Annotated in this window: 45 protein-coding genes (1 of these 45 running past the window's edge); 39 read left to right on the top strand and 6 right to left on the bottom strand. The window is 27.6% G+C overall.

Features of this window, described 5'->3' with window-relative positions; all coding sequences use genetic code 11:
- From QOZ84_RS09715 to QOZ84_RS09675, 9 genes are all read left to right on the top strand, one after another.
- A protein-coding gene (locus QOZ84_RS09715) for a phosphate ABC transporter substrate-binding protein (RefSeq protein ID WP_284132766.1) crosses the window boundary here: on the top strand, window positions 1–264 show its 3' end. It extends 561 nt beyond the left edge of the window; 264 of the gene's 825 nt are visible here — the last part of the coding sequence; its start codon lies beyond the left edge, outside the window; its stop codon occupies window positions 262–264.
- Window positions 265–310: 46 nt separating this feature from the next.
- Window positions 311–1,219, top strand: coding sequence for a phosphate ABC transporter permease subunit PstC (pstC, locus tag QOZ84_RS09710; RefSeq protein ID WP_284132765.1), 909 nt, complete (start codon window positions 311–313; stop codon window positions 1,217–1,219).
- Between the two features lies 1 nt (window position 1,220).
- Window positions 1,221–2,045: a phosphate ABC transporter permease PstA gene (gene pstA / locus QOZ84_RS09705; RefSeq protein WP_284132764.1), complete on the top strand. Its 825-nt coding sequence runs from the start codon at window positions 1,221–1,223 to the stop codon at window positions 2,043–2,045.
- A gap of 12 nt (window positions 2,046–2,057) precedes the next feature.
- Entirely contained in the window at window positions 2,058–2,816 is a 759-nt protein-coding gene (gene pstB / locus QOZ84_RS09700; protein WP_284132763.1) for a phosphate ABC transporter ATP-binding protein PstB, read from the top strand.
- Between the two features lie 17 nt (window positions 2,817–2,833).
- Window positions 2,834–3,487, top strand: coding sequence for a phosphate signaling complex protein PhoU (phoU, locus tag QOZ84_RS09695; protein ID WP_284132762.1), 654 nt, complete (start codon window positions 2,834–2,836; stop codon window positions 3,485–3,487).
- A 172-nt stretch (window positions 3,488–3,659) separates the two neighbouring features.
- The gene (locus QOZ84_RS09690; RefSeq protein ID WP_284132761.1) at window positions 3,660–4,595 is read left to right on the top strand and encodes a S8 family peptidase; all 936 of its coding nucleotides are present in this window, start codon (window positions 3,660–3,662) and stop codon (window positions 4,593–4,595) included.
- Window positions 4,596–4,688: 93 nt separating this feature from the next.
- The gene (gene wecB, locus QOZ84_RS09685) at window positions 4,689–5,795 is read left to right on the top strand and encodes a non-hydrolyzing UDP-N-acetylglucosamine 2-epimerase (protein WP_284132926.1); all 1,107 of its coding nucleotides are present in this window, start codon (window positions 4,689–4,691) and stop codon (window positions 5,793–5,795) included.
- A gap of 98 nt (window positions 5,796–5,893) precedes the next feature.
- Window positions 5,894–6,400: an SPOCS domain-containing protein gene (locus QOZ84_RS09680; protein ID WP_284132760.1), complete on the top strand. Its 507-nt coding sequence runs from the start codon at window positions 5,894–5,896 to the stop codon at window positions 6,398–6,400.
- Window positions 6,401–6,444: 44 nt separating this feature from the next.
- Window positions 6,445–7,335 (top strand): DUF11 domain-containing protein, encoded by an 891-nt coding sequence (locus QOZ84_RS09675; RefSeq protein ID WP_284132759.1) that lies wholly within the window; start codon window positions 6,445–6,447, stop codon window positions 7,333–7,335.
- A gap of 55 nt (window positions 7,336–7,390) precedes the next feature.
- On the opposite strand, the gene QOZ84_RS09670 is transcribed toward QOZ84_RS09675, so the two are convergent.
- Window positions 7,391–10,822, bottom strand: coding sequence for an isopeptide-forming domain-containing fimbrial protein (locus QOZ84_RS09670; RefSeq protein WP_284132758.1), 3,432 nt, complete (start codon window positions 10,820–10,822; stop codon window positions 7,391–7,393).
- Window positions 10,823–11,034: 212 nt separating this feature from the next.
- On the opposite strand from QOZ84_RS09670, the gene QOZ84_RS09665 reads away from it, so the two are divergent.
- The 5 genes from QOZ84_RS09665 (at window position 11,035) to QOZ84_RS09645 (ending at window position 23,120) form a co-directional block, all read left to right on the top strand.
- Complete coding sequence (locus tag QOZ84_RS09665) at window positions 11,035–19,113, top strand: DUF7507 domain-containing protein (protein ID WP_284132757.1); 8,079 nt, start codon at window positions 11,035–11,037, stop codon at window positions 19,111–19,113.
- Between the two features lie 122 nt (window positions 19,114–19,235).
- Entirely contained in the window at window positions 19,236–19,883 is a 648-nt protein-coding gene (locus tag QOZ84_RS09660) for an FMN-dependent NADH-azoreductase (protein WP_284132756.1), read from the top strand.
- A 430-nt stretch (window positions 19,884–20,313) separates the two neighbouring features.
- A complete protein-coding gene (locus QOZ84_RS09655) occupies window positions 20,314–21,663 on the top strand; it encodes an APC family permease (protein WP_284132755.1) in 1,350 nt (449 codons plus the stop codon).
- 186 nt (window positions 21,664–21,849) lie between these two features.
- Complete coding sequence (locus QOZ84_RS09650) at window positions 21,850–22,572, top strand: polysaccharide deacetylase family protein (protein WP_284132754.1); 723 nt, start codon at window positions 21,850–21,852, stop codon at window positions 22,570–22,572.
- Between the two features lie 107 nt (window positions 22,573–22,679).
- The gene (locus QOZ84_RS09645) at window positions 22,680–23,120 is read left to right on the top strand and encodes a hypothetical protein (RefSeq protein WP_284132753.1); all 441 of its coding nucleotides are present in this window, start codon (window positions 22,680–22,682) and stop codon (window positions 23,118–23,120) included.
- Window positions 23,121–23,237: 117 nt separating this feature from the next.
- Here QOZ84_RS09645 and QOZ84_RS09640 read toward each other — a convergent pair whose 3' ends face one another.
- Both QOZ84_RS09640 and QOZ84_RS09635 read right to left on the bottom strand, forming a co-directional pair.
- Window positions 23,238–23,957 carry a glycosyltransferase gene (locus QOZ84_RS09640; protein ID WP_284132752.1) on the bottom strand — a complete coding sequence of 240 codons (720 nt, stop codon included), beginning with the start codon at window positions 23,955–23,957 and terminating at the stop codon, window positions 23,238–23,240.
- An 84-nt stretch (window positions 23,958–24,041) separates the two neighbouring features.
- Window positions 24,042–26,108, bottom strand: coding sequence for a leucine-rich repeat domain-containing protein (locus QOZ84_RS09635; protein ID WP_284132751.1), 2,067 nt, complete (start codon window positions 26,106–26,108; stop codon window positions 24,042–24,044).
- Window positions 26,109–26,395: 287 nt separating this feature from the next.
- Here QOZ84_RS09635 and QOZ84_RS09630 point away from each other — a divergent pair, with 287 nt between their 5' ends.
- From QOZ84_RS09630 to QOZ84_RS09610, 5 genes are all read left to right on the top strand, one after another.
- Window positions 26,396–27,649, top strand: coding sequence for a nucleotide sugar dehydrogenase (locus QOZ84_RS09630; RefSeq protein ID WP_284132750.1), 1,254 nt, complete (start codon window positions 26,396–26,398; stop codon window positions 27,647–27,649).
- Between the two features lie 81 nt (window positions 27,650–27,730).
- On the top strand, window positions 27,731–29,707 hold the full coding sequence (locus tag QOZ84_RS09625) for a CgeB family protein (protein WP_284132749.1): 1,977 nt from the start codon (window positions 27,731–27,733) through the stop codon (window positions 29,705–29,707).
- Window positions 29,708–29,736: 29 nt separating this feature from the next.
- On the top strand, window positions 29,737–31,833 hold the full coding sequence (locus QOZ84_RS09620) for a CgeB family protein (RefSeq protein ID WP_284132748.1): 2,097 nt from the start codon (window positions 29,737–29,739) through the stop codon (window positions 31,831–31,833).
- An 8-nt stretch (window positions 31,834–31,841) separates the two neighbouring features.
- Complete coding sequence (locus tag QOZ84_RS09615; RefSeq protein ID WP_284132747.1) at window positions 31,842–33,968, top strand: glycosyltransferase; 2,127 nt, start codon at window positions 31,842–31,844, stop codon at window positions 33,966–33,968.
- A gap of 41 nt (window positions 33,969–34,009) precedes the next feature.
- Window positions 34,010–35,650 carry a heparinase II/III domain-containing protein gene (locus QOZ84_RS09610; protein WP_284132746.1) on the top strand — a complete coding sequence of 547 codons (1,641 nt, stop codon included), beginning with the start codon at window positions 34,010–34,012 and terminating at the stop codon, window positions 35,648–35,650.
- A 62-nt stretch (window positions 35,651–35,712) separates the two neighbouring features.
- Here QOZ84_RS09610 and QOZ84_RS09605 read toward each other — a convergent pair whose 3' ends face one another.
- Together QOZ84_RS09605 and QOZ84_RS09600 are read right to left on the bottom strand one after the other, a co-directional pair.
- A complete protein-coding gene (locus QOZ84_RS09605) occupies window positions 35,713–36,420 on the bottom strand; it encodes a glycosyltransferase (RefSeq protein WP_284132745.1) in 708 nt (235 codons plus the stop codon).
- Window positions 36,421–36,456: 36 nt separating this feature from the next.
- Entirely contained in the window at window positions 36,457–37,179 is a 723-nt protein-coding gene (locus tag QOZ84_RS09600) for a galactosyltransferase-related protein (RefSeq protein ID WP_284132744.1), read from the bottom strand.
- A 185-nt stretch (window positions 37,180–37,364) separates the two neighbouring features.
- On the opposite strand from QOZ84_RS09600, the gene QOZ84_RS09595 reads away from it, so the two are divergent.
- The 13 genes from QOZ84_RS09595 (at window position 37,365) to QOZ84_RS09535 (ending at window position 49,516) form a co-directional block, all read left to right on the top strand.
- Window positions 37,365–38,132, top strand: a complete 768-nt coding sequence (locus tag QOZ84_RS09595) for a glycosyltransferase (RefSeq protein WP_284132925.1) — start codon at window positions 37,365–37,367, stop codon at window positions 38,130–38,132.
- A 23-nt stretch (window positions 38,133–38,155) separates the two neighbouring features.
- Window positions 38,156–39,286 (top strand): DegT/DnrJ/EryC1/StrS family aminotransferase, encoded by a 1,131-nt coding sequence (locus tag QOZ84_RS09590; protein WP_284132743.1) that lies wholly within the window; start codon window positions 38,156–38,158, stop codon window positions 39,284–39,286.
- A 7-nt stretch (window positions 39,287–39,293) separates the two neighbouring features.
- Entirely contained in the window at window positions 39,294–40,418 is a 1,125-nt protein-coding gene (locus QOZ84_RS09585) for a glycosyltransferase (protein ID WP_284132742.1), read from the top strand.
- 15 nt (window positions 40,419–40,433) lie between these two features.
- Window positions 40,434–41,006, top strand: coding sequence for an acyltransferase (locus QOZ84_RS09580; RefSeq protein WP_284132741.1), 573 nt, complete (start codon window positions 40,434–40,436; stop codon window positions 41,004–41,006).
- Window positions 41,007–41,012: 6 nt separating this feature from the next.
- Window positions 41,013–41,429, top strand: a complete 417-nt coding sequence (locus QOZ84_RS09575) for a MaoC family dehydratase (RefSeq protein ID WP_284132740.1) — start codon at window positions 41,013–41,015, stop codon at window positions 41,427–41,429.
- Between the two features lie 22 nt (window positions 41,430–41,451).
- Window positions 41,452–42,321, top strand: a complete 870-nt coding sequence (gene rfbA / locus QOZ84_RS09570) for a glucose-1-phosphate thymidylyltransferase RfbA (RefSeq protein WP_284132739.1) — start codon at window positions 41,452–41,454, stop codon at window positions 42,319–42,321.
- Window positions 42,322–42,337: 16 nt separating this feature from the next.
- Complete coding sequence (rfbB, locus tag QOZ84_RS09565) at window positions 42,338–43,297, top strand: dTDP-glucose 4,6-dehydratase (protein WP_284132738.1); 960 nt, start codon at window positions 42,338–42,340, stop codon at window positions 43,295–43,297.
- Window positions 43,298–43,428: 131 nt separating this feature from the next.
- Window positions 43,429–43,947 carry a hypothetical protein gene (locus tag QOZ84_RS09560; protein WP_284132737.1) on the top strand — a complete coding sequence of 173 codons (519 nt, stop codon included), beginning with the start codon at window positions 43,429–43,431 and terminating at the stop codon, window positions 43,945–43,947.
- A 184-nt stretch (window positions 43,948–44,131) separates the two neighbouring features.
- The gene (locus tag QOZ84_RS09555) at window positions 44,132–44,962 is read left to right on the top strand and encodes a 3D domain-containing protein (protein ID WP_284132736.1); all 831 of its coding nucleotides are present in this window, start codon (window positions 44,132–44,134) and stop codon (window positions 44,960–44,962) included.
- A 195-nt stretch (window positions 44,963–45,157) separates the two neighbouring features.
- Window positions 45,158–46,870, top strand: coding sequence for a phospho-sugar mutase (locus QOZ84_RS09550; protein ID WP_284132735.1), 1,713 nt, complete (start codon window positions 45,158–45,160; stop codon window positions 46,868–46,870).
- Between the two features lie 87 nt (window positions 46,871–46,957).
- A complete protein-coding gene (locus tag QOZ84_RS09545) occupies window positions 46,958–47,803 on the top strand; it encodes a YihY/virulence factor BrkB family protein (RefSeq protein WP_284132734.1) in 846 nt (281 codons plus the stop codon).
- A gap of 67 nt (window positions 47,804–47,870) precedes the next feature.
- On the top strand, window positions 47,871–48,512 hold the full coding sequence (locus QOZ84_RS09540; RefSeq protein ID WP_284132733.1) for a lactate utilization protein: 642 nt from the start codon (window positions 47,871–47,873) through the stop codon (window positions 48,510–48,512).
- Between the two features lie 113 nt (window positions 48,513–48,625).
- On the top strand, window positions 48,626–49,516 hold the full coding sequence (locus QOZ84_RS09535; RefSeq protein ID WP_284132732.1) for a YegS/Rv2252/BmrU family lipid kinase: 891 nt from the start codon (window positions 48,626–48,628) through the stop codon (window positions 49,514–49,516).
- Window positions 49,517–49,552: 36 nt separating this feature from the next.
- Here the strand turns inward: QOZ84_RS09535 and QOZ84_RS09530 are convergent, their stop codons facing one another.
- Complete coding sequence (locus tag QOZ84_RS09530; RefSeq protein ID WP_284132731.1) at window positions 49,553–51,217, bottom strand: glutamine--tRNA ligase/YqeY domain fusion protein; 1,665 nt, start codon at window positions 51,215–51,217, stop codon at window positions 49,553–49,555.
- Between the two features lie 359 nt (window positions 51,218–51,576).
- On the opposite strand from QOZ84_RS09530, the gene QOZ84_RS09525 reads away from it, so the two are divergent.
- From QOZ84_RS09525 to QOZ84_RS09495, 7 genes are all read left to right on the top strand, one after another.
- A complete protein-coding gene (locus tag QOZ84_RS09525) occupies window positions 51,577–52,227 on the top strand; it encodes a hypothetical protein (protein WP_284132730.1) in 651 nt (216 codons plus the stop codon).
- A 35-nt stretch (window positions 52,228–52,262) separates the two neighbouring features.
- The gene (locus tag QOZ84_RS09520; RefSeq protein WP_284132729.1) at window positions 52,263–52,835 is read left to right on the top strand and encodes a TVP38/TMEM64 family protein; all 573 of its coding nucleotides are present in this window, start codon (window positions 52,263–52,265) and stop codon (window positions 52,833–52,835) included.
- 166 nt (window positions 52,836–53,001) lie between these two features.
- Window positions 53,002–53,565, top strand: a complete 564-nt coding sequence (locus tag QOZ84_RS09515) for a hypothetical protein (RefSeq protein ID WP_284132728.1) — start codon at window positions 53,002–53,004, stop codon at window positions 53,563–53,565.
- A gap of 93 nt (window positions 53,566–53,658) precedes the next feature.
- Window positions 53,659–55,323, top strand: coding sequence for a hypothetical protein (locus QOZ84_RS09510; protein WP_284132727.1), 1,665 nt, complete (start codon window positions 53,659–53,661; stop codon window positions 55,321–55,323).
- A 170-nt stretch (window positions 55,324–55,493) separates the two neighbouring features.
- On the top strand, window positions 55,494–56,102 hold the full coding sequence (locus QOZ84_RS09505; protein WP_284132726.1) for a hypothetical protein: 609 nt from the start codon (window positions 55,494–55,496) through the stop codon (window positions 56,100–56,102).
- 521 nt (window positions 56,103–56,623) lie between these two features.
- Entirely contained in the window at window positions 56,624–57,478 is an 855-nt protein-coding gene (ltrA, locus tag QOZ84_RS09500; RefSeq protein ID WP_284132725.1) for a group II intron reverse transcriptase/maturase, read from the top strand.
- A 2-nt stretch (window positions 57,479–57,480) separates the two neighbouring features.
- A partial coding sequence (locus tag QOZ84_RS09495) for a group II intron maturase-specific domain-containing protein (protein ID WP_284132724.1) occupies window positions 57,481–57,671 on the top strand: 191 nt, incomplete at its 3' end.

The raw sequence follows: 57,671 nt of genomic DNA, 5'->3' as shown, positions 1-57,671 counted from the left end.
AAATCGACTGTATCAACAAATGAAAATGCTATAGGATTTATATCATTTGAATATATAGATGATACTATAAAGGCTTTAAGTGTAGATAATGTAGAGCCAAAAGCTAGTGCAGTTAAAGACTCAACTTATAAAATATCAAGACCATTTTTATTAGTATACAAAGAAGATAAAGCTGATGAAAATTCTAAAAAATTTATAAATTATATATTAAGTGAAGAAGGACAAAAGATAGTAGAAGAAAATGGATTAATAAAAATAAAATAGATTAATCTAAGTTAATAAAGTCTCCCTATTAGGGAGACTTGCCTATATGGAGGATTACATGCAAATTAATGAAAAATTAGACAACAACAATAAAAATAAATATTTAATAGATTATATAACACAAAAGGTATTTTTAATAAGTGCATTAGTAGCAGTAATGAGTTTACTACTTATAATAGGTTTTGTATTTTACAAAGGCTTAACTCCATTTATATTGAAAGGTTATTCATTTATAGATTTTATATTTGGAAAAGAATGGGTTCCAAGTGCTGATAAATTTGGTATATTTCCAATGATAGTATCATCATTATTAGCAACTTTTGGTTCTTTAGTAATAGGAGTACCAATTGGAATTTTTACAGCTGTATTTATAGTTGAAATTGCACCAAAAAAATTAGGTGAAATAATATCTCCAGCAGTTGAATTATTAGCAGGGATACCATCTGTTTTATATGGAGTATTTGGAATTGCCTTTATAGTCCCAAACATTCAAAAGATATTTAATTTACCCAAAGGGCAAAGTTTATTGGCCGTAATAATAGTATTAGCAATTATGATGCTGCCTACAATAATAGCTGTATCAGAGACAGCTATAAGAGCAGTACCAAAGTCTTACAAAGAAGGATCTCTGGCTCTTGGAGCATCCAAAACTGAAACAACCTTTAAAGTTGTAGTGCCAGCAGCTAAATCAGGTATTTTAGCAGCTGTAGTATTAGGCGTAGGAAGAGCTATTGGAGAGACTATGGCAGTTATATTAGTAGCTGGAAACTCTCCAGTTACACCAAATTCTATAATGGATAGTGTAAGGTTACTTACAACAAATATAGCACTTGAAATGGGATATGCATTTGGAACTCATCAAGAGATGTTATTTGCAACCGGCGTAGTATTATTTATATTTATATTAATATTAAATTTAATATTAACTAAAATATCAGCTAAGGCGGGAAGCTAATATGAGAAAACTAAAAGAAATTATACTTAATTTAACAGTATGGTTATGTGCAATGTTTACAGTATCTGTATTAGCATCAATAGTTGGATTTATATTTATAAAAGGTATAAAGTTAATAAAACCATCATTTTTATTTAGTGATTACTCAGCAAATGGAAGTGGTGGGATATTACCTATGATAGTTGCTACATTGTATACTATATTTTTAGCAGTTTTAATAGCTACACCAATAGGTGTTTTAGCTGCTGTGTACCTTAAAGAATATGCAAAACAAGGTAAAATCGTAAAAATAATAAGATTTGCAACTGAAAGTTTAGCTGGAATACCATCTATAGTATATGGGCTCTTTGGTGGAATATTTTTTGTAGTAGTACTTGGATTTAATTATTCAATATTATCAGGGGCATTAACTGTATCTATAATAATACTTCCATTTATAATTCGTACAACTGAAGAATCATTAAAAACTGTTCCGATAAATTATAGAGAAGCTTCATTAGGACTTGGAGCAACTAGATTTCAGACTTTATATAAAGTAGTACTACCAAGTGCTGTACCTGGAATACTATCGGGACTTATATTATCAATAGGTAGAGTAGTTGGAGAGTCAGCAGCAATATTACTTACAGCAGGAACTGTAGCACAAATGCCACATGGCATATTTGATAGTGCAAGAACATTAACGGTTCATGCATATTTAGTTACTAAAGAAAAAGGAAATATAGAAGAAGCAGCCGCTATAGGAATAGTATTGATAGTTATAATATTAATTTTAAATTCTTTAGCAAAATTGATAAGTAAAAAAATCAATAAAGCAAATTATTAAAGAGGTGCAAATATGTCACAAAAAACTAAGATAAGTGTAAAAAATTTAGAATTATACTATGGAGATAATAAAGCATTAAATGGAATTAATATAGATATAGCTGAAAATGAAGTAACAGCTTTTATAGGTCCATCTGGGTGCGGAAAATCAACATTTCTAAGAACTTTAAATAGAATGAATGACTTAATAGACAATGTGAAAATAACGGGTGTTATAAAAATAGATGGAGAAGATATTTATAAAAGTGATGATGTTATAAAGCTTAGAACAAAAGTAGGAATGGTATTTCAAAAGCCAAACCCGTTTCCTATGAGCATATATGATAATGTGGCTTATGGACCTAAGGTACAGGGAATTAGAGATAAAAAAAAATTAGATGAAATTGTACAAAGAAGCTTAAAAGATGCAGCTATATGGGATGAAGTTAAAGATAGATTAAAAACTTCAGCATTAGGTTTATCAGGAGGTCAACAACAGCGTGTATGTATAGCTAGAGCAATAGCTATGAATCCAAAAGTTATATTAATGGATGAACCAACTTCAGCACTAGACCCTATATCAACATTAAAAATAGAAGAACTTATACAAAATATGAAGGGCAAATATACAATTGTTATAGTTACTCATAATATGCAGCAAGCAGCTAGGATATCTGATAAAACAGCTTTCTTTTTAAGCGGAGAAATAATTGAATTTGACAATACTACTACAATTTTTACAAATCCTACAAATAAAAAAACAGAAGATTATATAACTGGAAGATTTGGTTAAAAGATAAGGAGATTTTTATGAATATTAGTAACATGGACTTAAATATAAATAAATTAACTGATTTAACTTTACAAATGATGGATAAATGTGAAAATATAGTTATTAAATCTGTAGATGCGATGGTATCTAAAGATATAGAACAATCGAAAGAGATACTAATTCTAGATAATGAAATAGATGACTTAAGGTCCTACATAAGAGATAAAAGTATAGAACTTATAGCTCTAAAGCAACCACTAGCAACAGATCTAAGAATTATACACGCACTTGGTGTTATAGCTATAGAACTTGAAAGAGTTGGGGACTATGCAGTAAATATAGCCATGGAGACTATAAAAATAGGAAGTGATGAATACGTAGAGAAGTTAATAGATATACCAAAGATGAAAGATGTTTGTGTATCTATGCTTAAAAATGCTAAAGTTGCTCTTATGGAAAATGATGAAAAACTTGCATACAAAACAGCACTTCAAGATGATATAGTAGATGAATTATACAATGATGTGTATGTAGATGCCTTAGGAGCAATGCATAAAAATTCTGATAATATAAACCAAGGTGTAAAGCTATTGTTTGTAGGACGATATTTAGAGAGAATAGGAGATCATATAACTAATATTTGTGAATTGGTTATATATGCAATAAAAGGTGAAATGATAGAGATAGATTAGCTGCTAATTAAAATTAGTAGTTTTTTATGTGAAAAATAATAAGTCGTTCTTTAATTACAAATTGTAACTATCTATAACATAAAATCATATTTTATACTTAGATACAATTAAAAATAATTTCTTATGATATATAAATAATGAAGTATTTTACAATATAAAAGGATGATATATTATGAATGAAAACTTAAATCTAATACCATTTTTTATTGAAGGTAAAGCATCTGATTTATCATATTCTATTCCATATGGAGTTAACATTATAAATGCACCTATGTTGTGGTCAAAAGGTTATACAGGCAAAGGTATAGTTATAGCAGTTATAGACACAGGCTGTGATACAAAACATCCAGCTTTAGATGGTAGAATAATTGGAGGAAGAAATTTCACTGATGATGATAACTCAGACCCTAATATATACGAAGATTACCAAGGTCATGGAACTCATGTGGCTGGAACCATAGCAGCAAATAATGATAAAGTAGGTATTACAGGTGTAGCTCCTGGTGCAAAATTATTAATTTTAAAAGCACTAAATAAAAATGGTAGTGGAAGTATGAAGTGGATAATTGATGCTATAAATTATGCAGTATCCAAAAATGTAGACATAATATCAATGTCATTAGGGGGTCCTAAAGATACTAAGGAATTACATGATACTATTATAAATGCTGTAAGTAAAAATATATTAGTTGTATGTGCAGCAGGAAATAGAGGTGATAATGGTAATTCAGCTACTGATGAATTTGATTATCCAGGTTCTTATGATGAAGTTGTAGCAGTTGGAGCGATAGATAAAAATAAAAGTGTAGCTAGATTTAGTAATTCAAATAAATTTGTAGATTTAGTGGCACCGGGAGTAGGTATTTTATCTACCTATAAAAATAAATCTTATGCAACACTAAGTGGGACTAGTATGGCGACACCTCATGTAAGTGGAGCTTTAGCTCTTTTAATAGAGTGGGCAAATAATGAATTTGAAAGAAAGCTTACAGAAACAGAATATTATTCTCAACTTATAAAATGTACAGTACCATTGACACTTTCAAGATCGATCCAAGGAAATGGGTATTTATATATAAATGTTCACAGTATAAATAAAAAAAAATAAAGCTATAAAAAAGCAAGTAGCCTTTATTTGCTTATTAATAGTACACAATATGAATATACTATATCGTATTAACTAAATTGCAAAGGTAGTGAGATAATGAAACTAAAAGTTATGACGATATTTGGAACAAGACCAGAAGCTATAAAAATGGCTCCTCTTGTAAAAGAATTAGAAAATAGATTAGAGATAGAAAGTATAGTTTGTGTAACTGCTCAACATAGAGAAATGTTAGATCAAGTTTTAAGTGTATTTAAAATTGTTCCGGATTATGATTTAGATATAATGAAACAAGATCAAAGTTTAATGGAAATAACTTTAAGAGCTTTAGAAAGTTTAGATAAAGTTATAAAAAAAGAAAAGCCTGATATTGTATTAGTTCATGGAGATACAACTACAACATTAGCTGGGTCTTTAGCAGCCTTTTATAATCAGGTAAGTGTTGGTCATGTCGAAGCCGGTCTTAGAACTAATAATAAATATTCTCCATTTCCAGAGGAAATAAATAGACAAATTACAGATACTATAGCTGATATGTATTTTGCTCCAACTGAGACATCAAAGGAAAATTTATTAAAAGAAGGAAAAGAAGAATATAAAATTTATGTAACTGGAAATACAGCAATTGATGCACTAAAAACAACTATCAAAGGTAATTATGAACATGAAATATTAAAAGAGATAGGAGATGATAAATTAATATTACTAACCGCACACAGAAGAGAAAATTTAGGGGAAAATATGAGGAATATGTTTAGTGCTATAAAAAGAATAATAGACACATTTGAAGATGTTCAAGTTGTATATCCAGTTCACCTAAATCCAAACGTTAGAAAAGTGGCTAATGAAATTTTTAAAGGTAATAAGAAGGTTCATTTAATAGAACCATTAGAAGTAATAGATTTTCACAATTTTATAAATCAATCTTATATAATAATGACTGATAGTGGGGGAATACAAGAAGAAGCTCCATCTCTTGGAAAACCAGTACTTGTGCTTAGGGACACAACTGAAAGACCAGAAGGTGTAGAAGCTAAAACATTAAAATTAGTAGGAGTAAATGAAAATAAAATTTTTGATTTAACATATGAACTTTTAACTAGTCAAGATATATATGACGTTATGTCGCATGCATCAAATCCTTATGGAGATGGTTATGCTAGTAAATATATAGTAGATGCAATAATAGAGAAATTTAAATAATATATGTAATTAGCTCCTAAAAGATAATTAATTGCATAATATTATACTATATTATATTAATAAATAGAATTAATGCGTTATGGGGGAGAAATTATAATATGGATGTTAATATAGATAAAATGAATTGTAACTTATCTTGTTTTGAAGAGTTAAGCCCATTAAAATATTTCAAACAATTTAATGTATATCAAGATGTAGCTTTATATACTAAGAATATAACTATTTGCAATATAGAAAGTACAACTCCAAATATAGAGGTATGTTCAACAAAGATAATAGATACAAAAATAATAAAAACTATGCAAGGTACTTCTTTAGAAGGTCAACACCTAAGCGGGAAAAAACTAATTATAGTAGGCACTGTAAATTTAAGTTTAGTTTTGGAATATTATGTTAACTGTAAACGAAGCAAGGGGTTAAATAAAAATGAGATATTAAAAGTTAGCATACCTTTTAGTACATTTATAATAATTCCAAAAGAAACTTGTGATCAAGAACAAGTTAACTTAAAATATCTAATTGAAGATGTAACAGTTGCTAATATTAGCTTAGATAAAATTTTTATAAGTGTTACAATGTTAATGCAATATATAGATGAATATTAAGTTTTACTTAAGACATTTATTATATAAATAGAAAAGGTGATATGATGAGGGTCATCAATGAGTGCAGAATAGATTTTAAATATAGATTATCACCTCAAAGTCCTTTAGTAGCTAAGACGACTTTGAGTAACATTGTTTCAACAGATATAGTAAAGAATATATTAAAAATAGAAAAATTTGTAGATAAAAAAAATACTTACTATTTTGATATATTAACATATACAATTGATATCTATAATATAAGTGATTATTTAGTAACAGATGTATTTTTTAGAGATAAAATTCCATTAGGAACAGAATTTATTCAAAATTCGGTAGAAATAAATAATATAAAAGTAAGATGTCTAAACCCACAGTATGGTTTTTGTATAGGGGATATAAATTCAGGTTACAAGAAAAGTATAACATTTAAGGTTGTAGTTTTGCCTCTTTGTTTTTGTGAAATTATAAAAAACTATTCTATCATAGAACACGACTATATATATAATATTGAAAAATGTCCTGCAAGAGTACCGATTCAAAGTAATAGAGTGTATACAAAAGTTAACGAAAAAGTATTTAAACAGCTGTCTATAGATAATATATTAACTACATGTGATCCTATATTAAAGATAGTTGATTCTAATGTTAGCATAGAAATATTACAGACAAAACTTGTTAATACTCCTTCTAATGATATATATGGAGAGTGCAAATCAAATATTTGCATGCTTATAGTAATAGGTAGCATTGACTATGAAATGATATTTAAAAGCAAATTTCAAAAAAGTAAATTATTAAGAGATAAATTTGGATTTTCATGTTATATGTTAGTTCCCGTTGGGATAGAATATGTGAATAAAAATAATATAAAAATAATAATTGAGAATGCATCAAGCAACTTAATTAATAAAAATACAGTGTTTATAAATACCAATATATTACTGCATTATTAAAGGCCATAGACTATATTTAAATAATCTATGGCTTTTAATAATGTTATAAAAAGTGTTAACTAGGATCTATATTTAATACTGTTTTTTCTGGGTAAGGATTAGTTTTAGATTTAGCGGTAACTATAAAATCATATCTAACTCCTAAAGACTGTGAAGTAGGAATCAGTGCTGTAATTTTGATAGTTTTGTTAGTATTAGGAGCTGAATTTTTCATTATATCTAAGTCCGCTTGATAAAGCGTATTTGGTAATACATCTGTGATTTTTATATCATCTATATATAATGTATACCCTATAGCAACCTTTTGTATCGTCAATGTGAAATCATCATATCCTCCACCTATATTTTTAAAGTAATCAATTATTATAGCTGTATTACCTGGTGGTGTTACTATAAATGATGTTGAATCATTTATTTGATTTAATGGATTTGGCATAAGTGATACGCCAGGAGGTAGAATACAAGTTAATATATTACTTTTTTCACCGCTATATACTTTTGTAGGAGAAATATCATTATAATATGAAATTGCAGTTGCCTGAGTATTTATAGATGTACCTGCTCTTAAATTTGACTTAGGTATGACTGTGAAAGTTACATAACCAGATACAGACGAATCTAATTGAGGTATCGTTATAATGATTTTCTTTGATGAACTATTATAAGTTGCGCCACATAAAACTGTTGTATCTATCCAAGAAAACAAAAAATTATTATTAATAGGTATTTCGATAGTTCCATTTAATAATTTAATAGCACTATTATTTTGGAAAATTAACTTAAATTGCATAATAGCATTAGTATTTATATTAGCAGTTTGATTATATATAACTGATGTTGTTTTATCAGTTGCACTTAAGTTCATTACTAAATTAGGATGATTTATTGTTACTGACAAAGACTTACTAATAGTTGTAAAGCTACCACCCTGAATTTGTTGGTATAAGCATTGAACAGTATTGGTTTGGGTTGAAGTAGTAGCATTTAGAGATTTATTAGCATTGCTTATTTTAGCTGTCATTATATAGACAATAGTTATAGCCAAAGCTCTAGCATCTACAGTTCCTTCGGTAGGGAAAGTAACTACATTAGAAGAAACTGAAGGTGTAATTAGATTTCCATTTTTATAAGATGGTCCCGTATAAATCTGTCCGCCACTTGGCAAAGTATCTTTTACATAAAGTCCATAGGCAATAGTACCTTGAGGAATAGTAATAGTAAGTGAGTAAGTTATAAGTGAACCTACTTTGAAAATATCATAAACATTTACTTTAGAAAGTGCTATAGCTAATGAAGATATAGTTATAGATACAGTTTTATTTAGATTAGTATATTGAAAATTATCTGAACTTGCATCATATATTTGTGAATACGGATTAGTATTAGTAGCTGTAGTTGTAATATTAATGCTAGGTGCTAAAACAGAACTTATAGTTACATTGTATGTTAAAACTAAAGATTGGCCAGGTGCTAATTTATTTATATAAACAACTATATTATTGCCTTGAATTTCAGGGGCATTATAACTGCCAGGACATGTTACTTTTAAACTAGCTTGATTAAGTACAAACCAAGTAGACAAAGTATCATTAAGAGTAAAGTTAAATGCATCCGTTTCGCTACCAAGTGTATTTGTATTAGTTAATGTTACGGTATAGGTATAAATCTCATTTGCTTGGATTGCATTTTTGTTAGGTCCAGATACAGACTTAGTTAATGTTAAGTTTGGAGTACCTATATTAATATTTACTTGAGAACGACTACTATAAGCATATCCATAGGTATTTATTCCTTTTAATTTCATTAAGTTAGCATTTTGAGAAGAAGAACCAAGTAACTTTATTGGAACTTTAAAGTTAATAGTCGCTAAAGACAATCCTGGAATATCTCCATAATTAAAATCTACTCCATGTGGACTAATCATTTGAGGCTGTAAAATTGGGTTATATCCTGTATATAAATAGTTTAAATTTTCTATAGGATCAGCAGATAATGGGAAAAAGTCATCTATATATACTTGCTTTTGAATCGCTTTTAAAGTAGAAGCATTATAAGTTAAAGTATATTCTGCTAAGTCACCAGGAGCTAGAGTATTTATAGTTTTAGGAGTTCCATTTTTATAATATCCTTTTATAAATTGTTTATTTATAGATCCAATACTTATGCTAGAAGATACACTAGCATTATCTGTAACGGTAGTTAATGGCCCAAAGAGGATACCTGAAATATCTGTAGTAGCTAAAAATGGATCAGAGGCAACTACTGGTAAATTTAAAAACTCACTATCTTTTTTATATCTATAATAACTATCAATCTTTGCATTTATAGTTACTGCTTTAGTAGAATTTTGTGTGGCTAAGGCAAAATTATAAGTCATATAATACCCTTGTAAAATAGGGTCATCAATAACTGAAGTTGGAGCAGATGAACTAGATATATAAAATACTCCATCAGGTAAAAAATAATGAACGACTATATTTTGTATATTGTAATATTGCCCAACCTTATACACATAAGTGTAGGTTACAGTGTTTTGTACATCTACTAAAGACTTGCTTGTAGAAGTTGTTATTATTAAATCCATAGCTAAGAAACTAGTACTACTATCACTACTTGAGATTATAAGAGGATCTGCAGAATTCATATTAACAAACATATTTAACTTAGTTCCATGAATTATAAAATTGCCTTGATTATTATTGTATTGATTCCATACGGCATAGCTAAAATTTAAAGTAGTGTTACTACCAACTGAAAGATTAATACTTCCATAATAAATCTGAGTGTATAACTTATTGTCAATACTTACTAAGCTTATAGTAGGAGTACTAAATTTTGAAGCATCTGTACCAGATACTGTAATATTTCCAATATATCTTATACCATCATCTAATAATATAGTTACATTAATTAAAGATGATGAAACTGAATTGTTATAAAATTTATAGGTGGCAGTGTTTACTTGGGTATAGTCATTTAATGCAGGTGAGCTTCCAGCTCCTTTTAATACTTTTGATGATGTTGATACAGTACTGTAAAACCTAACTGACTGAAATGTCATAGCTATTTGTTGGGTGATTACTTGATTTCCTATATCATAGATTCCTCTAGGCATAGTATCTACTTGACAAGATACGTTTATTCCCGAAAAGATATATCCAAAAGGAACATTAGACCCATTTTTAAACTTAGTATTACATTTGACTGTAATGCTAAAATTATAATTTATTTCCATTGGAGCAAGATCTTTTAGATTTATCCATGAATATGTGATACTATTATCTGCATTTACTACACTTGAAGTTTGAGGTATAGTAGATGTTGAAATAACTAAACCATCTGGTAATGTTAAATAAAGTCCTAAGTTGTATAATCTTTGGCTACTACTAAGATTTTTTATACTTATATTAAATGAAGATGTATTGCCTATTATAATTGGTATATTTTGAGTTTTATCAATACTCATGCTTAATATATTTGAAGGCATAGCGTCACTCCTTTGATTATTATCTTTATATTATATTCACCATACTTATTTCATGTTACGACAAATTAGTATGAAATATAAATTTAAAATAAAATATAAAATAGTAACTAATTAAAAATATTTTAATATTATAGATTAAGGCCGCTTCATGTAAAAAATAAGGCCGTATACAAAAAAATAAAATATTATTAAAATTTTAAGGAGGACAAAAAGTGTCTTTAACACCTCGTTTTTCCGTAATAGATAAGGCCATATTAGTGGCCACAGGAAATAGTTTAGTAGTATGTGGTAGTACAACTGCTACAGAAAATAATACTTCAAGTATGATTAAACCAGATGGTAGCACTACAAGGGATTATTCAGAAGCAGGAAGTACTGCGAACTTAAATATATTATCAAATAGTACAATATTATATGCTGAGCTTGTATGGTATTCTACTGTAAAAAGCAATGTTCAAGGAACATTAGATCTTAGAAGTATACAAGATAACCCAATAACATTTACTACATCAAAAGGCAGTTATCAAATAACACCTCAATATACAGATAGCTATAGCGCAATATCAGGAAGTATAGATAGATATAGAGCAGCAGATGTAACAAATTATATAAAAGATTCTTTATCAGGAAGTTATACTGTATCTAAAGTTCCTACAAGTTTACCAGACACGGGGCTAAGTAATTCAAGAGCTGGATGGTCATTAGTAGTAATATATAGAAACAATGCTTTCTCACCTCAAAAAATTCTTTATACTTCTGGTATATTTGCAGCAACCCCAGATACGCCATTACAAACAACTCTTGCAGGATTTACGACTAGTTCACAACAAGATCAATTAAAAGGTAGTGTATTCTTATCTTGTGCTAATGGAGAGCCTTTAAACGGTCAAGAATTCGTATATGCAGGTCAGTCTTTTGCACAATTATATAATATAGGTAATTCTGTATATAGTCCAAATCCTAATCCATCAACAGCACCAAACAATGCAGGAAATAGCTTTTTCTCAGGAGTTATAAATGTAGCTGATCCTCTGAGTTCTAACAATGGGCTTTTAAATATAAATGGTACTAACGGTACTCATAATAATGATGGATTTGTACCAACGCAAACATTAAATGGAAGAAACAAATGGGATATAACAAATGTTGACATATCAAATACATTAGTAACAAACCAAACACTGTTAGCAGGACAAATAACAGAAAGTGGAAGTGGAGATGGAATTCAATTAGTAGCCTTAGGTGCACAAGTAAAAGCACAAGCTCCTGATATAACAGCAGTATTAGATGCGTATGATATAGATGGAGACAGCGAATATAATGTTGAAGTTGGAGAGCCATTAGTTTATGCAGTCCAAATAAAAAATGATGGTAGTGTAGATGCAAATAACGTTATATTATCTGCTGTATTAAATTCATCAACTTCATTTATTCCAGGTTCAGTTACAATAAATGGTGCATCTAATCCTACAGCAAATATAGCTAGTGGAATCAATGTTGGAACTGTTGCAGCTAAAGGTATTACAAATGTATTATTTACAGTTAGGATAAATTCAGTACCGTCAGGAGGATTATTACACCAATTAGCAAACTATAGTTATCAATTTAATTCAGGTATAGATACTATTACAAATTATGCTAGCACTAATTCTATGGAAGTAATAGTTCAAGATGGATTATTGAGTATTGTAAAATTAGCTTCAAAAACTACAATGAATGTAGGGGAAACTGTAACTTACACAATTGATATAGCCAATATAGGTACAGAAATTGCAAAAGATATGTTCTTCCAAGATAAGGTTAATCAAAATTGCTCATTTGTACCTGAAACTGTAGTTATAGACGGAGTAGCTTATCCTAATTATGATCCAACAGTAGGTATTTTATTACCTGACTTACCTGTTGGAAGCAGTACTGAAATAGTATTCCAATCTATAGTTAATTCATTACCTGCATCTACAAAAGTAAGTAATGTATCTACTATAACTTTTGGATATGTATTTAATCAATATGGATATTTAAGAGAAAAAACTATATTTAGTAATATTACATCTATACAAGTTCAATATATAGATATAATTGGTGAAAGATGCAATAATAATAATTATCCTAATGTAGGAGATACAGTGACTTATACACTAAGTTTAACTAATATAGGAAATTTACCTGCATCAAGTGTTCAAGTATTAGAGCCGACAGTACCAGGTGCTACGTTTGTTAGTGGTAGTGTTAAAACAAATGGAACTATACAACCAACATTAAATCCTTTTGACGGATTTATATTGCCAGATCCTATAAATGCTCAGCAAACTACAAATGTAGAGTATAAAGTCTTAGTAAATGAAATTAATCCTGCTGATTTAATAGAAAATATAGCTCAAGTACCATTTAAGTACCAAATATCACAAGGAAGCACTGTTATAGAAGTAGAAAAAGATTCTAATAAAGTTGATACAATAGCAAACTACGTATGTATGAATATTGTTGAAAGCGTGGATAAGGCATATGCGATTGTAGGAGACACTTTATATTACAAAGTAAATGTAAGTAATAATGGAAATATAAATGCTACAAACACAGTATTTTTATCTAATATACAAGCAGAGACATCTTTTGTGTCTGGTTCGGTATCTATAAATGGAATACCTTATCCAGCATATAACCCAAATCAAGGATTTACTCTTGGAACTATTTGCTCAGGTGGAACAATAGAAGTAACTTATAAAGCTAAGGTCGATACTGTTCCTAACCCAAATATAGTATATAACCAATCTGATGTGGTATATAGTTACAAACCGGACCCTAATGGAAGTATATTGACAAGTGCAGTATACAGTAATATAGTGCAAACTATTATAAATAAAGCAGGATACAGTGTAACTAAATCTGTAGACAAATCTTATGCAAAACCTGGAGATTATATTGTTTATACAACAGTTATACAAAATACAGGAACTGTGCCTTTAACTGATATGAAATTTGTGGATTTCCTTGGTGTTTATTTATCATTCTATCCAGGAAGTGTATATGTTAATGGTGTTAATCATCCAGAATATAACCCAAGTACACAATTTCCAATAGGAACTATGCATCCTGGAGATACTACTACAATAGTATTTGGAGTTTCTATAATATCTAATACGCCAGTTGGATATATACCAAATATGTCAGAAGTTACACTTAGCTATCAACAAATTCCAAGTAGCCCAGTAGTAACTGACACTGTATATTCTAATATAGTTAAAACTTATGATCCTTATGCATCAATAGCTTTAGTAAAAAATGTAGATAAGTCATATGCAGGTGTAGGAGAAACTTTAACTTATTCATTTACAGCAACTAATACAGGGAATGCAAATGCATTTAATACATTATTTGCAGATATAATTCAATCTGAGGCAACTTTTGTACCTGGTTCTGTAATGGTAAATGGAATAAGTAAACCAGCTTATAACCCTCAAACAGGATTCACATTAGGAACGATGGTTGTAGGTCAGGTTGTAACAGTTCAATTTAAAGTAACTGTTGATAGCTTGCCAACTCCAAACACTATCAAAAATAATGCGACAACATCGTATAGTTATTATATAGATCCAAATGATGAACCTGTAACTGAGACTAAAACAAGTAATACTGTTACTACAGTAATAAACACTTATTTAGCAACATTGACTAAATCCGTAGATAAGTATTATGCAACAGTAGGAGATATTTTAAATTATGAAGTTATAGCAGCTAACAATGGCACAGTACCTCTAACAAATGTTAGCTTTAAAGATATAATACCAAATGGAGCTACATTTGTAGCAGATTCTGTAATTATAGATGGCGTAAGTAAGCCAGGATTTAATCCAAACACAGGATTTATAATAAATAATGTATTACCTGGTGGAAACGTTGTTGTAATGTTTAAGGCAACAGTAACTAGTGTTCCAACATCTACACAAATTAATAATAGCGCTAACATCAATTTTAAATATCAATTAAGCCCATCACTACCTTACATTGATGGAAGCTTAACAAGTAATACAGTTACAACAAATGTAAAAATGATGGCTGTAACTAATACTAAGAGTGTAAATAAAATTTATGCAACAGTAGGAGACACATTAACTTATACTTCAGTAATAGCCAACAACGGTAATGTAGATATAACTAGTACTAATTTTATAGATAATGTACCAAGTCATACAACTTTTGTAGCCGGAACTGTAAAAATAGGATCAACAACATATCCAGAGTATGTCCCTAATGCTGGATTTCCATTAGGAACTATAATGCCTGGATCATCTGTAACGGTAACTTTTGATGTAACTATAGATAGTGTACCAGGTGATGGGTATATAACAAACTCATCTGTAGTAAACTATCAATATAAAATAGATCCAAATGGAGTATCAATCTTAGCAAGCGCAACAAGTAATACAGTAACGACTTATATAAATATGGGTAACTTAACTATAACTAAAGTTACTGATAGAACTATAGCTAGATTAACTAATGTTATAACTTATAATTTTGTTGTAGCTAATACCGGTAACACTATATTAAAGAGTTTGTATTTCAAAGATATAATTCAATCAGAATCTTCATTTAACATAGGTTCAGTATATGTAAATGCTGTTAATAAAGCTAATTATGACCCTAACACTGGATTTACATTAGATGATATATCAGTAGGAAATCAAACAACAATTAGTTTTACAGTAACAGCTAATACTTTACCAGTAGATAATAAGTTATTAAATAAAGCTGATGTAGATTATTCTTATTATGTAGATCCAAACACAAGCCCTACGACTAAGACAAAAACATCTAATACAACTACAGTTTATGTATATGACACTATAATATCTGCTAATAAATATGTAGATAAGTCAATAGCTAAAATAGGAGATACTTTAAACTTTACTATAGATATAAATAATGGTGGAAATGTTCCAGCACAGACAGTCCTTTTTCAAGATATACTCGATTCTCATATAATATTTGTAACAGACTCTGTATATGTAAATGGAACTCAAAAACCTGGATATAGCCCAAGTGATGGATTCCCACTAGATGATATAGCACCAAACACAACTATAACAATAATCTTCCAAGCTACAGTAGCTAGTAGACCTGCTAATAATACAATCTACAACTTTGCTACTATAGATTATGAATATACTGTAGGAGAAGATGTTATAACTGCAGCTATTAATACTAATACTACACAAACTTATGTCGCAACAGGAGAATTAACTCTTACTAAATCTGTAAATGCATTATATGCTACAGTTGGAGATAATTTAAATTACGATGTAGTTATAAAAAATACTGGTTCAGTAAATGCAACAAGTTTAAATTTTAAAGACTTAATGCCTCCTTCAACTTCATTTAACACAGGAAGTGTAGTAGTAGATGGAATACCAAAACTAATGTTTAATCCAGATGAAGGATTTATTTTATCTGATTTAGAACCAAACCAATATCATACAGTAGTTTTTAGCATTCATGTTGATTCTCTACCAGTAAGTGGTAAGGTTGAAAATACTGCTGATACAACATTCACTTATAAGTTAACACCAAGTGATAATCCTGTAACTATGACAGCTACTTCTAATAAGGTTACAACTCTTATTAAAATAGGGAAAATAAATGCAACAAAAGTAGTAGATAAAGCATATGCAACAATAGGAAATACTCTAAACTATACTATAACTATAAACAATGAAGGTAATGCCAATTGCTTTGATTTGTTTTTCCAAGATATAGTTCAAGTAAATGCTAGCTTTATACCTGAATCAGTAGTAGTTAATGGTGTAAGTAAGCCTGGGTATAATCCAAATACAGGATTTAGTTTAGATGATATACCTGGATATGGAAGTACTACTGTTTCATTTGCAGTAACAGTCCAGACTTTACCACTAGACTACGTTATCTACAACTATGCTTCAGGGCAGTATAAATATTATATAGATCCAGCTAACCAACCAGTTGTAGTAGAAGGTATAACTAATACAGTAACTACAGTAGTAAATGTAGGTTCATTAAGTGCTACTAAGTCAGTTAGCAAAGCATATGCTACTATAGGAGATGTGTTAACTTATACGGTTAATATATTAAATAATGGGAACGTACTTGCTAAAAATGTAAACTTTAGAGATGTCATACCAAATGGATTAACTTTTGTAGATGGATCAGTAACTATAAATAATGTAGCTTACCCATCATATAATCCGTATGCAAGTTTTACTATAGGAAATATAGTTTCTGGAGATAGTGCAGTTGTTAAATTTGAGGCGACTGTAACTTCATTACCAACACTGTCATTAGTAAGCAATACAGCTGAACTTACTTTTGCTTATCGCATAGATCCTAATGGTTCTGATATACTTTCACAAATTAATTCAAATACTGTCACTACTCAAATAAACTTAGGATCATTAAATCTTACTAAGAGTGTTAATAAAGGATATGCTACTAAGGGTGATGTATTAACTTATACAGTTGTTGTAAGCAATAATGGTAATGTTGATGCAACAACTGTAGGATTTACAGATAATTTACAATCTGATGTAACATTTAATCCAGGATCTGTAAAAATAGATGGTACAACGTATCCAGACTATGATCCTAACATAGGATTTAGTTTAGGAACTATATCACCTCTAAGCTCTGTAACAGTGGTATTTACAGCTACTGTTATACAACAACCAACTCATGACTCAGTACTAAACTACGCAGTAGGAACATTCCAATATAAAATAGATCCAAATGGGTCATATTATAGTAAGTCTGTTCAATCTAACACAGTAATGACTATAATAATAATGCCTAGTTTAACTGATACTAAAACAGTAGATAAATTATATGCAACATTACAAAATACTTTGAACTATGCTATATTAGTAAAAAATACTGGTAATACAACTATATCTCAATTATTCTTTAATGATGTTTTATCAAATGGTGCTGTATTTAAAGCTGGTACTGTAGTAATAGATGGAGTAAGTTATCCAACATATGATCCTATAGCTGGATTTAATTTACCAAATAATCTTTTAGCTGGATTAACTTCACTAGTTCAATTTCAAGCAATAGTAAATACACTACCATCACCACCACAAGTAGCTAACTATGCAACAACAAATGGAGTATACAAAGTAGATCCAGAAGAATCTGATTATCCAATATCTACAATATCAAATACGGTAACTACTAATATAAATATAGGTAGTTTATCGAATGTAAAATCTGTAGATAAGATGTATGCTAAAGTTAATGATACTGTAACTTATGCATCTACAATAACTAATACAGGTAATGTAAATGCAACTAATATATTATTTTCAGATATATTGCAAATAGCATTGACTTATGTATCTGGAACAGTAAGAATCAATAATGTATTATACCCTGAGTTAAATCCAAATACTGGATTTGGATTGTCAGATTTAGCTCCAGGTCAAACTGTAACTGTAACATTTGATGCTAAGATAAATTCATTACCAATACCTGCATATGTAACAAATACTTCACAAGCTCAATTTAGTTATAAAATAGATCCTACGTCAACACCAATAAGTTATACTCAAGATAGTAATCTTGTAACAACTAATGTAGTTTTAGGTAAGATAAATGCAGTTAAAACTGTAGATAAACCAATAGCTACAATAGGAGATACTTTAACTTATACAGTAACATTAACAAACGTAGGTAATGTTATAGATAGTGATGTATTCTTCCAAGATACACCATCAACAGGTGCAACATTTAAAACTGGAACTGTGAAAATTAATGGAGTAAGTAAGCCATCATTTGATCCTACAGTTGGATTTAACATTCCTGATATAGCGATAGGGGATGTTGTAATAGTAGAATTCACTGCTGATGTAGTTTCAGTTCCACCAACAAATGCAGTAACAAATCAAGCTGTTATCACATTTAAATATGTAGTAGATCCAAAACAAGCACCATATAGTGATACAACTTATTCAAATACTGTAACAACTAATATAGCAGTAGGTAATTTAAGTGTAACTAAAGCAGTAAATAAACAGTACGCTACGATAGGTGAAAAATTGACTTATACAGTTACTTTAGTAAATACAGGTAATATAAATGCTACTAATGTAGTATTCTTAGATCCAACTCCTCATAACTCAATATTTGTTTTAGGGAGTGTAACTATAAATGGTGTAAGTCAACCAACTTACAATCCATCAGCTGGATTTAATTTAAATACTATGGTACCTGGTCAAATAATAACAGTTGTTTACCAAGTTCAAGTTATAGATTTATGCTAGATTTATATTAATAAAAATGGAACGCTGATAGCTTTTATCAGCGTTCTTTTTGCTATTTAAACATAGAATAAAAAAAAACATCCTGTAAATAATAATAGTAAAATATGAAAAGAGGTAAATTTATGAAAAAATTACTTTACATAAGTGTTAATTCAAAACCAGAGGACCTATCAGCTAGTAAAACAGTAGCTAGGAAATTTATAAATAGATTCTTAGAGCAAAATAAAGATTTTAAAGTAGAAGAATTAGATTTGTATAAAGAGCATATACCAAGACTTGAATACAAATATTTTGAAAAACGAAATTGCATAATAAAAGAAGAAGATGCAAAACAATTAAATGATAAAGATAGAAAAGAAATACAAAAAATAAGGGACCTGTGTGATCAATTTGTAGATACTAATGTATATGTAATAGCAGCACCAATGTGGAGTTTATCATTCCCTGCACCACTTAAAGAATATATAGATTGTATAATGCAAGATCAAAAGACAATAACATTTGATAGTGGAAAGCCAGAAGGTCTTTTAAATGATATAGATAGAACAGTAGTATACATTCAATCATCAGGAGGTCATATTCCATGGATATTAAAACCTGTGATGAATAAAGGTGTAAATTATGTAGAGAATATAATTAAATTTATGGGAATTAAGAAATTTGAAGAATTATTAGTAGATGGGACAGGATTTACAGAACAAGAGAAAAAAGAAGCTATAGATAAAGCTGAAGGAAAAATAGATGATATAATACACTCCATGAAGTATTAATAAAAGTAAAGCTATATGGTAATTTTACTATATAGTTTTATTTTTATATCTAAAAAGTATTAGTATTAGTTTATAAAATTAAGAAATTGATAAAAAAACTTGATACATTTTAAAATTTAATAAAATTTATATATTGAAAAAAATAATAGGAAAACATTTTTCACAACAGGATTCAAATATATATTAAAATATAAATTATAAATTAAGTACAAAAAATAAGGAAATAACAGCGTTTAATAAAAAATATCAATTGAAAGAAAATATTGAAAATTTAAAAAAATAAAAGATAGTGGTGGTATTATGTCAAAAAAATAAAAACAAGAAAAAACATGTCGAAAAATAGAAAAAAATGTATTGAAAGTAATTAAAAATGCATTATAATTAAAAATGTAAAATGAAATAATAAAATCATATATCTAAGGAGAACGACATGGAAAATAATCAACTTCAAAAAACTCTTGGAATGTCTGCAGCTTTATCAACTGTTGTTGGTATGGTAATAGGAGCGGGAGTATTCTTCAAACCTCAGTCAGTTTATATGTCAACAGGTGGAGAACCAGGATTAGGAGTAATAGCATGGGTACTAGCAGGAATTATAACTATAACAGCAGGACTTACTGCAGCAGAAGTTTCAGCAGCAATACCTAAAACTGGTGGAATGATGATATACATCAAAGAAATCTACGGAGATAGATTAGGATTTTTAACAGGGTGGATGCAAACTGTATTGTTCTTCCCAGGAACAATAGCAGCATTAGGAGTTATATTTGCAGAACAAGCAGTAACTTTAATAGGAAAACCTTCTTTAATGCTTCCGATAGCAGTTGGAATTATATTATTAGTAGCAGCATTAAATACTTTAGGATCTAAAACAGGTGGAGCTATACAAACTGTATCTACACTATGCAAGTTAATACCTCTTATATTAATAATGGTATTTGGATTCATTAAAGGATCAGGACAAAATGAAATATTAACTCCTCTTGTTGGAGAAGGTGTTAATGTAGGTAGTGTAATAGGACAAGTATTAATAGCTATATTATTTGCTTATGATGGATGGATAAATGTTGGAGCTTTAGCTGGAGAGATGAAAAATCCAGGTAAAGATTTACCTAAGGCTATAGTTGGTGGATTAACAGTAGTTATGGCAGTTTATTTAACAATAAACTTAGCATACCTTTGGGTATTACCAGCTAGTGAATTAGCAACTTACTCAGCACCAGCAGCAGCAGTAGCAGAAGCTATATTTGGACCAGTTGGCGGAAAAATAATAACTGTTGGGATATTAATATCAGTATTTGGAACATTAAATGGATTTACTTTAACAGGTTCTAGAGTTGCTTATACTTTAGCAGAGCAAAAAACTTTACCAGGACATAAGTCTTTATCAAAGTTAAACGGAGCTCAAGCACCAGCTAACTCAATATTATTAATAGCAGGATTATCTTCAATATATGCTTTATCTGGACAATTTAACTTATTAAGTGACTTAGCTATATTTGCTATATGGATATTCTATGTATTAACATTTATAGGTGTTATAAAATTAAGAAAAGATCAACCAAACTTACACAGACCATATAAAGTGCCTCTATATCCAATAATACCATTAATAGCAATATTCAGTGGATTATTCGTTGTAGTAAATCAATTATTCTTAGCAGGTATGGAAACTACTATGGTATCTGTAGGAGGACTTATAGTAACTGCAATAGGTATACCAGTTTACAATTATATGGTTAAGAAAAACAAAGAAGAAGGTTCAAGAAAAACAGCATAGATATATATATAAAACTCAAAGTGAAAGCTTTGAGTTTTTTTATATATATTAATTAAAAAAATTAATATATATGTGATAAAACAAGAAAATTAACTAATACTATATAAAGAACAAAGTAAAAATAAATAAAAAAGACGTTCCCAAAATATACAATATAACTTAAAGTCATGCACAGGAGGAACAATAATGAATAGCATAATGAAGAAAAAATTAAAAATAATATTAAGTGGTGGAGTAATAGCAATAGGTACGATAGTATGTAATGTCAAAGTGGTATGCGCTTATAATGAAGAATATAATAATCAAAGAAAAATTGCATATATAACTATTGATGATGGACCATCTAAATATACTGAAAGGATAATAAAAATCCTAAATAAACACAATGCTAAAGCAACATTTTTTATGATAGATAGGAATATGAAAAATTACCCAGATCAAGTAAAAAGTATAATTGAAAATGGAAATACTGCAGGATTTCATACTGTTTCTCATGATATAAATAAGTTATACAAAGACTGTAATTCTGCAAAAGACGAATTTGATATAAACATGAAAACTTTTTATGAAATAACAGGTAAGGAATCTAAATTAATAAGATTGCCATATGGAAGTAAGCCATATACACCAAGTAAATCATATGAAAATTTAGTAGAATCAGGATATAAGCTTTGGGATTGGAATATAGATACTGAAGATTGGAAATTTAGTTCTAACCAAATAATACAAAATGTTAAAAATTATACTCAAAATAAAAATAAAGTAGTTATTTTAATACATGAAAAGCAACAAACAGTAGAAGCACTAGATAAGATATTAGTATATTTAGTAAATGAGGGATATGAACTTTTACCAATAGATGAGAGCCAAAAACCACAAAATTTTTGGTCAGATAATCTTAATCAATAAAAAATTTGATTAGGGTTATATTCATAGTATAAATTTGTGGTAAATATAATACAATTGAATATAATTTAGTATTGAAGTATTTATTTTAAAGGGAGCAATATTTATTTATGGATAATAAAAATACTAAAAAAATAAAGACTAAATGTTCTAAATCAAAGTCTACCACTAATAAATGCACTAAAAATATAGATAAAAATAATTCGTCAAAATGTAGTACAAATAAGCAACTAGATTTAGGACTAAAAAACATATCATATGCAGATTATGTATTGCTAGCTTCAGTAGCAGCTTATGCTATATCTGAGGATTTAAATGATTCAGACTTAGATTTATTAATAGTATTTTTTAGTATGATGTCATCAGATTTAGCTTTAGTTAGAACAAAGAGGGGAATTAGACAAAGAGAACAAGCAAAAAATAATATGTCCAATACAGGTAACGCAGCTGTAGATTCTTCTATTGTCACAGCAGATGAGACTTTAGTGTCGGATTTGCCTAGAAGCGTTAAAGTAAAGAAAAAATGTGTGAAAATAAAAAAGAAAAAATAATAGCAACTATATTTATATTTTATAAAATAGTTGTTTTTATTTTTTTGAGATGGTAAATATGTTATATTTATAACATATTTACAGTATATAATAATAAAAAAAATTATAAATTGAATATTATGGATTAATTATATCAAAATTTATAATATTTATACAATCTTCAAGAGTAGTATTAAGTTTGATATCCTTGCATTTACTTATTAAAATTTTCATATTGTATAAGAAAGTATGCTTATTGTTATCAGCATGCTTAAAAACTATGTGATTAAAAGGGGTTGTAGAATAAATGTTATATCCATTTTTTATACAATCATTATTAAAATAAAGGTCTTCTTTAACGGAGATATCTCTAAACTTTAATTTATTAAAAATTTTTTTATCAAAACAAATAGTAGACCCCATTATAGAAGAAGTATATCCATTTTCTATACCATCATTTTTAAGTATTAGCTTATTAGAATCTTGGAGGTAATAATAAGTCTTATTTTTACCAACAACATAGCACGAATAAGTTAAAAAAGCTCTATAAGCTTCATTCAAGTAGTATTGCCCATAATAATCATCATCGTCAAATTTAGCTATTAAATTATAATTAGACCTGCTAACTCCAAAATTTAAACATTCTCCTAATGAAATTTTTTCTTCAAGCTTATATATCATAATTTTTGAATTTATAGAAATATAGTTAGAAAAATCTTTTAGAGTCATATTGTCATTATTTATAATGATAATAAGTTCTTTATTTTGAAAATTTTGATTGTAGTAATTGTTTATTATATTTTCTATACAATAATTTCTATTTGTTACAGTAATAATGGAGAAACCATCCTTCTTCATAAAAAATCTCCTTATAATACTAAAAATACAAAAGCATTGATATAGTTTCAATCAATGCTTTTGTATTAATAATTATTAAATTGTTTACGGTGTAATTTGTAAAAGTACATTCACTCTACCAGAAAAATTACTAATATCACTACCAATAATTTCGTGGCTAAAATCAAAGGAAGCATTCGTATCTACTAGTATATTTTCCCAAACAAGACTTACACAATCACAGCTATCAGCTGAAGAACAGTATCCATTATTTGATACATGGCCAATACATGGAGTTGAAGAATCTATATCCTGTAGGAATGCCAAATCAAGTATAAAATCATTATCAACTACAGGTAATAAAGGAGGTAAGTCTACTACTTGGCTTTGTGCATTGAAATAAGTTAAAAGAGTTAAAACATTAAGCGAAGAAATATTGCTTATTTTGTTACTTGATATATCAAGACTCTCTAATTTTAAAAGGTTTACTAAAGGCGTTATGTCAACTATATCGTTACCTGATAAATTTAATTCTACAAGATTAACAAGGCTAGCGATTGGTTCTACATTTATTATTTTATTAGTTAAAGTAGATAGTAAACTTTTAAATGTAGATGATTGTGAAGAAGAAGCGTTTAATGTAGTTAGATTAATAAGAACGCTTAAAGGTGACAAATCGCTTATATTATTACCAGATATATTTAGTGATTTTAAATTTATTAAAGGTTTTATGAAAGTTAAATCAGATATACTATTCCCTGATAAATCTAATATCTCTAAGCTTGTAAGTGTTTGTAAAAAATAAGTATCTTCATTGGTTATGCCACATGTAGGCATATATAGTTCTATTAGATTTGGTGTATATTTAAAAATACTCATATCAATAGTACTATTGTTAGCGAAATCTAGTACAGTAATGCTTTGTAATTCTCCTGGAGAAAAAGGCTCTGTAGAATCTATAGGTCTTCCTAAAGCTATATTTAAAGCTTCTTGAGTACCTGTATACTCTGGAGAAATTACTATTGGAGGAGCTTTATATAAGCTAACATTAACTGTTATATCATATAAATAACAATCATCAACAGTATCTACTGGAGTGACTATAAGTTCATTTTCAATATCAAGATCTACAAGAAAATCAACTGGTTTAAGTGTTGAATCATTTACTATATTGCATAAATTAAATTCATCACCTAAGAAGGAATCACTTTGTAAAGCGTATATGTCTAAATCATTTATGTCACTTATAGGTGCTCCGTTATTATCTATTTTAACCGAATATAAACATATTGAATATGATATATATGGAGTTAAACTTGTGTTTTTATAAGATATAAAAGCAGGCACATTTTTACTAGGACAAATACCAGGAACGAAGGAAGGGTATTTGACAATATTACTAGATACATATAAATCTTCAATTATTGGTAAATTGGCATAACAAATTAGTGATGTTGATTTTGAAAATGGATAACTAAATTTTGACTTTTTAACTGGAATTAAAAGATGCCTAGTGCCAACAAAATATCTTTCAATAGGCTCTCTAGCTACTATTTCTTCAGTGAGTTCTAAATCAGCTTCTAATACATTAAAATCCATAGAATCAATTTGAATATTATCACTAGATTCTAAATTATCACCTGAATCACTTAAAGGTTTGATATCTGTAAGTACAGGATCTTGTAATTTTAAAGTAACGGTATTATCTTCTAACACAAAATCAATTTCAGTATTTTTAAATACGGGTCTATTAATTATTATGTTAAAATCATTTATTTCTAAATTTTTATTTTTATCTAAAGTGATTTTACAATTTCCATCAAAGCTAATGCTAATATCCATAGGGTTAGCATTTTCTTTTAATATAAATGTAGCCTCTAAAATTGTATCTTTAATAGAATATACAAGGTCTATATTTTCATAAAGATTATGATAGATGAGTTGTGTAGATTCATTTGTGTATAAATTTTCTAAATTACAGTTATTAAAATAAACATTTAAATAACTAGAATCTGAGATTATATTTTCTTTAGAAACCTTAGTATTAAAAAGACTGTCCTTAACACGCTTTAGAATACCTTTAGATTTAGTATCTTTAGATTCTATATTTTGAATAGAATATAAATTTAATTTAGAACTGAAAAATAAAGCTTCATGATTTTTTTCTTTCAATAAATATTTTTCAGGACTAGATTTAGTAGAATTAATCTTTTCGAAACTAGATATACTAATCACCTTCTTTAATTAAAAATTAAATTAACTAAACAGCATTTTAACTGAATCAGTTTGTAATATGATATGTTATATTCAATTAAAAAGTGATATGTTTTATTAAGTAATATTACATATTTTTATTGCTAGTTAAAATACAGCCAGTAAGTAACAAAATGAATATGTAGAACATAATATAAATGAAATGTATAATGTTTTACAAATTGTTTAATTTAGGAGTAATCATAATGAATAAAAAAATTTGCGTAGTTGGTCTTGGATATATAGGTCTTCCAACAGCTGCTATGCTTGCAAACTGTGGGTATGATGTAGTAGGTGTTGATACCAATAAAGAAGTTTTAGACAACTTAAACAAAGGAAAGATAATAATAGAAGAACCATATCTTGATGATTTGGTAAAAAAAGTTGTAATTAATAAAAAGTTAATTGGACTTAATACGCCGTGTGAAGCAGATATATTTATAATAGCTGTTCCAACTCCTATAAATGAAAATAAAAGAGCAGATATGAGATATGTAATAAATGCAACAAATTCTATAGTTTCCTATGTAAAAAAAGGAGACATAGTTATTTTAGAATCTACGTCACCAGTAGGAACAACTACTGAAATAATAAAGCCTATATTAGAGAAAACAGATTTAGAAATTGGCAAAGATATATATGTCGGGTATTGTCCAGAAAGAGTTCTTCCAGGAAAAATTTTAAAAGAATTAGTAGAAAATCATAGGGTAGTTGGAGGAATAAATGAAGAATCGGCAATTAAGATAGCTAAAATTTATAAAAGTTTTGTAAAAGGTCATATATATACAACTGATACAAAAACTGCGGAGATGACAAAACTTGTAGAAAATACTTTTAGAGATGTTAATATAGCACTTTCAAATGAATTGCTTAAAATTTGCGATAATATTAATATAAATGTTTGGGATGTAATTGAGTATAGCAATAAACATCCTAGAGTTAACTTGCTAAACCCTGGTCCAGGAGTAGGAGGACATTGCCTTGCAGTAGATCCATGGTTTTTAGTAGAGAGCAGTCCTAATTTATCAAATATAATAAAATTATCAAGAATTACTAATGACTCTATGCCGTCATATATGTTTTATAGTGTAGAAAAATTAATAAAGAACACAAATAAGAAAATTACCATACTAGGGATCACATATAAACCTGATGTAGATGATATTAGAGAAAGTCCTATAATAGAGTTAATCAAAATATTAAAAGAAAATAATTATGAAATTTCTATATATGATCCGTATGTTAAAAATTATCCAGGAATAGAGAATAATTTAATGAAATGTGTTCAAGGTAGTGAATTATTAATAATAGGTGTAAATCATAATGTTTTTAAGGATATAAACTATGAAAAAGTACTAAAAGCAATGGAAGGGAATTTAATATTAGATACTAGAAATTCTTTAGATAAAGAAGAATTAGAAAAAATAGGATTTGTATATAAGTTAATAGGGTCTAAATAACAAAGATATTTAATAGATCGATTGATAAAAAATATGAAAATCAACAAAAGATAAAACTAAATATAGAAAGGTAGGGGATATATGAACGAATATGAATACAAATTATATGAGGATATAAATACTGATATAAAAAATAGTGAAGTATATAATTGGAATGAAAAACTTATAAATATAGATGAAAAATACACATATAAAATAGAATTTATCGGAGAAATAGAAGATAATTGTAGTATTAAATTATATATAATATCATATTGTGATAATAAAAAGCTATATGGAGAAAGTATAAAGTTAAATACTTCTAAAGTTATAACTAATGTAGATAAATGCAATTATATAAAGTTAGCAATTAAAGTATCTAATATTGACAAAGTTAAAATAAATACAATTAAGATATACAGAAAATTGAATGTATCTTCTCTTTCACAAGACAAAATAAAATCTTTAAAACTTTACCCACCTATAAACATTAAGGACTTAAATATAGCTTGCATATTTGATGATTTTACAACTGAGTGTTATAAAGAAATGGTTAAATTGATAAAAATTAAGCCTGATACATGGAAAATTGATTTAACAATTAATAAGCCTCATGTTTTAATAGTAGAATCAGCATGGCATGGAAATAATAATAGTTGGGGTGAAAAGATTCAATATGTAAATGAATATAATATAAAAGAATTAAAAGAAGTAATAAATTGGTGTAGAGAAAATAATATCCCAACTGTATTTTGGAATAAAGAAGATCCAGCACATTTTGAACAATTTATATTAACTGCTAAATTATTCGATTATGTATTTACTACCGATGAGTGTAGCATAGAAAAATATATAAAAGAATTAAAACATAATAATGTTTATACACTTCCTTTTGCAGCACAACCTAAAATACATAATCCTATAAAAATATATGACAAAAGAATAGAAAAAGCTTTTTTTTCTGGAAGCTATTATACTAATAAATTTCCCAAAAGAAGAGCAAGCTTAGAACATATTTTGAAATTAGCGATTGATAATATAGGATTAGATATTTATGATAGAAATTATTATTTAAATTCAATTCAATACAGGTATCCGAAATATTTCAAATCATATATAAAAGGATATTTATCTGCAAATGACCTAGAAGAATGTAATAAGGGATATAAAATAATGTTAAATGTAAACTCTGTTACAAATTCACCAACAATGTTCTCAAGAAGAGTATTTGAGGGGTTGGCATGTGGTACTCCAGTCGTTAGTTCTTATTCATTAGGAATAAACAATATGTTTAAAGGTATCGTAGTAGCGAGTGATGATTTAGATGAATTAAAAGATGAATTTATAAGATTAAAAAATGAAAGTTACTACGATAAAAAAGTAGTAAAAGGAATTAGAGAGGTACTAAGAAATCATACCTATAAAGATAGGGTAGTGTATATGTTAAACAAAATAGGAATAAGTGCAAGTAATAATAAACCATCATTATCTATAATTAGTAGTATTGATTCATTAGATGAATTAGAGAAAGCTAAGATTATGTATTATAGTCAAACTTATTATTATAAAAAACTATACTTAATTATAGATAATGAAAAATTGCATAATTTTGTTAAGGAAAATAATAAGGACAACAAAATAATTTTACTTGATAATAAGGATAAAAATACAAATAGCATAATAGAGAGTGATTATATAGGCATTATGAGCGTAAATAATTATTATGGCAAATATTATTTTGAAGATTTAATGAATTCAACTTTGTACAGTGATGCAGAATTTATAGGTAAAAAAAGTTTTTTTAAAGTAAAACAAAATATAGATAATAATGATATATATATAGTTAATGAAAATATGAGTTTTCAATATGTAGATATATTAGATTTGGATAAATGTATATTTAAAAGTAGTGTAGTTAAAAACCAGACAATAAATAAATTAATAGAATATATTGAAGTTAATTATATAGATAAATTTAAATTTGGATGTAGGTACTTGTCTATAGATAAATTTAATTTAATTGAATGTATAAACAAAGTGAAACTTGAGCTATTAAATAGCATAGACTGTATGGTATAAAAGATTGTATAAATAGGAGGCTATGTTTAATGAAAGATAATGACATTTGTGTGTTGACAACATCAGATAAGTGGATAATTGGAGAAAAACCAGGCATAAATATATTGGATAATGATGTGTTAACAATAGATTGTAAAATAGATAATCATATATATATTGTATATAAAGAAAAAACTCCTAATTTCAGTAAACCTCCTATAAATAATAATATAGATATAAAATGTGGAAATAGATATAAATTTGAATATGGTGCACAATTAGAAAAAGGAGTTACAGCTAATTTATATTTTATAGGATATTGTGATAATGCAAAAATACAAACTGAAATTATAAAACCCGGTGAGATTAGAGATATTATTATAGATTCTAGGTGTATTAGTTATAGAGTGGCCATACGATTAACTGGATATGGATGCTTTAGTTTAAAAAATATAAATATAAATCTAGATAATGATATAGATACAAATAAAGTTGAATATAAAACCAATATAAAGATAAGTGATATTAAAAATTTAAAAGTGGCAGGTATATTAGATTCATTTACAGCACTAAATTTATCTAAAGAATGTAATTTAATAACTTTTACTCCAAATAACTGGTTAGATGTTTTTCAAAAAGAAAAACCAGATATACTATTTGTAGAATCTGCATGGAGAGGTAATAATGATACATGGCAATACAAAATAGGAAAATACCCAAATCGAAATAGAAATGACTTATATAAAGTAATTGATTATTGTAATGAAAATTTAATACCTACAGTATTTTGGAACAAGGAAGATCCGGTACACTTTGAAAAATTCATAGATACTGCTACTATGTTTGATTACGTATTTACAACAGATAGAGATATAATAAGTAATTACAAAGAAAAATTAGAAAACGTATATACAATGCCATTTGCAGTTCAACCTAAACTTCATAATCCTATAAAAAAATTTGAAAGAGTAGAAGGAATTTGTTTTGCTGGTTCGTATTACGATAACAGACACGAAGAGCGAAGACGTGATATGGAAAATCTTTTAGACATATGCAAAAACTATAATTTAACTATTTATGATAGAAATTATAAACCTGAAAGTACAACTTCTAAAACTAACTTTCCTAAACGATTTATAGAAAATATTGCAGGTTATCTAAAATATGATGAAATAGATAAAGCATACAAAGGATATAAAGTTATGATAAATGTAAATAGTGTCAAATATTCACCAACTATGTTTTCTAGAAGAGTATTTGAAGGACTTGCATGTGGGACACCTATTGTAAGTACTTATTCTAAAGGCATAAAAGAAATGCTTGGTGAAATAGTTATATGTAGCGAAGATGATAAAAAAATAGAAGAATCAATTAAAGAACTATTTAAAGATAGTGTAATATGGAAGGCAAAATCATTAAATGGGATAAGAGAAGTTATGATGAAGCACACATATACCGATAGGCTTAGATATATGCTTTCGAAGATGGATTTAATAATAAAAAGAAATGTAGCAAAAGTATCTTGTATAGTGTTTGTAAATAGCATGAATGAAATAGATGAAGCTATTAAAATTTTTGATAGCCAAGTGTACGATAATAAAGAATTAATAATTATAATGGAATCAAACTTTGACGGATATATCCAAGCTTTAAATGAGTATAACATTAATGATATAAGATGCTTTATAGGGAATTATGTAAAAAATAATTATACAAATATAAAAAACATAGTACATGGGGATTATTTATCTTATATAAATTTAGATAATAAATACGGTGAAAATTATATGTTAGATTTGGTTATAGGGTCTATATATGCGGATGCAAATATAATCGGGAAAGGTTCTTATTACAGCAATAAAAATAAAAATATAGAACTTATTAATGAAGATAGAGAATATATTTATGAAAAAAGCATGGAAATTGATAGGTGTATAATAGATATAGAGATATTAAAAAATTTGGAGGTTAAATTTGTACTTGAATTGTTAAACAAACATTATACTGTACAAAATGAAGATGACAATAAAAATATAAAATATAGTTTTTTATTTCAATATCCTATATTTAGTATAGATAATAATAATTTTATAGAGCTAGGAAATATATTTCCAATTAACTATGATTTAAATAAAATATTTATGTAGGTGAGAGAATGAGTAAGCTTAAAATTCTTATATATGGAGATATAGATATTAATATAATAGATGGTTCTTCTATATGGGTGACCTCTATTATAAATACATTATCAGAAAATGAAAATATAGACATTGATTACCTATTAAAAACTCCAATAAAAAGTGATAATGTAATTAAATCTATAAATAAAGAAATAAATTTAAATATAATAAATCCTTTTGAAAACACAAAATTTAGAGGCGTAAGAATGCAAGTAGATGAAGCTGCAGATTTTGTAGAAAAATTAGACTATAAAAATAACTATGACTGTATAATAGCCAGAGGTAATCTATTGTGTGAACAATTGTGTAAAATAGAAAATATAAGAAAAAAAATTATGTCTTATATAATAACAGAGTACAATAGCAAAAATGTAGAAAATGTAAAAACAGAAGATAAGATAAGATTGAAATTTATATTTGATAATTCTAGATACATGTTTATACAGACTGAAGAATCAAAAAATCTAGTTAAGAAAATTCTACAAATAAGTACGGATGAAAAGTTTATTATCCTACCTCCAATGATACCTAACCTTAGTGAAAATTTACCTGAATTTATTAATAAAAAAAATAGACTTATATATAGTGGTAAATTTAGTGAAAATTGGTATACCTATAATATATTAAAATCATGCGAAAATCTCATTAATTCAGATAGCAGCATAAGTCTAACTGTCGTTGGAAATAAGTTTAATTCAGATATAAATAACAAAAAAGAAGAAATACTTAGTATTTTACAAAATAATTCGAATATAAATTGGCTAAAGGGTGTAAGTAGACAAGATTCAAACAAAGCTATGGAGTCTTGTGATATAGGGATAGCTTGGAGAAGCATATTAATGGATAATAACTATAGTGTGGAGTTATCAACAAAAGTATTAGAATATGCACGAGCAGGTATTCCTATAATACTAAGAAAAACTAGTATGTATGAAAACTTGCTTGGAAAGGATTATCCGCTCTTTGTAGAGGATGGAGAAATTGATTTTTTAGATAAAATTAAATTAGCTTTATATAATGAAGATATATATTTAAAAGCTGCAACTATGGCTTATAATTCTGTGAAAAAATATACATTTTCAGAAGTTTATAAAAGTATACATTTGAAAATATGGTCATTTAAAAAAGATAAAACTAATTTAGTATTCGCAGGGCATGATTTTAAATTTATAAATAAAATTATTGAATATTTTAAGCTAAGTGATAAATTCGAAGTAAAAATAGATGAATGGAAAAGTCATAATAAACACGATGAAGCCTATAGTAAAGAATGTTTAGGTTGGGCTGATATAATATTTTGTGAATGGGGTCTAGGAAATGCAGTTTGGTATTCAAAAAATAAGAAAAATTACCAAAAACTAATAGTTAGGATACATTCACAGGAAAGAAGAGCAAAGTTTTATAAAGAATTTAATATAGAAAAAATAGATAAAGTAATATGTATAACTCCTTATATGTTTGAAGAAGTTTATAGACTTATTAATATCCCTAGATATAAGATTGAAATGATTTTCAATTATGTAGATTGTGATGAGTTTAATAAGGATAAGTTAAAAGGGAGCGAATATAATTTAGGGATGATAGGAATATGCCCTAAAAGTAAGCGATTAGACTTATCTATAGATATATTTGAAAAACTATGGGAAAAAGATAATAGGTATAAGTTATATATAAAAGGTAAGCATCCAAAAGAGTATTACTGGATTTATAATAATGAATCTGAAAAATTGTATTATAATAATGTGTTTGAGAGAATTGAAAATAGTGAGTGGAAAGATAATGTTGTATTCGATGAATTTGGAAGAAATGTAGATGAGTGGTTTACTAAGATTGGATATATATTATCACCTAGTGATTTTGAGGGATCGCATGTTTCAGTTGCAGAAGGGATTGCTTCTGGATGTGTACCTATAATATTTAATTGGAATGGATCAGAAACTATTTATGAAGATAAATTTATATGTAGTTGTGTAGATGAAGCTGTCAATCTTATTAAAACATATAGATTTATGATAGGCAGTGAAGAATTAAAACAATATTGTAAAGTTAAATTTGATATATATAAGATTATAGATAATATAGAAATGATGATGTTAATTTAATACAATCATATGTAAAATCAAGTCATGGGTGTGATAAAAGTATGTTTATTGAAAAAGAAATATTATATTATATAGAAAACCCAAATAAAGAAGTAAATGTTTTAAAATATATTTCATCGGGATTGTATAAAAAAAACCTTGAAAACATAGCCGAAGATATGATTAATAACAAATACTATATACCGAATATAGGATATACGGAAAACTTATTTGATGAGAAATATAATAGAAGTACTTTAAGATTAATTCATGGTTTTACTATTTTATCTCCGCTAATACATGCTTATAATAAAACACAAGATAGTAAATATTTGCTAAAGGGACTAAGTGTGGTAGATAAATGGATAGATGAATTTAAGTATGAAGATTCAAAAAAAAGCATGGCATTTCATGATGAAACAACTTCTTTAAGATTAAATAATTTTATATATTTCTTTGATATATGTAAAGATAAAGTAGAAATAAAATATATAAAAAAACTATATCAAGAAATAAAAAATACTGCTTATTTATTATCTAAAGATTATTTTTATACTAAAAATACTAACCATGGTATGTTTCAAGACATATCTTTGGTTTTATATAGTAAATACTTTATTAAAAACAAAGAATCTACTTATTATTATGAGTTGTCCAAGGTTAGACTTAAATCATATTTTGAATATATATACTTTGAATCTGGAGTTCATAAAGAACATTCTCCAGCATATCATTTTTTAGTTTCTTATAAAATTTTAAAGCTTTCACAAGAACTATTTAGTTTGGATATAGAATTTAGGGAGTATTTATATAAAAAATATTTAAGAACATGTGATTTTTCAACATATATAATAAAACCTGATGGTAAATTGCCAAATATAGGAGATACACAACCTAATATAGATGCAAGGAAATTTTATAGAAATTTGTATGAAGATGAGAATTACAGTAATGTAATAATAGAGAATTATGATAAAGTTAATTTGAAAACAGATTACGCTGATCTTAAATCAGGTTACGCTGTACTTAGGAATAAATGGGGAAGCGATTCTGTATATATACTCTTTTGTGCATCATACAACACATCTTACCATAAACATTGTGATGACTTAAATTTCATTATACATTATAAAGGCGATATAATTTGTGAAGCAGGCCCATTTGGGTATGATTACAAAGATGAAAATTGTATATATGGATATTCATCTTTTGCTCATAATACACTTATAGTTAATGGAGAAAGTTTGCCAAGGGTAGATAAGAAATATGATAGGGTTAAAATGATAGAATGTGAATTAGGTGAAAATAAATCAGCTGTAAAAGGAATAAATGCACGATATGAAAATGTACAGCACGAGAGAACTATTTTATTCGACAAGGATAATATGATGATAAATATCAAAGATTGCATTACAAGTAAACATATCAATAAATACACATTATTATTTCATTTAGCTCCTAATTTAATTCCAAGGCAATATGGAAATGAAATTGAAGTATACAAAGACGATAAAATGATATGTCAGATTGAGTTTAAGAGTGATGAAGATATATGTGTTAATTGTTCATATGGAGGTAGCCAAGATAAAATAAAAGGGCTGAATTTCCCCAAAATGTATGAAATAGATTTTAACTATGTTATATATGTAAATATAGATAATCTAAAAGACATAAATTTAAACACATATTTGAAAATATATTAAAATTAAAAAATATAGAGCAGGTATAAGCAAACCTACTCTATATTTTTATATATAAAAACTGTTTATATATATTTAATATCAAACTCGTTTAGTATTGAATTTTTTAGCTCTAAATCTTCTATTAATCCTTTGTTAAAAATTGAAAAGAATTTAGTTTCAGTGTTTTTACCATGAACTAATACTATGAAATTTTTTTTATCTAAAACTTCATAGTCAAGTTTTACTACATCTTTATGACCTCCTGGGAATTTGTAGAAAATTCTGTTTTTAAAGTCTTCACTATTGTAAATAAGCGTATAAAACGGAGGTGACAAATAAGACCAAACTGCAAGTAAGTGGTTTTCTATATCGTAGATATATCCATCTTGATTTATAAGTACTTTAGTTTTATCTTTTGGATTATAATCTATAAGTTGTTGAATAAATGTTGGGTGAAACATATCATCAGCATCTATTCTTACTAGATAAAAGTAGTCATAATTTGATATTTGTTTAGTTATTTGAAAATACGTTTCATTATTTGAAATAAACTTAATATTATTAGGGAGCTGCGGGTATTTTGATAATATGTTCTTTATTATATTTTCACTTAAAGGATCGTATTTAATAAAATAGGTAAAGTCTTGATTAGTTTGATTTACAAAACTTTTATACGTATAATTCATGAAGATATTTATTCTATATTCTATCCAATATTCACTCAATCTATCTACTTCGGGATGTGCCCCCATAGGTAAATTAAAAGAAGAAGTTATAATTATATTTTTCATGTAATCCTCCTTGATTTCAACTACTTTTAAAAGTAATTAATTATAGCTATTAAAATCTTTAATAAATTTTATTACACTTAATAAATCTTTATTTTTTGCATATTCAGTTTTTAACAAATCTATATTTTTTTCATGACAATCTATATCTCTAGGGGATGCCTCATGGAAAAGATGGCAAACTGTCATATCTAAAGGCCTTCCTATTTCTTTATATAAATATTTAACAACACGGCTAAATGCATCATCTTCTCCACCCCAACCTCTAAATCTTTCATCAAATCCTCCACACTCATAAAAATGCTCTCTACGAATTATACAAATACCACCAATAACTTGATATCTACTATTAGTAGATGAGTCAAAAAATATATTTGAATTAGATTCTGATAATTCAATTGAATGTATATCAAAGCTTGAATCATAACTCAATATTTCTCTAGTAAAGACTCTATTAAACTTTATGAGTTTAGAGTAGGGAATTATCCATTTATATGTTTTTAGCATATCTAAGCATCTATATAAATCATTTATATCAAATACTATATCGGCATCAACAATCAAAAAAATTTCTCTAGTAGCTTTTTTAGCTGCATTGTTTATAGCTTCGGATCTTGAGTAGGGCTGTTTATATGATTCACCTATACAGATTTCAGCATCTGGCATAAGAAGTTCATATCTATTTTTTATCCAATTCCAGTTTTTTTCTCTAAGTCCGTTATCAGATGTATAAGGTATTAAAATAGATATATTTTCAAACAAGAAAATCAATCCTTTCACTTTATACTAATCAAATGATTGATTAATATAAAATATGCACTTAAATTGTCGAATGTGCATAATATATATTAGCAAAAAATCAAATCTTATAAAGATAAAACTTATAACCAAATTAGATATATAAAACTGACTTTAATTTAGAAAGGAGCAAGTGAAAATTGAGTGATGTGTTTACAATTATTGTACCAACATATAACAATCAACAATATTTAAAAGATTGCATATATTCTATTATTAAGCAAGATTACCCTTATATGGAAATAATAATTAGCGATGATTGTTCTGACAAATTTGATAAAAATAATATAGAAAATTATATAAATGATAACAAAAAAGATAATATAGTGAATTTTATAATAAACCAAAATGAGACAAATTTAGGCGCTGTTAAAAATTTAAATAAAGCTATACAACTAGGCACAGGAAATTATTTCATGAATTTAGATGGAGATGATATGCTATATGATGAAACTATAGTAAGTAGTATGGTGAAATACTTCAATGAAACAAAATACCTAGCTGTAACTACATTTATTGAGTTTAATGATGCCAATATGGAAAATCCGTATTATGTATATCCAAATAGAGGTATATTAAATTATTTACTTAATAGTCCGGCTATAGAGATATATATGAGATTATGCAAAGGTGATTGTTTAGCAGGTCCAGGATTTTCATATAGAAGAGAGCTTATAGATCAATATGGATTATATGATGAAGAGTATAAATTAATAGCGGATTATCCTAGATATCTATATTTAACTAGAAATGGATGCAGTATAGGAATGCTAGATAAAATAGCAGTAAAATACAGAAATGGTGTTGGTATATGGACATCTAAAAAAACAACTGAAAATGAACATATTAAAAATATGGTAAATAATGATATGTTGCTAATAAAGAAAAAAGAAATAGAAATTAACAAAGAAAATTAATTTAATATATAAAGGATGATAAAATGAAAAAATTCGAATATCCTATAAATGTTACAAAATCATTTCTACCACCGTTTGAAGAGTATGAATCAGTGATTAAACAAATCTGGAATAACAGGTGGTTAACTAATAATGGGCCTATTCATATGGAATTAGAAAATGAAATTACAAAATATTTAAAAGTTAATCAAAGTACGCTGTTTACAAATGGCCACTTAGCTTTAGATATTGCTATAAAATCTATGAATCTTAAAGGTGAAGTTATAACTACACCGTTTACATTTGCATCTACAGCACATGCTATAGTATCAAATAATTTAAAACCAGTATTTTGTGATATTAATTTGAAAAATTTTACTATAGATGTAGAGAAGATAGAAGCACTTATAACTGATAAAACTTGCGCAATTATACCGGTACATGTATTTGGCTATCCTTGTAATGTCAAAGCCATAGAACAAATAGCTAAAAAGTATAACTTAAAGGTGATATATGATGCAGCACATGTATTTGGAGTAGAAATAGATGGAATTGGTATAGGGAACTATGGTGATATATCTATGTTTTCATTACATGCAACAAAAGTGTACAATTCGATAGAAGGAGGATTATTGACTTTTAAGGATGATACTCTAAAAGACAAATTTAATTCATATAAAAACTTTGGAATCAGTGATTATGAAAGTGTTAAATACGTAGGAAGCAATGCAAAGATGAATGAATTTCAAGCTGCTATGGGATTAGTCAATCTAAGATATATAAATGAACAGATAATAAATAGAAAGATTATTACAGATATATACAAATCTCAATTAAAAGAAATTGAAGGTATATATATGGTAGAAGGCAAGGCTAACATAAAGCATAATTATGCGTATTTTCCAATTATAATAGATGAGAATAAAACAGGAATAAGTAGAGATGAATTATACAATAAATTGCAACAATACAATGTATTTGCAAGGAAATATTTTTACCCATTAATAACAGATTTTGATTGTTATAAAAATATGTATCAATTTAACGATTTGTACAATGCAAAATATATTTCAGATAGAGTATTAATCCTCCCATTATATGGAGACCTTTTACATGAAGATGTGTTAGAAATAGTAGATATTATAAAGCATATTATACAAACTAATAAGAGGTGACATCAAATTGAATTTGAATAATGAAATAAAATTAGCTATTATAGATGATTATTTTCCAAATATTAAAACAGGATTTAGAGTCGCTGAATTTAATTGGTATATGAAAAATTTAAAAGAAGTTAGAGTGTTTTCTACATCTAAAGCAATTTATAAATTTATTGATGAATATAGCTATTTTTATCCTGAATATACTCAAAACATTAAACCATTAACAAGTAAAAATGTACATGAATTAAATTATTTTGATGTATTATATACTGTATTTGCTAGCAATACGTTTGAATTTTTAGAGTATTTCAATTATGCAAAAAAACCTTTTGTATTTACGTTATATCCTGGAGGTGGCTTTTTATTAGATAATATAAAAAGTGACAATAAGCTAAAGGCTATATTTAATAATCCTTATTTTTATAAAGTGATTGTAACTCAAAAGATATCTTATGATTATTTGATTAATAAGAAACTTGTTTTACCAGAGCAAATAGAATTCATGTACGGAGGTGTAACTAACTCACCAGTTTTTAGTGAAGATAAAAAATTATATATAAAGGATAAAAAGACTTTTGATATTTGTTTTGTAGCTAACAAATATCAAAAAAATGACAGAAGCAAAGGATATGATATATTTATAGATGTTTGTCATAAATTAATGCAAATATGTGATGACATTATGTTTCATGTTGTTGGAGGATTTAATGTTAGTGATATAGATATATCTAAGTTAGGAAATAATATAAAGTTTTATGGAACTAGAAATGTAGATTTTTTTCCTAGGTTTTATTCTGAAATGGATATAATGATATCTCCAACTAGACCATTTGAAATTTCAAAAGGAGGATTTGATGGTTTCCCTACAACATGTTGTGTAGACGCAGCATTAAATGGAACTCAGGTATTCACTACTGATAAATTAAATCTTAATACATGCTTTAAAGATGGTAAAGATATATGCATCATAAATGAAGATATAGATGAAATTGTAAATAAAGTAATGTATTATAAAAATAATTTAGATTTACTTTACAGTTTATCATTAAATACACAGAAAAAGTTTAATGAAGTATTTGGATTAGATAATCAGATGATAAGGAGAATGAAAGCATTAAATAGTGCTATACAGAAAAATAATTAAGAAAGGAATAAATTAATGGCATATTATACAGATATAGAATTGAAAGAAATTGGCTTTAAATATATAGGCAGTAATGTGAGAATAAGTAAAACTACATCTATATATAATCCAGAAAAAATGATAATAGGAGATAATTGTAAAATAGATGACTTCTGTATACTATCAGGAAAAATAGAACTTGGAAATAATATACACATATCAGTGTACTGCCATGTAGCTGGAGGCGATGAGGGAATATATATGGAGGATTTTAGTGGCTTATCTCATTATGTAAATATATTTACTAGATCTGATGACTATTCTGGAAAATTTCTTACAAACCCAACTGTTCCAGATGAGTACAAGAATATAAAAAAAGGAAGCGTAATAATAAAAAAACACGGAATAATAGGATGCAATAGTGTTATATTTCCAGGGGTAATAATTGAAGAAGGTGTTGCAGTTGGAGCTATGTCATTAGTAAATAAACCTACAATACCTTGGAAAACTTATATAGGAATACCAGCAAAGGCAGTAGGAGAGCGATCTAAAGAGCTACTAGAGCTAGAAAAAAAATATATTCAATCAAATAACCATATAAGGAGCTAAAAAAATATGGAAAATATATATTATATAGGTCAAAAATCAGATACTACAAAGACAATAAGTGAATACGACGTATATAGCTTTGCAGGTATTACTGGAGATTTTAACTATGCACATATAAATGAGGAATATGCTAAAAATACAAAATTCGAAACTCGTATAGCTCATGGCATGATAAGTGCAGGATTAATATCATCAGTATTAGGTATGAAGCTTCCTGGAAATGGGACTATATATTTGAGTCAAAGTATTAATTTTAAAAAAGCAGTAAAAATAGGCGATACAATTAAAGCTGAAGTTGAAATTATAGAAATAATAGATAAAGAAAAATTTACTATCTTAAAACTTAAAACAGTCTGCTACAACCAATTTGGAGAAATAGTTACAGAAGGTATTGCACAGGTAATACCACCTAGTGATAAATAACAATTAAAGAAGGTGACATTATATGAAGGGCATAATATTAGCTGGGGGTCTAGGAACTAGACTTCATCCCCTAACTAAATCTATATCAAAGCAAATCTTACCAATATACGACAAACCTATGATATATTACCCATTATCAATTTTAATGCTTGCAGGAATAAGAGAAATTCTAATAATATCAACTCCAAGAGATACTCTAGTATTTCAGGATTTATTAGGAGATGGAAAAAATCTAGGCATAAGTATTCAATACAAAATACAGGAAGAACCAAAGGGGTTAGCACAAGCTTTTATACTAGGAGAATCATTTATAGGAAATGACAACGTAGCATTAATATTAGGAGATAATATATTTTATGGAAGTGAATTTACACAAAAGCTAGAAAATGCTGTAAAAAGAAAAGAAGGAGCTACAATTTTTGGTTATATAGTAGAAGAGCCTCGGGATTTTGGGGTTGTAGAATTTGATGATAAATTTAATGTATTGTCAATAGAAGAGAAACCAAGTATGCCAAAGTCTAATTATGCAGTTCCTGGGTTATATTTTTATGACAACCAAGTAATAGAGATTGCTAAATCTGTAAAACCATCACAAAGAGGAGAGTTAGAAATAACTTCAATAAATAATGAATATTTAAAAATGAATAAATTGAAAGTGGAATTGTTAGGAAGAGGTATGGCTTGGCTAGATACTGGAACATATAATGGGTTATTAGATGCTTCGAATTTTATTTCGACAATACAAAAAAGGCAAGGTTTATATGTTGGATGTATAGAAGAAATAGCATATAGAAAAGGATATATAAATAATAATCAGCTAATAGACCAAGCAAAATATCTAAAAAAAACAGCTTATGGCAAATATTTATTAAAAATAGCAAATGAAGCATAAAGGAGCAAATTTTAATATGAAAAAAATATTAATAACTGGTGGGGGAGGATTTATTGGATCAAATTTTGTCCATTATATTTTAAATAAATATCAAAATTATAAAGTAGTAAACTTAGATAATTTAACGTATGCAGCTAATCTTGAAAATTTAAAGACTATAGAAAACAATCCTAACTATAAGTTTATAAAGGGTGACATATCAGATAGAGTTTTTGTATTTAATCTCTTTGAGAAAGAAAAATTTGATATAGTTGTTAATTTTGCAGCTGAGTCTCATGTAGACAATTCTATATTAAATCCAGAAATATTTGTAGTTACAAATATACTAGGGACACAAATTTTATTAGATGCATCTAAAAAATATAAAGTAAAAAGATTTCACCAAGTATCAACAGATGAAGTATATGGAGACTTACCATTAGATAAATTAGATTTGTTTTTCACAGAAGATACTCCAATAAATCCAAGTTCTCCTTATTCTGCATCTAAGGCATCTGCGGATATGTTGGTTCAAGCTTATTTTAGAACTTATAGTATGCCTGTTACTATATCAAGATGTTCAAACAATTATGGACCATATCAATTTATGGAAAAATTAATTCCTAATATGATAAATAAGGCAATAAATAATGAAAAATTAACTGTATACGGAAATGGCTTAAATGTGAGAGATTGGCTCCATGTTTATGACCATTGCAGTGCAATAGATCTTATACTGAATAATGGGAAAATTGGAGAAATTTATAATGTAGGAGGTCATAATGAAAAAACCAATCTAGAAGTTGTAAAGATTATAATAAAAGAATTAAAAAAATCAGACTCTCTTATTAGTTATGTAAAAGATAGACCAGGACATGATTTAAGATATGCAATTGATCCTTCAAAAATCCAAAAACAGCTCAACTGGAGACCAAAGTATAAATTTGAAGACGGAATAGTTGAAACTATAAACTGGTATTTGGAAAATAAAGTTTAAAAAATAGAACTAAACTATAAAATTAAGCATACTATACAATAAATTACTATGCAAAATATTATATATATTAATACTTTTTATTCGATATTTTGTATTGTGATTTATAAATGAGCATTGGAGGAATACTATAGATGAATTGTAATAATATCATTAATTTTGAAAATTTAATTTCAGTTCCAGATGGTATAGAATATTCTATATCAACAGATCAAATTAAATATTCTGTAGCTGCCAATACCGATAATTTAGAACAAGATTTGCAGCTAGGACAATACCCTGTTGAAAATATAACAACTATCTGCCCAAATCAACAAATAAAAGGGAATGTTAATTTATATGAAGTTAGGGTGTCAGGATACTTAACATATTCAGTATCGGTAAAGTGCTTAGTAAGTAGCGATAACTTTGAAATAAGTACTCTTTATACTGATATAAATGGATGGATTTCACAAAGTGATATACTACCGATAGAGTCAGATGGTGAAAATGGCAATAAATTACCATATATGGTGGTTGGATACAGTGTGAAAAATCCAGCTACAACAAATATTAATGTTGCCTTAGTAGATTTGATTGTGGATCCGCCTGTAGAAATAAGTGGAAATAAAGTTGTATTAGTAAAAGGATCATTTGAAATAACATCAGAGTAGACACAATATAAATTGAATATAAATACATTGAAAGGCTAGATTAAAATTTATTTTAATCTAGCCTTTCAATGTATTTAACTTTAGTAAAAATAAAAGTTACAAAATAGTTACATATTTTAGAAATAGATATAATATATATAAATATGATTAAATGTAAATTTGGTTAAAAAAAAGGGGGTCTATTATGAAAGAAGGTAAAATAATAACAATTAGTGTAGTAGGTGTGTTAGTGATGGGGATATTATTAGGAGGATATTGGACTTTAAAAAAAGAACAATTAAATATAGTAGTTAAAGGTGAAAAAATAAAAATATCAAGTTTTCAAAAAACAGTTAAAGGTTTATTGGATGAAGAAAAAATAAAGTATGATGAAGATGATGAAATAAGTCCTGCTTTAGATACAAAATTAACTGATTATATGAATATAAAAGTTACAAATGTAAATAAGGTAACACAAAAAGAATATGATAAAATTCCTTTTGAAGTTAATTTAGTTGAAGATAAAAATATAGAAAAAGGAAATACAAAGTTAGAACAAGAAGGAAAAGAAGGAAAAAAAGAGTTGGTTTACGAATTGATATATAATGATGATGAACTAGTAAATAAAGAATTAATTAAAGAGAACATAGTAAAAGAGCCAACAAATAAAATTGTGAAAAAAGGTATAAAAGAAGATATAATAGTTGCATCAAGAGAATCTAATTCAAGAGAATCTGATTTAAAACAATCTAGTTCAAAACAGTCTGATTCAAGACAAATGAGTGTAGTAGCTACAGCATATGCAGGAGATTCAATAACATCTATGGGTACAGTACCTAAATGGGGGACAATTGCAGTTGACCCTAGTGTTATACCATACGGATCAAAAATATATATACCTAAATTTGGTATGAGTTTTATAGCTGAAGATTGTGGAGGTGCAATAAAAGGAAATAGAATAGATATTTTTATGAATAGTGAAAGTCAAGCACAGAGCTGGGGAAGACAGAGCATAGAAATTAATGTTGCTAGGTAAATGAATGAAAGGGTTAAAGTTATATTTAAAAAATTCTGTATATATTATATATACAGAACTGTTTTTTTATTGATATGAATTATTAATTATAGTGTCTTTACTTACAGCTAAAAACAGTATATTATTAATAATAATAGGCTTATAATTAAGGCTATAACACGTTATACTTATGATGAAAGGGAGATTAATTTAATTATGGAGTGTTTGATGGTAGATTATATGAAAAAGTACAAAGAATGGGCAACTAATCCATATTTTGATGAAGAAACAAAAAAAGAACTTATGGAACTAAAAGAGAATGAAAAAGAAATACAAGATAGATTCTACAAAGACTTAGAATTTGGTACAGCAGGTCTTAGGGGAGTAATATCAGCTGGAACTAATAGGATGAATAACTACACGGTAAGGAGAGCTACATTTGGACTAGCTAATTACATAATCAAAAATACTACAGAAAAAGAAAAAAATAGAGGTGTGGTTATAGCTCATGATAATAGACATATGTCTAGAGCGTTTTGCATGGAAACTGCAAATACTTTAGCTGCTTGTGGTATAAAAGCATATATATTTGATGATTTAAGAACTACACCAGAACTATCATTTGCACTTAGAAATTTAAATGCAATAGCAGGTATTGTAATAACAGCAAGTCACAATCCACCAGAATATAATGGATACAAGGTATATTGGGAAGATGGAGCACAAGTTATGCCTCATATTGCAAATGCTATAACTAAAGAAATAAACAGCATACATGATTATAGTCAAATTCCAACTATAAATGAAAAAAATAAAAATCTAGTTGTAATGCTAGGTGAAGACGATGATAGTACGTTTATAGAAGCTGTTAAAAAGCAAGTGATAAGAAAAGAATTAATACAAGAAGTAGGTAAAAACTTTAAAATAGTATTTACTCCACTTTGTGGAACTGGTAATGTTCCGATAAGACGTGCGTTATCTGAAGTTGGATTTGAAAATATAATAGTAGTTAAAGAAGAAGAAAATCCAGACCCTAATTTTGCAGGTATTGACTATCCAAATCCTGAAGATAAAAGAGCTTTAGATAGAGGTATAAAGACAGCTAAAGAAAATGGAGCTGACTTAGTTGTAGCTACTGATCCAGATTGTGATAGAGTGGGGGTTGCTGTAAAAGCTACAAATGGTGAATATGTTTTATTAACTGGGAATCAAATTGGTGGAATGCTAACTAATTATATAATAGAGGGATTAAAAGAGAAAAACGAATTAAAGGAAAACTCAGCACTAATAAAGACAATAGTTACCTCTGAATTTGGTGCAGATATTGCTAAATCAAACAATGTAGATGTATTAAATGTGCTTACAGGATTTAAGTTTATAGGAGAAAAGATAAAGTTATTTGAACAAACAAATGAAAAAACTTATGTATTTGGATACGAAGAAAGCTATGGATACTTAGTTGGAACTCATGCTAGAGACAAAGATGGTGTAGTTGCATCAGTATTAATAGCTGAGATGGCAGCTTTTTATTTCTCTAAGGGACTAAGTTTATATGAAGGTTTAATAGAACTTTATAACAAATATGGATTTTTTAAAGAAGAAACTATTTCTTTGACTTTAAAAGGAATAGAGGGATTAGCTAAGATAAAAGATATAATATCTTACTTTAGAGAAAATAAAATAATATCAATAAATGATATTAAAGTAGTGGATATTAAAGATTATAGTAAAGGAATAGATGACCTTCCAAAAGCTGACGTATTAAAATATTTCTTAGAAGATGGTTCTTGGGTAGCTATAAGACCTTCAGGAACAGAGCCTAAACTTAAATTTTACATAGCTGTAAAAGGTGATACTGAGGAAATTTCAAATAAAAACATTAATGAAATAAAAACTTATATAGATAAAACAATACAAAAATTAATGTAAAAAAAATTAAGGATGTAGCTAATGTTACATCCTTTTATAATTTATACGCATATATATAAATATAACAATTTAGAGAGGAGGCACTATATGATTAAAATAGATAGTTCAAATGTCATAAACACTATAAAAAAAGAATCGAACTATGCTGAAATTAATTCAAAGGCAGCAGAAATGTCTTTTTACTTGCTATTATCATTTTTTCCATTTTTAATATTTACTATAAGTAGTATAGCCTATACACCGATTCTTCATTTGAACAAATATATATCAATATTTCAAAATATGATGCCAGAGAGTGCATTTCAGATAACATTGTCTATAATTAACTCAGCGATGGAAAATAAAAGTTTGAGTTTTATAATAACAAGTTTTGTTCTTACACTATGGACATCTTCAAGAGCTGTAAGAGGAATAATAAGAGGTGCAAATAACTCATACAAAGTAAAAGAGACGAGATCTTATATAAAAGTAATGTTTATAGGTCTTTTTTTTACAGTAATACTATTAGTTTTGATTTTTTCATCTATGATATTTTTAGTATATGGTGAAAAAATTGGCTATTTAATATTTGGGTTTATAGGACTTGATAATATATTTATGAACGTTTGGAATATATGCAGATATACAATCGGTGTTTCGACCATAGTTATAATACTTGTGAGTTTGTATAAATATACTCCTAATAAAAAGATAAAAATAAAAGATGCAATACCAGGTGCAGTTATCGCAACTTTTGGTTGGATAATAGTTTCACTTTCTTATTCTTATTATTCAAATTACTATGCAAACTATGAAGTTATTTATGGTAGTATAGGCGGAATAATAGTACTTATGACATGGATTTATTTGAGTAGTTGGATGATGCTTGTAGGTGCAGAAATAAATGCTAAATTATATTTTAGAAAATTAAATAAAACAAGTTATAAAAATTAATGCATAAGTTTAAATAAATAGAAATAAATATGATAAAATATATATAAAAATAAAGGATGTGTAAAAAATGGATAAAAATATAGCATGGGTCAATGAACAAAGAATAAAAAGAACTATAAAAGCATTAGAAAAAAACAATATGGAAGGTTATTTAGTAGAAAACAAAGAACAGCTTTTAGAAAAAATACAAGACATAGCTGAGGAGGGATCCTTGGTTGCTTGTGGTGGATCAGTAACATTATTTAAAACTGGTGTAATAGATTTTTTAAGAACTGGAAAATATGATTTTTTAGATAGATATAAAGAAAATTTAAATGTAAATGATTTAAAAGAAATATTTAGAAAATCATTTTTTTCAGATGTTTATTTTACTAGTAGTAATGCAATAACTGAAAATGGAGAACTTTATAATGTAGATGGAACTGGAAACAGGGTAGCAGCTATGCTTTATGGACCAGACAAAGTTATTGTAATAGCAGGTGTAAATAAGATAGTTAAAAATGTAGAGGAAGCCATTAATAGGAACGAAGAAATAGCAGCACCAGCTAATGCTAAAAGAATAGGAACTAAAACACCTTGTGCAAGTACTGGTACTTGTATGGATTGTTATAGTCCAGAGAGAATTTGCTGCGAGTATACACTCATAAAAAGACAAAGAGTATCACAAAGAATTCACGTTATATTTTTAAATGAAGACTTTGGTTATTAAAATATATATCGCTTATACCATATTAATGAATTTATTGATAAATAAGATTTTACGATTATGAATATACTATACTATAGAATGACTGTAAGCACTAATAGTAGTAAGGAGGCAACATGAAAAAAGTAAAACTTATATACAATCCAAATTCAGGTGAAAAAAGAATCGCGAATGTATTAGACGATATTATAAGGATATATCAAGAAAATAATTACACAATAATACCCTACAGATTAAATAAAGAAGAACATATAAGTAAAGCATTTTTAGGGGTAGATGACACGTATGATCATTTACTAATAGCAGGAGGCGATGGAACTGTAAATATGATATTAAACTCTATGAAAGAGTTTGACATAAATGTACCTATTGGTATTTTGCCAACAGGTACAGCTAATGATTTTGCTAATGCTTTAAATATACCTTGGGATATAACTGAAGCTGTAAAATGTATAATTAACTCTATACCACAAAAGATAGATATTGGAAAAATAAATGATAAATACTTTATAAATGTGGCAAGTGCAGGAATGTTTACAGATGTATCTCAAAAGATTAATCCAGAATTTAAAAATTATATAGGAAGAGTGTCATATTACATAACAGGTATAGAGGAAGCTCTACATTTAAGAAAGTTTAAGATGAAAGTCAATTCAGAAGAAGTAACCTATGAAGGTGATATGTACCTTATGTTAGTTTTTAATGGGAAAACAGCAGGAAACTTAAATTTAGCTTACAAAGCAGAGCTAGATGATGGATATTTAGATGTGATAATATTTAAGGGAATGCCTATACCAAAGTCTATTCCAATTCTTTTTAATGTATTAAAGGGAGCTCATTTAGAAGGATATAATGAAAATGAAATTTTATATTTTAAAACAAAAAAAGTAAGAATAGAGTGTGATGATGATTTAAAAACAGATGTAGATGGAGAAAAAGGACCTGATTTTCCTCTTGATATAGAATGTATTAAAGATGAAATAGAGATATTAGGATTTTGTAAATAGAAAAAAGGAATGACTTTTGTCATTCCTTTTTTATTTTTATTTTTTAGGTTTAAAAGAACTTTTAAGAGGGACAACTCTATTAAATACTAATTTATTGTCAGTACTGTATTTATTATCCACACTGAAGAATCCATTTCTTACAAATTGGAACTTATCTAAAGATTTTGCACATTTAACTTGAGTAGGCTCAGCAAAACCTTGTAATATTTCTATTGAATTAGGATTTATTTGTTCTAAGAAGTGCTTTCCTTCATTCTCAGGAGCATCATCAAGTATTAATGGTTCGTATAATCTAAATTCACAAGGAGTAGCAGTATTAGCTTCAACCCAATGTATAGTAGATTTTACTTTACGATCAGTAAATCCGGAACCACTCTTTGTTTTAGGGTCATAAGTACATTGAATTTCTATTACATTTCCATTTTCATCTTTTATGACATCATTACACTTAACAAAGTAAGCACCTTTTAAACGAACTTCATTTCCTGGGAATAATCTGAAATATTTCTTTACAGGTTCTTCCATAAAGTCATCTTGTTCTATATATAGTTCTCTACCAAATGGTATTAATCTAGTTCCTTTAGTTTCATCTTTGGCATTGTTTTCTAATTCTATCATTTCAACATCATTTTCAGGGTAGTTTGTTATCACTAATTTAAGTGGTTTTAATATACCCATAGCAAGAGGAGCTTTTGATTGTAAATCTTCTCTTACAAAGAAATCTAACATTTGGCTGTCTACTTTAGAATCAGCTTTAGCTACACCTATCTCACGACAGAAGTTACGTATAGACTCTGATGTATAACCTCTACGTCTAAGGCCTGATATAGTAGGCATACGAGGGTCATCCCAACCGTCAGTAATACCTTCATCAACAAGTTCTTTTAATTTTCTCTTACTCATAACTGTATTTGTAAGATTAAGTCTTGCAAATTCTATTTGTCTAGGAACATTTTCCATTTCACATTCCTTAACGAACCAATCGTAAAGAGGTCTTTGATCAGCAAATTCAAGGGTACAGATAGAGTGAGTTATACCTTCTATAGCATCTTCTAGTGGATGAGCAAATGCATACATAGGATAAACACACCATTTATCACCTGTGTTATGATGAGTTGAGTGAGCTATTCTGTATATTATAGGATCTCTAAAGTTTATATTAGGAGAGCTCATATCAATTTTAGCTCTTAAAACTTTTTCTCCATTTTGAAAATCTCCATTTCTCATTTTCTCAAATAAGTCTAAATTTTCTTCTACCGATCTATTTCTGTAAGGACTTTCTTTACCTGGCTCTGTTAAAGTTCCACGATACTCTCTCATTTCGTCTGGAGTTAATTCACATACATAAGCTTTCCCTTTTTTGATTAAAAGGATAGCTCTTTTGTACATTTCATCAAAGTAATCTGATGCAAAGTATAAGTTATTCCAATTAAATCCTAACCACTCTACATCTTCTTTTATTGAATTTACGTATTCAACATCTTCTTTAACAGGGTTTGTATCATCAAATCTTAAGTTTACCTTACCTTGAAGTTCTTTAGCTAAACCGAAGTTAAGACAAATACTCTTTGCATGACCTATATGTAAGTAGCCGTTTGGTTCAGGCGGAAAACGAGTTATGATACTGTCATGTTTTCCAGTTTCTAAATCATTTATAATAATATTTCTTATAAAGTTAGATGAATTATTTTCATTTGACATATATAATACCTCTCAATTAATTAATTTTTCTGTACAGTATATTATGCATATTGCATAAGGATACTATAATCCATACTATTAATATTAATATAATATTGGAAAAAAATAAAGATATAATTATTTAAAAATAAAATCTTATCAAAAAATTATATCTTTAAGAGTATTATACAAAATTGTAATTTTTATAATATAAAAATATATTTCATTAAAAATCACATAAAATATTTTTTTATAAAAGCAAATTTAAATAGATTTATGTTTGATTATAAAAAATATAATTAAAAATTAATAATATTTTTTATATAACTACCAATAATAGTTATATAATATGTTTAGGAATATTTTAAAGAGGTGATGTTGTGAAAAAAAGTTTAAAAATAATAATAGGTATTTTTGTGTTACTAGGGATTGTTCTATTAGGAGCTTACTATGCACTAACACCAAGTGAAAGTGTTAACACATCAAAAGGTAGAATTATAACTAGTGAAGAGTTATTAATAGGTTCTTTTATAGATAATGTTGAGATACTTAAAAATCCACTTAGGGCTCAAGGAAAGATTTCTATATCCAAAGATGATTTTAAAGACGTAGTTTATACAGCTATGACAGAATATAATATAGAAGAGTTAAAAAATATAGATGTAAATATTTTTAACAATGTTATAAAAGTTGTTTCGCCTTATAAAGTATTAGGATTTATAGATAGTCAAATATCCGTGAATTTAAATCCAACCATAGTTAATCATAATTTAAATATTAAATTAACTGATTGTAAATTAGGAAAAATAAAAATAAAAGATGAGAAAATAGGTGGATTATTAAAACAATACAAAGATAAAATACCATTTACGTTAAAGGATAATGTTGTAATAGTAAACAAAAACGACACTTATCCACTAACACTTAATAAAATCGATGTAAAAGATAAAGAAATTCTATTAGATTTACAATTAGAAGTTAACAATCTGATTGATTTTATATCAAAGTATAAAGTCAATATAATAGGATAAAAATTGTGACGACATAACTTTAGGAGCAAATTGTTATGGAACAAATATTGTATTCATTAACAGACTATAAGGTTTTAGCTATTATAGTAGGATTTATATTAATAGCAGTAGAAACTTTTTTACCTGTATTACCATTAATTGCAATAGTAGTGGCAAATGCTTTTGTACTTGGAATGTGGATGGGTTTTTTAGTATCTTGGGTAGGTTCTGGTGTTGCATCAGTAGCCCTTTATTTAGTAGTTAATAAGTTTTCCAAATGGAAATATTTTGAAAAATATCAAGAAAAAAATAAAATAAGAAAAGTAATCATTTGGATAAAAAAACAAGGATTTAATAGTATTTTCATATCTTATGCATGTCCATTTATTCCAGATTTTTTGGTAACTGTAGGATCTGGATTTACTGGATTAGATTTAAAAACATTTGTTTCTGGGATGGTTTGTGGAAAATTTGTAATGTTTTTACTTATAAGTTATGTAGGCGAAGATATTAATCATATAATTTCTCATCCTATGAAAATTGTAGTTTTTATATGTGCTATATTGATATCTTGGGTAATTGGACAACGAATAAATAAAAAAATTCACAAAAGTGGAAGCAATAAATAAAAAATATAAATAAAATTTATTTTATTATTTGAAATATATTGAAATTTATGCTAAAATAATATAGTTGTACCTAAATAATAATTTATATTAAACTAAGGTATAACTTAGAATTGTTAAGTTTATTAAATTAAATTGCTTAATAAAATATTATTAAGGGGGGGGAAATATGAAAAAGATATATATAGTAACAACATATACTGGAACTTTATTATCTTATCTTATAAGAAATATAAGTAAAACCCCATATGCACACGTATCAATAGCTTTAAATCAAGAATTAAAGCCAATGTATTCATTTGGAAGATTAAATCCAAAGACTCCAATTTTTGCGGGTTTTGTGGAGGAAAATATAAATGAAGGATTGTATGCTATTAGAAAAAATACTATGTGTAGGGTGTACTCATTAGATGTTACAAACTTACAATATGAAAAAATATATGAAAATATAATGAATGTTAGTCAAAATAGAAATGAATATGATTATGATGTTAAAGCACTTGTGTATTTAACTGTAGATAAACCAAGAGAAAAAGAATACAAATACGTATGCTCTCACTTTGTGGCAGATATGTTAAAAAGAAGTGGAGTTGAGATTTTTGATAAACCATCATATGAGATTATACCAAATGATTTTTATGATTTAGATTGTTTGAATTTAGAATATGAAGGACTATTATCAAAATATCAAATAAAAGAGCACTTATATGTAGGAAATATGGCAAAAGCATAAGAAAATACCTCTTATTTGATAAGAGGTATTTATTTTTTTGTAAAAAATGGATATAATGATATTAATAACTATTTGGGTTGAAAGGAGTATTAAATGAAAAAATTTATTAAAACATATGGGATAGCGTTTATAGTTGTAGCGATATACTCATTTGTTAAATTACCAGTACTAAGTTTAGATTTCATATCATGCGTTTCAGTACTGATAATATTCTTTGGCGTAGCAGGGATATTAGATATGATGCTCGATAGAGGAGAAAGAACTTCTAAAACCGCTAAATACAATTTTAGCATAGCGATTATTCTAATAGCTTATAGTATTGCAGTGCCATTTTTAGCATCTACACCTGTTTTTCATGCAAAGACATATAAAAATTTATTAGGGACAGTAAAAGAAAGTGAGTTTTCTAAAGATGTAAGTCCTGTAAGTGTAAATGATATACGTCTTGTAGATGAAGACATGGCGATGAAGCTAGGAGACAAAAAACTTGGAGAAGATCCAGCTTTAGGGAGTGTATCAAAGCTTGGAAAGTTCCATATACAAAGTGTAAAAGGCGAATTATACTGGGTAGCACCGTTAGTACATAGAGATATAATTAAATGGGTAACATCTTTGGATGGTACTAAAGGATATGTGATGGTATCAGCAAGTAATCCTCAAGATGTTAGATTAGTGCAAAAGATAGATAACAAACCTGTCAAAATAGTGTATCAGCCAGAAGCATACTTACTTCAAGACCTTCATAGACATATGTATATAAAAGGAATAGTAAATGCAGGAATGACAGATTTCACATTAGAAATAAATGATGAAGGAAGACCTTATTGGGTTACAAGCTTATATGAACATAAAATAGGATACGGTGGAGCTAATGCTGTGGGAGTAGCTACAGTTGATGCTGAAACTGGAGAAACTAAAAGATATACAACAAAAGAAGCACCGAAGTGGATAGATAGAATACAACCTCAAGAATTTGTGACAAGTCAAATAAATGATTGGGGATTATATGTTAAAGGATTCTTAAACTCAGTTATATCAGAAGAAGGAGTTTTAGTTCCAACTGAAGGAACATCTTTAGTTTATGGAAATGACAACAAGGCATATTGGTATACAGGTATAACTTCTTCAGGTGGTGATGAGTCTACTATAGGATTTATGCTAGTAGACACTCGTACTAAAGAAGCAAAATTATACAAACAACCAGGAGCAACTGAAACTGCAGCAATGAGATCTGCGGAAGGTAAGGTTCAGGAAAAAAATTATGAAGCTACATTCCCTGTAATGTATAATATGTTAGGAACTCCAACATATGTATCATCACTAAAAGATAAAGCTGGGCTTGTTAAAATGGTAGCATTTATATCAGTAGAAGACTTTAGTGTACTAGGGCTTGGAGAAAGTAAGGAAGAAGCTTTAAGAAACTATAGAGAAGCATTAGCATCAAAAGGTAATACTATTAAAATAGACAATGATGTAACTAGTGAACATATAGAAGGAACTATTTCAAGAATTAGTGCTGATGTTAAATCAGGAAATACATTCTACTATATGACAATAAATGAAAATCAAAACATAATATTTAATGCCACTTCAAAGTTATCAATCAAAATTCCTTTAACTTCTGTTGGAGATAAAGTAAAAATATCTTACCAAAAAGGTGAAAAAGGATTTGTAGATATAATCGAGTTTGACAACTTAACTTTAGGAAACGTAAAAGCTGTTAATGTAGATGAAAAAATAGAAGAAAAGTTAAAATAATAGCTTAAATTAATAATATACCAAGTAAAAAGCAATGTATTAATACGTTGCTTTTTATTTGTTTATAGAATTAAAATAATTTTATTAAAATATGTAAATTTTATATCCTTAAATCAATATAATGATAGTACAACTTGGTAAGTAAAATAACTTCAAGGAGATCAGACATAATGATGGGGATAGAAAAAGATATATTAATCTTAATTAGTAGAGTTAGGTGTATGACTGAAACTCAGGTTGGAAAAGTTTATGGGACAAGAAAAAAATATGGAAAAAAATCATTCAAGAAAACTTTAAGGAAGATGTGTAATGAATATACATTGAGAAAATATCCATGTAATATAAATTATTCTGGGTATAAAGATAATTCATATGTATATTATTTAAGTGGAAGCAAGATGTATAAAGGTAATGAATTAGTTAAAGCTGTAATAGGATCTGAATTTGCTATTAAACTTAATTCAGGTGGATATGAACTTAAACGATTTTATAGGAATATATCAGTTGGAGGTTCAAAATATGATCTATTCATAGAATATATAGATAAATATAATGACCCAAAACAAATTTTAGTAGATATAACTTTAGATGAACAATTAAGATTATCTAAATATGAGGATATGGAAAATAAAATGAAGAACTCTACAATTCCATTTTATGAACCACCAAAAGTAATTGTAGTAACATCTAAAGACCTAGAAAATATGCAGTCAAATAGAATAGACGGAGATATAGTATTTTTAGATTTGAATTTAAATAAATTATTTAGATATATATAAAACCTATTTAATTAAATAGGTTTTTTTATTAGTGTGCCCGGCATGAGCAACAACTTGACGGTGAAAGTCCGTTGCAGGCTTGATAGTGGGAACTGCTAGCTAAGGGCAAGGGTGTCCATCGTGAGGTGGAATCTGAAGGAAGCCTACGGCAAAATCTTGGTCTGAGGAACACGAACTACATATGAGGTTACTGAGAAGTAGATGAGTTTGCTAAACAAAACAAAGTCCAACACTATCCGAATTTCCAGGAGTAAATGTAGCAGATATATGAGATGAAAGTTGTTGTTCTTACCCGGGGAAGTCTGATAGATACATCATTAATAAAGGATGAATTTCCTAAATGATAACCTACATAGTGATATTTAACTGAGCTATCAGAAGTCAGCAGAAGTCATAGTACTATTAATATGCGCAATTAGTAGGAAGGACTGAACATTAAGGAGGTTTTCGACTTTGGATAAATTAAAGAGCGTGAATAAAGTGCAGACAACTGAATATTAGACCATCTTGTGGAGATAAAGTTGGAAACCGGAAGTAAACAAGAGGTGCATAGCGGAGCTTTGGTGTTACCGGAGGTAGAAATAGAAAACCGTGCAATAGTATCTACTAATAGTTTACTAAATAAAATATTAGCAAGAGATAATATGTATCTTGCGATGCAGAGAGTAATTAGAAATAAGTGTAGTCACGGTGTTGATGGTATAAAGACTGATGAACTTCACGACTATGCTAAAAAGCATTGGATTACAATTAAATCTAAATTATTAGATGGAACATATAAACCTTCACCAGTTAGAAGAGTAGAAATACCAAAACCTAACGGTGGAACTAGGCTACTTGGAATTCCAACAGTAGTAGATAGAATGATACAACAAGCAATTGCACAAGCATTAACTTATGTATATGAACCAACATTTTCTAATAGTAGTTATGGCTTTAGACCAGTCAAAAGTCAACATCAAGCAATTAAACAATCCTTGGAATATATAAATCAAGGACATAAATGGGTAGTTGATATGGATTTAGAGAAATTCTTCGATAAAGTAAATCACGACATTTTAATTGATAAATTATCTAAACGAATAGAAGATAAAAGAGTATTAGAGTTAATAAGAAAATACCTTAAAAGTGAGATAATGCTCAATGGAATTATAGTATCAAATGAGGAAGGAACTCCACAAGGAGGACCACTTAGCCCACTTCTATCAAATATAATGCTTGACGAAGTTGATAAAGAGTTAGAAAGAAGAGGTCATAGATTCTGCAGATTCGCAGATGATTGCAATATTTATGTCAAAAGTAGAAAAGCAGGATTAAGAGTCTTAAATAGTATAAAGAAAATAATTGAAAAAGATTTAAAGCTAAAAGTGCAGTAGATTTGGTTAGTCGTAGAAAATTTCTAGGATTTTCATTCTACTTCTCAAAGGGCGGCGCCCAAATAAGGATACATGAAAATTTATACGGAAAACTTAAATCTAAGGTTAAAGATATTACAAATAGAAATAAAGGAATAAGTATGGAGTGGAGATTGGTTAAGCTTAATCAAATAACAATAGGTTGGATTAATTA

Origin of the sequence: Romboutsia sedimentorum, assembly GCF_030131845.1 — a bacterium.
Classification (GTDB): domain Bacteria; phylum Bacillota; class Clostridia; order Peptostreptococcales; family Peptostreptococcaceae; genus Romboutsia_D; species Romboutsia_D sedimentorum.
Note: the sequence above shows the minus strand (reverse complement) of the source record. Positions and strands in the feature narration are given on the sequence as shown.

Coding starts and splice junctions, on each gene's coding strand:
- QOZ84_RS09675 (WP_284132759.1), top strand. CDS start 6,445: ATGAGGGTCATCAATGAGTGCAGAATAGATTTTAAATATAGATTATCA.
- QOZ84_RS09690 (WP_284132761.1), top strand. CDS start 3,660: ATGAATGAAAACTTAAATCTAATACCATTTTTTATTGAAGGTAAAGCA.
- QOZ84_RS09610 (WP_284132746.1), top strand. CDS start 34,010: ATGTTTATTGAAAAAGAAATATTATATTATATAGAAAACCCAAATAAA.
- QOZ84_RS09605 (WP_284132745.1), bottom strand. CDS start 36,420: ATGAAAAATATAATTATAACTTCTTCTTTTAATTTACCTATGGGGGCA.
- pstC (WP_284132765.1), top strand. CDS start 311: ATGGAGGATTACATGCAAATTAATGAAAAATTAGACAACAACAATAAA.
- QOZ84_RS09555 (WP_284132736.1), top strand. CDS start 44,132: ATGAAAGAAGGTAAAATAATAACAATTAGTGTAGTAGGTGTGTTAGTG.
- QOZ84_RS09510 (WP_284132727.1), top strand. CDS start 53,659: ATGAAAAAATTTATTAAAACATATGGGATAGCGTTTATAGTTGTAGCG.
- QOZ84_RS09640 (WP_284132752.1), bottom strand. CDS start 23,957: ATGAAGAAGGATGGTTTCTCCATTATTACTGTAACAAATAGAAATTAT.
- QOZ84_RS09575 (WP_284132740.1), top strand. CDS start 41,013: ATGGAAAATATATATTATATAGGTCAAAAATCAGATACTACAAAGACA.
- QOZ84_RS09580 (WP_284132741.1), top strand. CDS start 40,434: ATGGCATATTATACAGATATAGAATTGAAAGAAATTGGCTTTAAATAT.
- QOZ84_RS09530 (WP_284132731.1), bottom strand. CDS start 51,217: ATGTCAAATGAAAATAATTCATCTAACTTTATAAGAAATATTATTATA.
- QOZ84_RS09560 (WP_284132737.1), top strand. CDS start 43,429: ATGAATTGTAATAATATCATTAATTTTGAAAATTTAATTTCAGTTCCA.
- pstA (WP_284132764.1), top strand. CDS start 1,221: ATGAGAAAACTAAAAGAAATTATACTTAATTTAACAGTATGGTTATGT.
- QOZ84_RS09505 (WP_284132726.1), top strand. CDS start 55,494: ATGATGGGGATAGAAAAAGATATATTAATCTTAATTAGTAGAGTTAGG.
- QOZ84_RS09660 (WP_284132756.1), top strand. CDS start 19,236: ATGAAAAAATTACTTTACATAAGTGTTAATTCAAAACCAGAGGACCTA.
- QOZ84_RS09650 (WP_284132754.1), top strand. CDS start 21,850: ATGAATAGCATAATGAAGAAAAAATTAAAAATAATATTAAGTGGTGGA.
- rfbB (WP_284132738.1), top strand. CDS start 42,338: ATGAAAAAAATATTAATAACTGGTGGGGGAGGATTTATTGGATCAAAT.
- QOZ84_RS09630 (WP_284132750.1), top strand. CDS start 26,396: ATGAATAAAAAAATTTGCGTAGTTGGTCTTGGATATATAGGTCTTCCA.
- QOZ84_RS09520 (WP_284132729.1), top strand. CDS start 52,263: ATGGAACAAATATTGTATTCATTAACAGACTATAAGGTTTTAGCTATT.
- QOZ84_RS09535 (WP_284132732.1), top strand. CDS start 48,626: ATGAAAAAAGTAAAACTTATATACAATCCAAATTCAGGTGAAAAAAGA.
- QOZ84_RS09645 (WP_284132753.1), top strand. CDS start 22,680: ATGGATAATAAAAATACTAAAAAAATAAAGACTAAATGTTCTAAATCA.
- QOZ84_RS09545 (WP_284132734.1), top strand. CDS start 46,958: ATGATTAAAATAGATAGTTCAAATGTCATAAACACTATAAAAAAAGAA.
- QOZ84_RS09680 (WP_284132760.1), top strand. CDS start 5,894: ATGGATGTTAATATAGATAAAATGAATTGTAACTTATCTTGTTTTGAA.
- QOZ84_RS09625 (WP_284132749.1), top strand. CDS start 27,731: ATGAACGAATATGAATACAAATTATATGAGGATATAAATACTGATATA.
- rfbA (WP_284132739.1), top strand. CDS start 41,452: ATGAAGGGCATAATATTAGCTGGGGGTCTAGGAACTAGACTTCATCCC.
- QOZ84_RS09540 (WP_284132733.1), top strand. CDS start 47,871: ATGGATAAAAATATAGCATGGGTCAATGAACAAAGAATAAAAAGAACT.
- QOZ84_RS09620 (WP_284132748.1), top strand. CDS start 29,737: ATGAAAGATAATGACATTTGTGTGTTGACAACATCAGATAAGTGGATA.
- QOZ84_RS09655 (WP_284132755.1), top strand. CDS start 20,314: ATGGAAAATAATCAACTTCAAAAAACTCTTGGAATGTCTGCAGCTTTA.
- QOZ84_RS09590 (WP_284132743.1), top strand. CDS start 38,156: ATGAAAAAATTCGAATATCCTATAAATGTTACAAAATCATTTCTACCA.
- QOZ84_RS09615 (WP_284132747.1), top strand. CDS start 31,842: ATGAGTAAGCTTAAAATTCTTATATATGGAGATATAGATATTAATATA.
- QOZ84_RS09515 (WP_284132728.1), top strand. CDS start 53,002: ATGAAAAAGATATATATAGTAACAACATATACTGGAACTTTATTATCT.
- phoU (WP_284132762.1), top strand. CDS start 2,834: ATGAATATTAGTAACATGGACTTAAATATAAATAAATTAACTGATTTA.
- QOZ84_RS09670 (WP_284132758.1), bottom strand. CDS start 10,822: ATGCCTTCAAATATATTAAGCATGAGTATTGATAAAACTCAAAATATA.
- pstB (WP_284132763.1), top strand. CDS start 2,058: ATGTCACAAAAAACTAAGATAAGTGTAAAAAATTTAGAATTATACTAT.
- QOZ84_RS09550 (WP_284132735.1), top strand. CDS start 45,158: ATGGAGTGTTTGATGGTAGATTATATGAAAAAGTACAAAGAATGGGCA.